We start from the raw sequence: 57,671 nt of genomic DNA on the forward strand, positions 1-57,671 counted from the left end.
AAAAGATGCCACGAAGCATTTAGTTATACGGGTTGATGAACTCATACGAAAAACAACAATCTATGCGAAAATAGCCTTAATAAAAACCGCAGCCTTGTGTTTCCCTCTCTTACACCTCATCCCTTTTCCGAAGAACGTAACAGCTCCCGTCATCAGCAAAAAACAAATATTCACCGTAGTTGATATTAAAATGAACATTCTCTTTGTCGTACATGAGTTTTGTAACCTTTACAAATTTCTCTACCAGTTCACTTGCAGGATTGAAAATGATCTCCCAGCTATTTTGCGTTGTCACAAATCCTTTCGGGTTACATTTTCTTTCAGGTTTTAATTCAGTGGTCCATGCCCCATTTAGCAGCACGGTATTCGCCGTAACCTTTGTTTTTCTATTTTGGATGGACCATACTTTCCGACAATTACAACGATGGATTTTGCTCTTCATCACCAAATACCTTCTTTCAAACAGAAAATGAAAAAACGTATCATGGTAATTGTATTCAGCGAAAGTTTGGCCTATTTTTAAATCAACTCTCAAAAATAAAAAACTATTCCAATGTGGTCTATTAAAAAGCATTCTTTCCGCTCTAAATTTCGTTATTTTTTCTTACCGCTTTTAATAATTCATCAAGCTTTTCATTTCTTTCCCTGTCTAATATTGTCTTTTCATTCATAAACTTAATCACTTTTACGACGAAAAGAATTCCTAGGACGATTAGAACTAAATAAATGATAATCGGCAAAAAGCTAAATAAGACAAATATGCCGCTAGGCGCATCACTAAACACCAAATATCCCTCCCTAGTTTTAACATATATCACATTATACTTTATGTTTAGAAATGAAATGTCAGCATTTAAGGAAATTAATTTCTATTTGTAGGAAAAAATAGTAGAATAAGATGGACTCATCACATTATAAATATAGAAAAAATGATTTATGGGGGATATACCATGTCATCTTCAAAAGTTCTGAAATGGGTTACAGGCGGCCTGGAAGCAATTTTGGGTGTTCCGTTTCTGGGTGGAACCATTGTTCTTAGTCTTGCTTGGACTCCATTAGGGATCATGTTAGTTTTACATATCATTACACTCATTTTGGCAAAAAAAGAGGGAAGATCTGTTGCAGGAAGCATCCTCGGGATTGTGACTTCTTGCATTGCCTGGATTCCTCTTGTTGGAATGATTATGCATATCATTACCGCCATCGTCCTGATGGTCGACGCTGCAAAATCCTATCGACAGGCCTAATTAGATGCAAAAAGCAGTTCCAGAAAGTATTGGAACTGCTTTATCTTTTCAGGATAAGTTTACTTTTTCGAAATGCTCAACTGTTGGGAATGGATCATAAAAATGATGTAATAGCTTTTTCCATTCTTGATATTCGTTGGATTCCCTGAATCCAATGGTATGGTCTTCTAATGTCTCCCATTTCACCGTTAATAAATATTTACCCTCTACTTCCAAGCAGCGCTGCAGTTCATGAGATATGTATCCTCCCATGGATGAAATAATCTTGGAAGCCTGGCGAAAAGTTCTCTCGAATTCCTGCTCCTTTCCCGGTTTCACCTGAAGCATGGCAGCTTCTAAAATCATGAAAATCTCCCTCTCTTATTATATTATCTTTACCTATTTGCTAATTTGTCGATCATTTTTAATTTCTACGAATGGTACATCCATAATATAGGAATTATAAGGATACTAAACCATCAGGAGAAATCTGCATGATTGCCATCACCTATTCAGTTCTTTGGATCATTGCTGCCTTTAAGTTCGCCGACCGTAATTGGAAGCCCTATTATCCTACACTTCTTTTTGCGGCACTTGGAAATGCATTATATGAAGTAATTTGTTTTAAATATCAGCTCTGGAAAATGGAACCAAATGGATTGCCGGTTGCGATGATTCCCATTTTATTACTAACCTTAATTGGAATGCCTTTTTCAACTTGGATTTACCTATCTAAATATCCTTTTGGAAAAGGACTTATCTCACAATCCCTGTATATCGCTTTTTTTGTCGCCATATATACTTTGCTGGAATTTCTTTCGGTAAAAGGCGGTGCCATTACATACCACCATAACTGGAATTTATTTTGGTCTGTTTTATTCGTTATTGTTATGTTCAATATCCTTCGAATCCATTATCAAAAACCAGTGATCGCACTTATTCTATCTGTCATTTTTATTGCTTTTCTATGCTTAGTATTCGATGTCACATTAGATAAAATGAAATAAAATCGAACACTTTTTTAAAAAGTAAGCTGATTCGCCTTCACAATGATACCGTCAAAATCGAAATCTGGCAGCCTTTCAAAACCAAGGCATTCATATAATCCCATTGCCCTTTCCATAAATTCTCCGGTATGAAGCCCAATGGATAGGTGTGCTCTAGCTATTTCTTTGCTGCTTAAAGGAGCACTCGGAATTGATTTCAGTAACAGCTCTTGTGTTGGTTTCATTTTTTGACATTGACGTCACCTCTCAAGAATTGAATAATATTGCTTTTGCCTTTATTAAAACAAGTTTTTCAATAAGTTTAATCCATTTTAGACTTTTCAGCATTTTGAAGTCAATCAATCGGAATTGAATATTCTGAAATTACATAATACCTTATCATTGACTTCTTTGCTTAAGATACTTACCATAGTAGCAAATATTTTGGTTGAGGAGATGAGCACGCTATTGGAGACACTTTTCCTTTTTCCTATCTGATTTCCGCCCCAATGGCCACGACTGTTTTATTGTAAAGACTGTTCTTTGAAAAAGGGAATTATTTTAGTAGTGGCGAATATTATGTACAATGGTAATCCAATATTTTAATAGAGGAAGGAGCAAATAAGTTGGACAAAACAGCATTAATCCTAGTTGATATCCAAAATGATTACTTTCCGGGAGGGAAAATGCCACTCCATGAAACAGAAAAGGCTGCGAAAAATGCGCGGGCTATCTTAGATTACTTTCGTGAAAACAATCTCCCTCTTTTTCACATTCAGCACATTTTCAAAGATACACAAGCACCATTTTTTGCACCATACACAGAAGGGGTTCAGATTCATCAAAGTGTTGCACCATTAGAAAACGAAACTGTGATTATTAAGCATTTCCCAAACAGTTTTCTACATACCTCTTTAGAAGCAGAATTAAAAAGCATAGGGATCGAACATGTAATCATCGTTGGCATGATGAGTCATATGTGCATTGATGCAACAAGTCGTGCAGCAGTTGACCTTGGCTTTAGTTGTACAGTCATTGAGGATGCATGTACATGCCCTGATCTTACCTTTAACAATAAAACCATTAAGGCAGAAGATGTCCATTCTGCATTTATGGCAGCGCTTGGAAGCTTATATGCTACGATCAAGACAACCGATGGTTTTCTTGTTAAGACAACCATCTAATAATGATTTTTCCATAGTAAAGTAGTACCAATTAATTGATTACGGCCACGAAAAACTCTGTTTCATGGCCGTAATCTTTTTCTATTTCGGTGAAGACCAAACACGGTTAATTAATAATTCCCGAATTCAACAGCTCAAATTGAAGGTTTACCTTAATCGGGATTTCTTTAATCGCTATATTTTTATATTTTTCCTCCCAAAGTCGATTATGATGGACCCTGATTTCTTCTTCAATTCCAAATCCATCACAATTCGCTTCTTGTAATTTCGATATCGTTTTTTTAGCCGTATTCGTTAAGCCTTTTTTTATTTCGTTATTAAGCTGTTTTAAAAGAAGCGGACTTGTTAAATGATTTTTAGGATATTCTCTAATCCGGTATTGGAGATTTATGGCTAAATTAGCGGTAACTGTATCATTTTTCACCTTTAATTTTGTTTTTGGCTGGGAATTGAGAATTTCAACATTGACATAATTCAATTGGTTTTGTTTATAACGATGCTGCGTTTTCACCGAGAAGGAAACCTTCTGTTTTATACCCCCACTGAGAAGTAAAAACATCTTTGATTCTGGAATTGTTATTTTTCCGGTCATTTTTTCATTATTAAAAAGCGCCATACCCACTGACTCTGCTCGATGACCCTTACTATGGATTTTAATCAGCGGTAGCAACGGGTCCTTTGTATGTTTTAGTAACAAAGGGCAGACTGATTGAACATTATAGTCTGTATAAAAACCCGTTGCTACCCCGCTTTTTAAGAATTCATCATAATATCGTCCATTTAAATCAGCCTCTTCCTGTTTTAAGCGAATCGCATCCATTGCCTTTCCTTCAATAATAGCCACTTTTGCGCCAAGAGCACCTTTTGGATTCCGATAAATATTATCAAGTTCTTGATAGAGACCTTTTGCTGCAATCCCTTCTCCGAAAAGGATGACTTGAGTTTTCGAAGTGTCAATTCTTTCAGAAATTTTAAGATCCTCCTGTAACAGCGCATCTGCAGCAGTTTGCCCATTTGTGGTAAGAATGCTGCTTTTCGAAGAAGTTGTTGAGCTAGAAATTAAATTTCCTGAACTCCCTAGACTGATTGGGTACGAGGTAGTAGCAACTACTTCCCCCTTTGGGCCAACATCATATCCAATTAGCAAAATTATTTTTTGCTCTTTCAAAAGCCGCTGATCCCAACAGCCTGTTAAGAAAAACGGAATACATAATACCATAAACCATCTAATTGTTATTTGCATTAAATACACCCTTCTGCCGCTTTCTAAATAAAAGGGAAATGATTAAAAGAGATATAGGAACAGCCATTAAAAAGATGAAACCAACATAGGTAGTGAACTGCGTTAATTTTTCTATCGCTTTTTGATTATTAAAGAATAGAGCAAAAGTAAAACAAATGATGGCTGATAAATAAACGAAAGACTTTCTATTCACTTTCTTTATTAAAAAAGCACCTGCTAACGATGCACCGTAAAGGTAGCTTATATAGGATGTCCCCACCAAAATAATCCACAGAGAAATAAGGATTAAATCAGGTCTTTCGATAATTTTAAAAGTAAAAGATTTTAAAAGATAAAGGACAGGCTCTGGGAACAGCATCATTTCGTCATTACTAAAGTAAATTAAGCAGACAAAGGTTAGGAATGAATATAGTAGGGTGACAAATAAATTGGCCAATGTAACGGCTTTTACCCGCTCCTTTCCTGTTGCCATAACAAAAGGTGATACAATCAGAAACATTTCCATCCCCTGCCATGCTAATGTGACATGTGAAGCTCCTTTTATAATGTTCAAAATTCCTGAATGACCAATCGGCATGATATAGTGGATATTTCCATCTCTAAAAGCAATTGGAGCAATAACTATAAAAGCGAATAAAACAAAAGTAGCGATAAAATAAAACCTGGCAATTACCTTAAGATTTTCAACCGCCATGTATATTCCGATGGAACACATCAAAATTAGGATCACCCAATAAGGAGTATAAATTAACATCCATTTTTTTATAATGTAGACAAATAAAATCAGAATGGTGGAGCCGGTTAATAAGAAATAGACAGCATAAAAAAGGGTTAAGCATTTCCCCAAAACTTTCCCCAAAATGGATTGCATGATTTGAAATAAATGCTGCTTAGGGAACCGATTACATAAAATCAGATAGAAAATAGCAAGAACCTCCATCACAAGGCCTGTAAGAAGAAGCGATATCCAGCTATCTCCTTTTGCAAATTTGTGAATGTCGTATGGTAACGAAAGAAATGCAACCCCTATTTGAGTCTGTATTAAAAAGGTAACGAGTTGAAGCTTTGTCATTTGATTTTCATTTTTCATTTTTTTCCCATCTTCTCGGTTTATATAGTCGTTTTTTATTTTTAACTAGTAACTCTCTTGGCCGGAACTTTAAAAGCCAAATTGGAAATCGAATGATGGCATCCTTCATCCCTTGTACATTAAACGGAGCAACAGGAGTAAAATACGGTGTTCCAAGTGACTCAAGTTTACAAAGGTGACCAACGATAAACATTAAAGAAAAGATGATTCCGACAAAACCAAAGGTAGCAGCAGAAAGCATAATTGGAAAGGTTAACAGCCGGACTGTATTACTCATTTCATAGGATGCGATCGTAAAGGATGATATAGACGTAAGGGCAATCACAATAACCATAATATTTGAAACTAATCCTGCAGAAACAATTGCATCCCCGATGATGAGACCACCGACAATCCCAATTGTTTGTCCTATTGGTGATGGCAGGCGAATTCCTGCTTCTCTGATTAATTCAATCGTGAACGCCATAATCATTGCCTCGATTAAAGGTGGAAATGGAATGTTCTCTACCGAGTTTTTTACAAGAACTAAAATTTCATTCGGGATAATTTCAAAATGGAAGCCGATAATTGCAATATATAAAGCTGGTAATAGAAGTGAAAGAAAAAAGCTCGTCACTCTTAAAAGCCGAAAAGTAGAGCCTGTTAAAATTCGGCTGTTGTAATCATCCGACGTTTGAAAGAAGGAGAAAAATGATACGGGAAGAACTAGAACATCACAGCTTCCTTCAGACATTAAGATGATTCTCCCTTCCATTAATTGGGCAATGGCCCGGTCTGGTCTTTCCGTAAAAAGTATATGTGGAAACGGAGAAAATGGCTGATCCTCAATTATCTCTTCTAAGTACCCGGGGCTAAAAATCATGTCTGTAGATAGTGTTTGAAGTCTTTCTTCAAGTCTCTTTACTAACGAAAGGTTTGCTATACCTTCCATATAGACAACGGCTATTTGCGTGTTCGTATATTGACCGGTACGGTGATAATTAATTCTAAGATGTTTACTCTGAATCGCTTGCCTGATAAAGCCTAAATTTGTCGATAAACTTTCAACAAATCCAATATGTGATCCCCTTACCGTTTTTTCACTGTCGGGTTCCTTGGGGCTTCGTGATAAGTCTTTCTTTGTATTAAATGAAAAGAGATCATCCTCTCCTTGAACGATCAAAATTGTTTTTCCTTGTAACAATGCATTTATGGTTTCTTCAAGCATAATCTTACTTTTTGTTTCAGCAGTATATGGAATGTCACCAAAGTCTAATTCTGGATTTTTACTTAAAGGAACTAAGATACTTTCCTGGATTTTCTCCGAATCGGAAAGGGTTTCTAAATAGAAAAGAATTCCTTTCTCCTCTTGATATAAAATAGGAAGCATGAACAAATCCTCTGTGTTTCCGAAAGCATTCTTAATAAACTCTGCACGGGACTCGAATGCAGAGTTTCCGATGTCTGAAGGCTGTTCATTTAGTTCATGTTTAAATAAAGGTTTTTTCATAAATGAACTCCTATGCTTAAAATGTTCATTTTATGTTCTGCAAAAATTCCAAACTTATCCCTAGAAATGAAAAAGAACCCCGAATTAGGTTATTCTGGGTCCTTTCGACTGTTATTTATGTTTAGTAAAATAGTAAAGAAACCAAACTGCATGGTTTTGCTCGTCTGCGGCAGCTCTCCGAAATACTTCTTTTATATGCTCTGTTGTAGCGGCATCGGCAATTTCCATATAAAAATCAACCGTTTTTTGTTCATCTTTTAGCGCAAATTCTAATCCGTCTAAATAAGCAGCAGGACACTCCTCTACAATCTTCGGCTGCGGCTGCCTCCCAGTGAGACTCATATACACCTGCTGAAATTGTTGAAAATGCTTCATTTCATCCTGCCTAATTTCAAGGATTCGCTGCCGTTCTTCCTCATTTTTAGCCATATTTGCTAATTTCGAATAACAATTGATTGCACTATATTCACCATTTACTGCCTTTTCAACATCACTGACCAAGTTGTTCGGTTGTCTAAAAAGAGCATCATGATAATTTGTATACGGATACATCCCATACCCTCCCGGTTTTATTCATACTATCCTATGGAAAAGTGAGATACTGGGTGCAAAATACAAATTTCTTTACTCTAAAAATCCACCTTTCTTAACTTTGATTTATCAAAGGCTATTTTCGCATAGATTGTTGTTTTTCGTATAAGTTCATCAACCCGTATAACAAGATGCTTCGTGGCATCTTTTCGTAAGAACATTTGCGAAAACTGCCTAGAAATTTAAGTATTTGGCCCTTATTAAGGTCCAAAAGCAACAAAGTTTACGAAAAGAGCCTTTTCAAAAAATCCTCCACCTGTTTAATCACTTCTTTTAATGCTTCTATCGAGGCAAACATATCGCCGGTTATTTCTAAACTATGATTTGCTTGAGGAATTATACAGGTACTAACAAGAGAATTATTTTTCAATGAGGAAATTCGTTCTTTGTCGTAATGGCGGTCCTGATCGCCAATGACACAAAGTGAAGGGCGGTCAGTATTCATCATCGCCTCATATACCGCATCTCTTTTAACCAGTGGCGTCAACCAAATCCCAAAAGTATTCCCGCTCACTCTTTTCTCCACCCATTCTTTTACCATTGGAATCGTTCCGATCGATTTGCCCAAAACAAAAAACTGTTTATACTTCGAAGCTTTTAAGACTTTATCCAAAACAGCTAACACATCATCATACATCGACTGTTCCTGTTCCGTATCGGTAAGCTTATTAAACTGTTCATTTTTAGCAAACTGATAATTAATATGTAAAACATCTATTTGATGATTCAAAAATAACCCCGTTGCATAATGAAAAAGCGGCTGCTAGGTTGTATAGCCGAGACCCGGAAGCATGATACAGATACTGCTATTAGGTTCCTTACTGCGAATCCACGTATATGGAAGGGTGGAATATTCATTTCTTACAACCTGGTCTTCGATTATTTGATACACCATCTTCACTCCGTTCGTTTACCTTACTCATTTGGTCCATACACTCGGCTGCGGATATCCACTGTTGAAAGCTGAGCATCAACCCGTTTTTCTAATGTAGTCCTCAATCCGGGCGCAAGTAATTCGCATTGCGCTAATTCCCGTAAATCAGCAAAGTTCTGCTGTTTGGCATGAATGACTTCATTGCATCTTGAGATGGACAAATGAGGATAGGGCCGTTCAATTAAAGTAAAGGTTTGCCCTTCTTCTACCAATCCTTCTTTTAACACACGGAAATACCAGCCTGTCCTCCCGGAGTTTTGTATTAATAATGCTAAGGTTTTTACTTTAAAACGGCGTGCCGGCTTCCAACATGGCTGTCTTGGCTGTGATACTTGAACAATCGCTTCGCCAATTTGAAAGGTATCCCCTATTGAAATTGTTTCTTCTGTTCCATTTTCCATTAAAAAATTCTCGCCCATTCCTCCGAGAGAGATTTGCGAATACGCTAATTCATTTTGCCAGTAGGAATAGTTTTCAACGGAATAAGCAAAAACGGCTTTTTCCGGTCCGCCATGATGTTCCTGATCAAATTGTCCATCACCATTTAATTTGGTTTGCCCAACCCACACAGGTCCTTGAACGGGTTCTTTAAAAATAGCACTGGTCCACTCCCGTTCCATTGGACTTGATGCATCTTTTTCACCAACCGTTTTCGGCATGCCGACAAAAATCTTTTTTAATAAAAAATCCATCTTATTTCCTCCATTCCGACTACTAACTTCTATATTTAATTCGTGGTGGAAGTTTAATATACCTTTTTTGACTGTTAGGTACCACCTGAATCATTTATCAACACGCTCTTAGTGGATATCAACAAATTTTGGACATATATCAACACACTTTTAAAATATATCGAAACATTTTAAGAAGATATCAACATATTTTTATCAGATATCAACAAATTCTATTTATTTAATCGTGTTGATAAGTTTTTCTAATTGGCCGGACTAGCCCACTTCATCATACCTTTGCCAATTTAATCAAACGAATGATTCGTATACGCTCTTTCACTAATCCCTCCAAAAACTCCAATTTAAATAAAGAATTTACAAACGGGAATACTAAATTTATCTAATTGGCTTTAGGAGGAATAAACTTGAGCACCCTTGAAAATACATTATCCATTTTCGCCTTAGGCGGTATTAATGAAATCGGTAAAAACATGTATGTGGTCCAATATGCTGATGATATCGTGGTGATCGACTGCGGTGGCAAGTTCCCTGATGAGAGTTTGTTAGGAATCGACCTGATCATTCCTGATATTACGTACCTTGAGGAAAATCAAGAAAAAATCCGTGCAATGATTGTGACCCATGGCCACGAAGATCATATCGGCGGAATCCCTTACTTTTTGCGAAAATTGAATGTCCCCATCTATTCGACCCGCTTTACGCTAGGCTTGATTGAATTAAAGCTGGAGGAGCACCGCCTCAAAGGAAACACCAAACTCGTTCAAATTGACTCGGAGTCGATATTGGAACTTGGTAAGATGAAAGTTTCCTTTTTCAAAACAAGCCATAGTATTCCTGATTGTCTCGGGATTGTTTTTCACACTCCAGAAGGTAATGTCGTCCATACCGGGGACTTCAAATTTGATTTAACTCCTGCCAATAATGAATCATCCGATATTCATAAAATGGCCAAGATCGGCAGTGAGGGTGTGCTGGCTTTAATCTCTGAAAGCACCAATGCCGAGCGGAAAGGGCTGTCACCATCCGAGCAAATGGTCGGGGACCATATGGATGAAGCCTTTATGAAGGCAACTGGAAAAATTTTTGTGTCTACGTTTGCATCGAATGTGAACCGGATTCAACAGGTTGTCAATTCAGCCATGATGACCAATCGCAAGCTGGCATTGCTGGGCCGGAGTATGGTAAACGTCGTGGATGTTGCGATTGAACGCGGATATTTAACTGTTCCTGAAGGGATGTTAATTGAGGCTCGTGAAGTCGATTCATTGCCAACTGAAAAAGTTGCGATTCTCTGCACCGGAAGTCAAGGAGAGCCAATGGCAGCCCTTGCCCGGCTTGCCAGCGGAAACTATCGTGATGTTGCAATATATCCCGACGACACCGTTATTTTCGCGGCATCCCCAATACCTGGAAATGAAAGGGACGTTTCACGGATAATCGATAACTTGTTCAAACTTGGCGCAAGAGTCATTTATGGCTCCGGAAGTTCCACTGGAATGCATGTTTCCGGACACGGTTATCAGGAAGACTTAAAGCTGATGCTAACCTTGATGAAACCAACCTATTTGATTCCGATTCATGGTGAATACAGAATGCTCCATCACCACCAGCAGCTGGCGGAATCGGTGGGAGTTGAAAAAGGAAACACTTTTACCATTAATAATGGAGATGTAGTCGATTTTGAAAATTCAGTTGCCCATCAGATACGGAGTGTTCCGTCCGGGGATACGTATGTGGATGGAATGGGTGTGGGCGATATCGGTGAGATTGTACTGCGGGATCGCAAGCAGCTTTCGGAAGACGGGATGCTTGTGATTGTAGTTACCATAAGCAAATTGGACCGAAAGATTATCTCCGGTCCGGATACGATTACACGCGGTTTTGTTTACGCTAAAAATTCGGATGATCTCCTCAAAGAAGTGAATCGTCTCGCCAAAAAAACGGTTGTCGACTTACAAGAAGAAAACATTCGCCAATGGGGTGTTATTAAACAAAATATTAAAAAAGCGGTTGGGCAATATCTATTTACCCAAACAAAAAGGAAGCCAATGATCCTGCCGGTTATCATCGAAATTTAATTGCCCATCAAGTAAAAGGGAGTTGAACCATTAGATGGCCCAGTTCACAAACTGGGCCATCTTCATTCCACCAATGTTATTCGTGCATTATATCTTTTTTAAAAGTCTCCAAATACAGCATTGGGAAACCGATTCCTAAATCCCATTAGAGTGTCTCTGATTCCAGTTTAAATCCTTCACAATCACATCTTTATCGACCTCTTACAATACACCATTCTCTGATTATACTGTACAGATATGTGCAATGTCTGCCAAGTAATTATTTTCTTTAGCTATAACATGAAAACCATGATTACAATACCATGACCCTTGTTGTTAGCACTAATTTTTATAATGCCTTTCCAAACGACGAAACAAACATATAAATATACGAAGGTCCTAAAATTGAAATGGAAAGAAGGTAAATGAATGCCAAGCGGGATGTATCTAGTTGAAGTAAATTTACCAATCAATGAGGTTTGGAATTTTGTTAAGGATATGGATAACTGGGCACCACTTATTCCTGGATATATTCAACATCGTAAATTTACAAAACGTCAGTCTACGTGGGAATTTTATAGTATCATCGGATTTATAAAGAAAAAAATTAGCCTGATGGTAACGATAAAGGAATGGATTGCACCGACAAAGGTTACTTTTAATTTAAAAGGGGTAAATGAGAATTTTTCAGGCGAAGGATATTTCTTTGCAGAAGCAATGGACCAAAATAAGACGAGGATGACATTCTCCCTTGAGATCACTGCTGGAGGTACAATGGGAGGAATGGTTAATAAATTTTTAAAATCTTACCTTCCAAAAGTAACCGAAGAAATGGCAATTGCTATCTCAACAAAATTGGAGGAGCTTCATAAGGCACGACGTTGAACAACCTGATAAAGGTGGTTCTTTTTTTGATGACAAAAAATCCTCTAACGCAGGGGCGGTTCTTCCACTAGAACCGTCCCTTGGCTTCTGTGGCTTCTTATCGAACTTTTTCCAAATGGCGTACAATTTGCCCGTAATGTCCCACAACATGCTTAACGATTAAATGGTCGACTAAAAAAGATAACGGTTTTCCGTCAAAGTTTGGATTATAACTTGGTGCTGTTTTCACTAGATCCTCTTCTTTAACTTTTACAAGTACTTCCTCTACTTTCGGGACTAAGCTTTGCAGAGCATTTATGGCAGCATCTTTATTTATACGCGATACAATGTCTTCATTTACTGCAGCTAAACGACGGACATGTTCATGATTACGTCCCCATTTTGCCCCAGGAACCACCAGCAGTGCTTCCAAATCTGCAACCCAAAAATCTACAGCCTCTAAAATATGAGAAACAATTTGCATGGCTGACCATTCATTTTCAGAAGGTTTAACATAAAGTGTCGCTTCTTCCGTATTTTTCAATATCGCTACAATATCATCTATACTCTTTTTAAACATTTCCAATTTTTCATTTTGTACAGCTGTTGTCATAGAATACATCCTCCTTCAATTAGGTAAAGAAATGTCCAAAATATACGGCTGCAAAGAAAATGCGCTAGAGGTGGCTCTAACGCGTATTTCTTTGCGAAAAGTTGTAAGATTAGCTGTCCACACGCTGATAATTTTTATTGAAATAGCCATATAGAAAATCAACATTGTGGTAATCCGTTGGTTTGTGCTGCTCGAAAAGACGGTCGCGAAGCAGGACTGTAAGTGGATCCACAGCATGAATCGTTTCGCCCCATTTCCGAGCCGATCTTTGAACCATTGAAGCACGTGGAAGTCGAACTTCCTGGTATGCTTTAAATGCTTCTTCGTAGGAGTTATGTCTTTTTAATTCTTCTCCCAACACAAATGCATCTTCAAGGGCCTGAACACCGCCTTGTGCTAAATATTGAAGCATAGCATGTCCAGAATCACCTAATAACGTAATGTTGCCTTTTGTCCAATTTTCGATTGGTTCACGGTCATACATTTTCCAGCGGAATTGACGGTTAATGTAATTTAATGCATTTTGCACTTTTGGATGGCTATTTTCAAAACGGCGTGCCATTTCTTCTGGTGTTCCCCAGTCTTCCAATGTCGCATCATAAGATTTAAACACAACTACCTGATTGTAAAGCTCACCACGGCGAACTGGGTATTGTACCATGTGAAGGTTTGGTCCAATCCACATGATTACATCATCTAAGTCTAAGTTTGTGCCATGAGCTATTTCTTCAAGTGGAATAGCCCCACGGTAAGCTACATACGCTGAGTTTACTGGTTCATCATCAATAAAAAGTTTGCGAAGCTTTGATTTTACTCCATCCGCACCAATAACTGCCTCTCCACTAAACGTTTCATCATTTTGGTTGACAATTGTTACCGTATCACCATTTTGTTCCGCAGTTTGAATCGCTTGGTTTGTAAAGAATTGGATATTACCACGTTTTTGACATGCTTCATAAAGAACTCTGTGTAAGTCAGAGCGATGCAATACGATATAGGGTTGGCCGTATTCTTTTTGAAAACCTTCCCCTAAGTCTAGAATTGCTAATTCTTTTGCAGTATAAACATCTTTTAATACAAGACGTTTTGGGAACACCGCATATTTAACAATTTCTTCCTTTACCCCCAGCCGGTCTAAAACTTCTAACGCATTTGGTGCCAACTGAATCCCAGCACCTATTTCCCCAAATTCAGGTGCCTGCTCAAAAACTGCGATTGATTTACCAGTTTCCTGGATTGATAGAGCTGCTGCTAAACCACCGATTCCTCCACCAACAATAATAATATCGCTTACATTAGTCATTGAAAACCACTCCTAATTGAGTTATTATATTCCATAAATAGAGAACTGCGTTCCCGATAGGAAAACTTTAAACCATCTTTCCTTATTTCGTCAACGAAAAGTTTAAAGATTTGGAAACTTACATTATGTGAAATGGAGCCGCAAAAAATCACTTTTCTGAAAACAAATAATATTGACAATCATTATAAAGTTATTTAAAATTTTTATAAATAGTGAACAAGGTTTATAATAAGTGGAAACGAGGAGGAAAATAAATGAAACTTATAAATTTTACAGCCGCTGGGCATACACGTACAGGAGCAATCGTTGATAATAAAGTGATCGACTTAAACTATGCTTATCAAGCCCAGTTAAAAGCAGAAGGAAAATACCGCTACGAAGCAATCGCTAAAGCATATGTACCAGATAATACAGATGAGTTATACCAAGGTGGAAAAGAATCCCTGATTCTCGCGCAAAAAGCAATCGATTTTATTTTAGCTAATCCTGAAAGCTTTGATAAAAAAGTAGTTTACAATCTCGAGGATGTTAAGGTAGAAGCACCAGTAAAGCGTCCAGGCAAAATTATTTGTGTTGGTCACAACTACCGCGAGCACATTTTAGAAATGGGCAGAGAAATCCCATCGAACCCAGTTATTTTTGCAAAATTTGCTAATACCATTTTAGGGCCAGAGGACAATATTCCACACTATCCAATATCTGACCAGCTTGACTATGAAGCAGAGTTTACTTTTGTTGTCGGAAAACAAGCTCGCAATGTTTCCGAAGAAGATGCATTAGACTATGTAGCAGGTTATACCATTACAAATGACGTTACCTACCGTGATATTCAACGCCGCACTCTTCAATGGCTGCAAGGAAAAACAGTAGATGGCAGTGCACCGATGGGACCATATTTAGTAACTTCCGATGAAATACCAAATCCATCCGGCTTAGATGTTGTCCTAAAAGTAAATGGTGAAGTACGTCAAAAAACGAATACTGCCAATCTAGTATTCACTGTTCAAAAATTAGTAGCTTTCTTATCAAATTTAATGACGTTAGAGCCGGGAGATGTTGTATTAACAGGAACTCCTGGGGGCGTTGGAGTTGCAATCAATCCTCCGCAATTCTTAAAAGATGGGGATGTAGTTCGTATTGAAATCGACCAAATTGGTGTGCTTGAAAATAAAGTAAAGGCAGCGGAAGCGGCAGTCACTGTTTAATTAGGAAGATGCATGGATACAAAGGGTTCGAGCAGCAGGTATGCTGCTCCCTTTTCTCTATAAAAAATGAATGATAAAGGGGAATGTGAAATGGCTGAAGCAAGTCAAGAAGTTCAAGAGTTTATGAAAAGCTCCATTGTAACCGATTACACTAGGGATATTCAACAATACAACTTAGGGCCTCTTTGGGAAGCAATTCCTCAAATTATGCACAAAACACCAAAGTCTCAAGCAATTGCTTATCTTTGGAGCGATGAATTAATCAAAAAGAAAATGGCTGAAGCAGCTCAAATCTTCACACCGGAACGCGGCGGAGAACGTCGTGCGATTTATTTCCAAAATCCCGGCTTAACATATCGTGAACCTTGGGGATGGGGGTCTACCACGCAAACGATTTATGCAGCTGTGCAAATGTTATTGCCTGGTGAAAAAGCACCATCTCACCGTCACTCACAAAGTGCATTACGCTTCATTTCTGAAGGTTCAGGTGCATACACAATCGTTCAGGGTGAGCGTGTTTTCATGGAAGAAGGCGACTTTTTAATTACGCCTAAGGGCTTATGGCATGGGCATGAACATTTAGGTACAGAGCCTATGTATTGGATGGATGCTTTAGATATTCCTACTATTTACGCAATCGGCGGTACATTCTTTGAACCTTATGAAGATGGTCTGCAACAACCAAATATTCCAGATAACTTTTCAGAGAGGCGTTATCGCGGCGGCATGGTTCGTCCTGTTGGTGATGATAAGTTCACAGTTGCACCGCTTGCTAATTATAAATTTGATCGCACTGTAGAAGGAATTAAAGGCTTGATGGAATTCGATCCAAATCCACACCATGGATATGCAGTTGAATACATTAACCCATCTACAGGTAAATCGGCTAACCCGACACTTGGCACTAGAATGCAGCACTTGCCAAAAGGTTTCCAAACAAAGGCATTACGTCATACACACTCAACGGTTTACCAAGTACACAAAGGTGAAGGTTTCACAGTCATTGACGGCATTCGCTTCGATTGGAAAAAAGGAGATTACTTCGTTGTTCCAAACTGGGCTTGGTATGAACACGTTGCATCTGAGGATTCTTACCTATTCTCCGTAAACGACCTTCCAATTATGGATCGTTTTGACTTAGAACAAGAGCAATCATTTGAAGAAAATAACGGCCACCAAAAAATTACTGGTGAATTTAAAGCAGATTTCCGTTAATAGGCAATTTACTATTGAAACGCTTGGTTCATTCCAAGCGTTTTATTTTCAAATAAAATAAACAATAAAATCAATGACTTTTAACACAGCAAAAAAAACACGCCCCTTTAATGGGACGTAGTTAACGCCTTATGTTTGCCTGTTCTTTGATCCTATTACCTGTACCGAAAATCCATTAGAGTGTCTCCGATTCAAGGCGAAAACCTTCCACGACCACCTCTTCATCTACCTCTAACAATAGGCACCGTTTTCCCTCGAACGTAATATATTTTACATATTTCAGATCTTTCGGGTTAATCGTGACATCTGCCACCTTTGTATTGATTTTTATGGATTTGGGTATTAGATTGTTTGCTTTAAATTCATGTTTTTCATCGTCCATTATTGCTTTTAAGGCATGTTCGACTTTGGCCGCCTCTACATTTTCTACCCCGCTGACGGTTAAGATTCTTTCGATGTCCCGAGAATCCAACATAGGAGCTTCACTTTCTTCCTTTTCCGTGTTCTCTTGGATGATCTTATCAATTTCCTCATAAACATTGGAAATAACCCGGGATTCGACTTCGTCTCCCATCACTTCTTTTAAGATAAAATCAAAGCAGTCCTTATCATCCTGGGCAGTCATAATTTCTCCGCAATTTAGAACCTCTTCAATAAATCTCAAATCCGGCTGATTGGCTTTTCCGGCACAGTAGAGAATATGGTTCACATCTGCAGCATTATCATTAAAAGTTGGGAAAAGAAAACCGGACATAGGAGATTCTAAATTAATAATGGGATCCATGACATGATAGGACTTGTATTCTTTTTCGATATAGTCAAACATTAACGCTTTTTTTGGATGGTCGGTTTTGTTCACACTGCAAAGAATTAATTGGCTGGAATAAACCTCATCATCCCCGCCTTCTTCGGATTCTGCGCCCCGTTTTCTGGTCGGCTTTCGATATTCTGCCCGGATAAATGTCACCACCGTATCAAATTCATAAGAACCTTGAGCAAACATTTTGGTGACGATTTCTATCATGTTATCTTGCCAATCCGCCGAATCCGATTGTAATCCTTCGAAGAGGATGGTTTGTGTACTGTAATCCACATCCCGCTGGAATTTCAATTCAAACAGTTTGGCATCAAGATTACCGGTTAAAACCTTTTTAAAGTTGGCTAAAAACAATTCTTGTGCTTCCTGTTCCAACATTTGAAACGGCTGACAAACTTGATGGTAAATCTCTCCCGATTCTTTCTGAACATACACATTAAAGATTTCACGAATGTTCATACGATAATTGTCTAATTTAAATTGTTTCCGGATATTAGCGATATCTTGTTTATTCATTTTTTTCAACTCCCATTGATGATTATACTGTTCAGATAGAAAAATAGGAATGTTTGATCATTCTACATTCTATTTTAATGGATGAAGGAATTAAAATAGAATCGTTGTAATAATTCAGTTTTATTTTGTAATTAATTTAGATGAGATAATTTTTCAGAATTGATTTAATAACACAAAGGGCGTATATGATAAAAATCATACACGCCCATATTTATTTTAACTTTTCGATACATTTGACTTTTTAAGAAATAATGACAGAACAATATTAACTTCCGCTAATACTAAACTGATTGTAAGCACCAGTGAAGACCCCAATGCTGCTTCATGTGCAGGATCATTTGCAATGCCTGACAAGTAATGATTCTCTTTCGCTGAAAAAATGGAAACCATGATTGCAATACCAATCGCACCTTCCTTGCATTTTTAAATAAAGGGAGGAACAGGCATTCCGAACCGGTTCACTTAGTGAAGTCATTTCACTAACAATACTGCTAAAGGTATAACCCGTTATCGTACCCTCCCGATCAAAATCGGCTGCTAATTTTTCAATATTTCAAGTTTTTATTTTGATTTTTTCTATATTACGTTTAATATGATAAAAAAATGAACTACATAGAGAAGAGGATTTTTATGAACATCTTATGGGATTTTGACGGAACACTTTTTGATACTTATCCAGCGCTTGTGGAGGGATTTGTGAAATTAACTCCCCAAAAACTGGATCGTAATGAAGTACTAAAATGGCTGAAAAAGGATTCTAAAACAGCGTTCAAACATTATGGGATTAGCGAAGATCTACGAGAAAAGTACGAGGAGTTATATAATTATTATTCAAATCGAAATAGTAAACCCTTTGATTACATCGAGAAGGTTTTATCGGCTGTTGATGGAAATATCATTGTTACTCACCGGGATAAGGAATCGACCATCTATCTTCTGGAAAAATTCGATTTAAAAAAGTATTTCAAAGACATAGTCTCTGTGGAGGAAGATGGTTTTATCAGAAAGCCTCATAGTTCCGCATATCAACATGTTCTAAAAAGTCATAAAATCGATTTGGTGGTGGGGGACCGGGAACTGGACTTGATTCCGGCGAGAGAATTAAAGATTAAAACGGTTGCTTTTCAAAACAAAGGGATTGAGGCGGATTCTCATATTGAGAGTTATAAGGATTTTATTTCTGTTGTTATGAATGAGCACGTTTGATAGGATTTGCAGTTTGGCGGGTGTATGAATACTAAATCTCATTTATTAACTGTTAGATTTGGACTTCCTCGGAGGCATGAACACCAAATCTCCTTCATTTACTGATAGATTTGGACTTCATCGGGTAATGAACGGTAAAACAACCTAGCTAACTTAAGCTGGTAAATGATTGCAAAAGCCAGGCAGGGCTGCCTGGCAAAAGAATCTTCATTCAAACGTTTGATTAGTATATGCTTTTTTGCACAAAACCCTTATTTACTAATGCATTACAACTTCCAATCAAACGTTTAATTAGTATACACTTTTTCTACCCAGCCACTTTTAATGAAGACTATTTTCGCATTGATTGTTGTTTTTCGTATATGTTCATCAACCCGAATAACTAAATGCTTCGTGGCATCTTTTCGTAAGAACATTTGCGAAAATTGCCTAGAAACTTAAGTATTGGACCCTCATTAAGGTCCAAAAGCAACAAAGTTTACGAAAAGAGCCTTAATGAAAGACTGTTTTCTATAATGTCCCAGCCATTCCTCCATCAATATTCACTGCTGTACCGGTAACATATGACGCAGCATCCGAGACAAGGAAGGTAATTACTTTCGCTGCTTCGTCTGTATTTCCTATACGACCAAGTGGAATTTGCCAGTCTTTCCTCGAGAACTCCTCCCATGTTAATTCCGGCGCTTCATTTTTCCACTTTTTCTCAATTTGTTCACTGCGAATAAGGCCGATACATACGGTGTTAACACGAATATTATCTTTGCCAAGGTCTTTACTCATGGCTTTTGTCAGCGCCATCCCTGCTGCTCTGCTCACTGAGGTTGGAAGCGATGAGGTTGGAGGAGTTTTCCCAATAACCGCTGTCAAATTGACAATCGCGCCTCCTCCTACCTGCCGCATATATGATACCGCATAGCGGGAGCAATGAATTGCGCCAAACAGCTTTAAATCAAGATCCTGTCTCCAAAGTTCCGTTCCAGCTTCTTCAAACGGGTGGGCTTGGGATGTACCAGCATTGTTGACTAAAATATCTAAACGTCCGTACTTTTCTATCGTTAAATCAACCACTCGTTTGCAATCTTCTTCCTTTGTAACATCTGTTACGACAGAAAATACTTCTTTTCCTGTCTGTTCAAAAATATATGCTTCCGCTTCCTTTAAACGATTCTCATTTCTTGCACAAATTGTAACCATAGCTCCTTCTTTCACTAAATAAAGAGCTGTTTCTAATCCAATTCCTCTGCTCGACCCAGTGATTAATGCAACCTTTCCTTTTAAACCTAATTCCATATTGAACTCCTTTCTTAGTCGGTTCCAGACGATGTGATAAAGTGAAACTTCAATCAGTGGGGGTTTTTTTCATCCCCCACTGATTGTTAGTTGAACCAATCGGGCTTTTACGGGCAGTTGACCCCCACTTATGCTTCCTGTTCCACTAAGCCTTGAAGTGGGGGTCTTACTGCCCGTTAATGCGGGATAAATCTAACCGTACCTAAACTTAGTATTTCTATCGTTGTATATTCATTATTTCATTATATAGTTTGTTCCCCTCACCAACAATCTACATGAAAACAGCCTAATGAAATAATAAATCCACTTCTTTTCGTAATTCTTCTAATAATGAAAAATCCCCTTGATAGCCCAGACTTTCTACGACATTCGTGTAATACCATTTTTGTTTTTCTTTTCCGCGGTTAAACCTTTTCCAAACCTCATCACCAATTTGTTCATAGTCATATCGGATTGATCGAATATTATATAGTTTATCCGCGCAGGCTACCGCACGGATTTCCTTTGAAGCCGTTTTTAAAAATTCAATTGTATGTTCCTTTCTCTTTTCCCAAGAGAGCGATTTATCTGGTTCAGAGCATCCTGCTACGATTTCAGCAATTTTTTCACCGAATTCCTGTTTAATATCTTCCAAGGTTAAATCGGTATCTTCAACTGTATCATGCAAGATTCCCGCTGCCACTATATCCTCAGCAAACCCTTCTTTCATGAGCAGCATCCCCACTGCCACGGGATGAATAATATAAGGAATATCCGTAAGTTTTCGGTACTGACCTTCATGTGCCTTACCAGCAATTTGAAGTGATTTTTCCACCACATCCATTCCGAATTCCTCCTTTACTTATATTTTATATCATTTTATATGGTTCACCCTGTATGACTCAATTGATCAGATATTTTTTGATAAGCAGCCGCTTCCTTTACCATTCCTTTCTTTTGATACATTTTGCTGATTTTTTGTACTGGGACAGGATTTTGCGGCTGCAGCTCCATCTCCCAGAAGAAGCAATCGATGGCTTTATCATATTGGTGAAACTCCGCATAATAGTCCCCCAGCTCCATCATCCGGTCAGGGTCTTCCTCTAATCCAGCCATTTTATTAATTTTTTCAAAAACGTTTAATTGGGAAAATGCCTTATTAACAGGCAATAGTATATCCCGAACCGTTTGGAGGTCATGCTCCTTCAAGAGAAGTATGACAAGTTGAAACATTTTCTGTTCCAAATGTGTTGTTTTATTATGCTCGGGAAACTTTTGAAGCAAGACAAGGAAGTTGTCTAAGTGTATGAACACAAACTTAGGGTCGGAATATTCCCAGATGCTGCTTAAGATAAGTTCGTAGGAATGTGGCAGGTCATCTAAAAATGGGAATAAATAGAGGGCTGCTTTCTCATTGTTTCCTTTTGTAATCATTTTTTCTATCAGTGATTTTGCCTCAGGGAGTATTTGAAAAGGATTCATGTTTACCTCACTTAAAATGAGCATCCATTCCTCCATGATGAAACACTGTAAAGCAAGCGCCGTATATTTTTCAACGGACTCCATCACTTGAAGCTTTACAACCCGTTCCAGCCACAGCAGTATCACTTCAACCGTACAATCCTGCTGGGTTAATATTTCTTCTAAGAATTTATGTTTATCTGGATTTAATCGATTTTTGAAGCAATATAATTCAACATATAGAGGATCCTTTTTAAGGATGGCCGGTAAACTTGAGGTTTTATAAAAATCGTGGTAAGAAAAATACTCGTGTGATTCCGAGCGGTCTTTTGCTGATTTTAAGTCAGGGGAAAACTCGCTTAAAATTTGAATGATTTGAAAGGATTTCATAAACTTTCCGCTTCTTCTAAGGTGATAATAAATCTTGTCAATCATTGGGATGAGTTGATTTTTTTCAAAAAACGAGTCAAGTGTTGTGGCAATATAGGCTACTTCTTGCAATGAATAGTGGAGTTGAAGCTGGGAAAAGAGTTTATTTTTATTCGGAATCGTAACGTTTAAACTGGGGATGAATGTGGATAACATTGGATTAGGAGCTTTAAGGGCAATTCCATTTTGAAAGGCTTTTTCGATAAAAGTACCTTCAGTAGTTTGGGTAAGTTGTTCGCCATAGATTAGGGCATTTTTATAGTAGATTAGGTAATATCGATCATTGTTTTCTGTCATAACCTCGACTACTTTGCTTCTTGCAAAAAGCGCGGCACGAAGAATATTCCCTTTTATTAATTTCTTTTTATCTTTTATCGATATTTCAGTTGGCTTAAGTAGTTCTTTATCCATATTGGTCCGCCCCCCATTATTTTAAAATAAACATGGTTTCCCCCTTATTATAACATACGTCTGAAAGAAGTGCCTTGAGCTATTTGCTGTCTGTATAAAAAGACATTTATTAAAGCTATTTTCGCATAGATTGTTGTTTTTCGTATAAGATCATCAACCCGTATAACTAAATGCTTCGTGGCATCTTTTCGTAAGAATATTTGCGAAAATTGCCTAGAAACTTAAGTATTTGACCCTTATTAGGATCCAAAAGCAACAAAGTTTACGAAAAGAGCCTTTATTAAAGAATCAGCAGCATCCGCATCCATATAAAAAGTTGGGCCTAAAGAAAAAGGCCCAACTACTATTTACGATAACATATTGTCTAGATAGGTAATGATTTCTTCTTTATTGTTTGATATCTTTTTTGCTCTATTAATGTCTTTCTCCAACTTTTCTTGCGACTTTTTCAGTATTTCCTCTTCTTTTTCGCGAGGCACTACTATAACACCATCCGCATCTCCCACTACAATATCACCAGGGGAAATGGTTACACCGCCACAAGAAATTGGTACATTAATGCCGCCTTTTCCTGTTTTATTACTTGCTGCTATTGACGTTCCTTTACAAAATACAGGATAATTTAGCTCTTTGGCTCCTAAAATATCACGAATGACACCATCCGCAATAATCCCTTTGATGCCAAGTGTTTGGGCCATTCCAAGAATAAAGTCACCTGCAATGGCTCTACTCGTATCTCCTTTTGCATCTATAACAATTACATCACCTGGTTTAGCTTCACGTATGGCTTTTAATACAACAAGATTATCCCCCACTTGCATGTTTACAGTAAATGCACGCCCTGCAACACGGTACTCTTCTTTTAATGGTTTTATTGATGCGTCTAAGTTAGTCATCCCATCTAATGCATCTGAGATACATGTTGTTGGTATTTCTTGAAATTGATCAACAATATTCATTTTTTCTCCTCCTAATTTTTTTACAAGATCAATAGCATCAAATAGTAATCTATATGTATCTCTAGCATACTAATATTTCCCTTGTAATAAAATCAAAATATTCCAAATTCATTTATTATTTATTTGAATGAACTTTATAAAGAACAATTTAATTGAACATTTGATTAGTATATGTAATGAAAGAAAAACTCAGATTTTTCAATGAACCAAACTTCATTTAAACGTTTGACTAGTATACACTAATAAACAGAATCTATAGCGGAAAGTGAGATACCTAAGCATGAACAACATTACAAAATTTTTAATCGAAAAACCTGCTCATGAAGTATTTGAAGCATTTGTGGATCCTGCAAAAATTGGAAACTTTTGGTTTTCATCAAGTTCTGAAAGATGGGAATCAGGTAAGATGATTGCATTGACATATAAGGAATACAATGCAGAGCTCGGGATAAGGGTCAGAGAAGTTGTGGAAAATCAAAAAATCTTGTTTAATTGGGGCCCTGTTGAGGATGAACATCAGGTCACAATTTTACTAAATGAGGAAGATTCTGCGAGTACGATTATTGAAATTACTGAAGAAGGATTTAAGGAAAATGATCCAGAGTTAGTATATAAAATGATTGATAATAAAGAAGGCTGGGTTTTCATGTTGACCTGTTTAAAAGGGTATTTGGAAAATGGGGTAAATACGTTGAGAGGTGCAATAGTGAAGGAGTAACTAATTTTTTGTCTTAATTGCCCCATTGAAGAAAATTTCAATGGGGCTCCATAATGTTTGGAATAAAATCACTCACCACTCTTAATAATCTCAAAAATGTTTTTCGCCATGTCCGTATTGTTTATTTTCCCCATAAATAGGTCCCTTCCAGGTCCGTAGGCATATATATTCACATCATCTCCCGTATGCCCGCTGGTTGTCCAGCCAGTGACGGAACGGGTATCGAAAATCTTCTCAATCGCATTATCGATTTCCGTTACATTTTTTGTTACAGATGCTTTTTTAACCGATTTGATTTCTTCGGGTGTCAGTGACAGGTTAATGTTATTTTTTAACGTTTGTTCTATATTTCCATCCTTTTCAATTTGCTTCGCCATGAAGTCAGGTGTATGTTTGGCTGCTGCAATTGGCTTAGCAAACCAGTTATAATTGCCTTTTGCTCCAACTGAAAAACCACCTGTTGAATGGTCTGCTGTTGCTACAACCAATGTATGCTTGTCTTTTTTAGCAAAATCAATGGCGGCTTTAAAAGCCTTCTCGAAATCTTCCATTTCACTCATTGCTGCCACAATGTCATTATCATGACCGGCCCAGTCGATTTGGCTTCCTTCAACCATTAAAAAGAAGCCCTTGTCATTTTGACTTAATTTACTTATCGCAGTTTCCGTCATTTCTTTCAAAGATGGCGTCGATGCCTCACGGTCCAGCATTTTAGGCAATCCCTCCGTGGCAAACAATCCGAGCAGCCTAGTTTTTTTACTTTTTAGCATTTCATCCTTTGTTGTTGCATAATCATAACCATCTTTTTGGAATTCCTTTCTTAAATCGCGTTCAGAACGGACCAAATTGTTCAATCCGCCGCCAAGCATTACATCGATTTTGTGTTGCCCATGAATTTTTTCATCAAAATAATCATCCGCAATCGCATCCATATTTTTACGATTTTTTTCATGTGCTCCAAAGGCTGCGGGTGTGGCATGCGTAATTTGTGAAGTCACAACTAATCCGGTGGATTTTCCTTTTTCTTTAGCTGCTTCAAGGACGGATTTTACTGGCGCCCCATTTCGATCAACACCAACAGCCGAATTGTAAGTTTTGACTCCGGTAGCCATGGCTGTTCCCGCTGCTGCTGAGTCGGTTACATTGTGATTTGGATCATCCGAATAGGTCATTTGCTGCCCTACCAGGTACGGATCAAACGCGTTTGGCTCAAACTTTTTGGTGGCCGGGTCATCCTTAAAATATCGATAAGCAGTTGTATAAGAAACCCCCATTCCATCTCCGATTAAAAAAATAATGTTTCTTATTTCTTTATTGTCTGGATTAGCTTTAACGCCTTTCTGAATGGTTCCAAGTATAATTCCAGCTATTGCTAAAGAAATTGTAGCTACTGCTAATATCCTTTTCGGCAAAACTGCTCCTCCTTTACTTTACTCAATATGAATAGTGTTACCTTCATAAATCCGTCCCATTATGATTTTTAATTTTAGGGTAATCTAACTAAGAATAGGGTATTAAATATTACAGAAAAACTAACGACAGAAAGTAATGTCCTTATCATAGAATCAACAATAAAGGAAAATCAGTTACGTTAGGAGGACAATATGTTTTTATCCTATCCGATTTTAGCAGCTCTTTTAGGGATGTTGATTGCTCAATTTGTAAAAATTCCGATTCATTTTTTAACAACCGGTGAAGTAAAATGGAATCTAATGATTAGTACTGGCGGTATGCCAAGCTCCCATACCGCAACGATTATTTCCTTAACAACAGCAATCGCGCTTACATCAGGGCTTAAATCAAATGAGTTTGCGATCTGTGTGGTAATGTCCGCCATTGTGATGCATGATGCGACAGGTGTCCGCCGGCATGCAGGTTATCATGCGGAAGTTTTAAATAAACTGTTAGTTGATTTCAACGCTTTGGTCGAAACCTTAAAGAACCCTAATTTAAAAAAAACAGAATCTCGAGCAAAGCTTAAGGAACTATTAGGACATCAGCCGGCAGAGGTATTTTTTGGAGCCATCACGGGAATTATCGTTGGTTTCTTAACCTATCTGTTTTATCCATTTTCTTCCTAATAAAAACCCTTATTGAATATCTTTTTAAGGTATGATATTCTCAAATTAACAAGAAGGAAAATGCAGTGACTGACGACAACCGTGGAATTAACCACATGGGAGCTGCATTTTATACGGTCGGGTCGTCTGGGCAGAGATAGGGTTTTATTTCCCTATCTCTTTTATTATTTTTCAGGAGGTAGTTATAATGGAAAAAATCATTCTAGATGGACAACTTGTAGCGAAAAATATTAAAGATGCCTTAAAAAATAGAGTAAATGAGCTAAAGGGAAAAGGAGTTACTCCTTGCCTTGCAACCATTTTAGTTGGAGATGACCCATCATCAGAGACCTATGTAAAAATGAAGGGAAATGCTTGCGAAAAAGTTGGGATTAAATCATTACGTATTCATTTACCAAAAGAAACGGAAACAAGTGCTCTTTTAAAAACTATTGAGGAATTAAATCAAGATGAGACCGTTCATGGTATTCTCCTTCAACACCCTGTTCCATCACATATTGATGAGCGTAAGGCGTTCGAATCAATTGATATTCGTAAAGATGTCGACGGTGTAACAAGCAGAGGCTATGGCGAAACTGCGTTAGGTTTTGGAAAATACCCATCATGTACTCCGGCAGCAATCATGGAAATTATCAACTTTTATAATATCCCTGTAGAGGGTAAACATGCGGTTGTTGTTGGCAGAAGTCCGATTCTCGGAAAGCCGGTATCTGCCCTGCTTTTAAATGCAGATGCAACGGTTACAACCTGTCATTCACGTACTAATAATTTACCAGAAATCGTTAAACAAGCGGATATTGTTGTAGCGGCTGTGGGTAAGCCTAATTTTATTCAAGGGGACTGGATTAAAGAAGGAGCAGTTATCTTAGATGCTGGGTATAACAAAGGAAATATCGGAGACGTGGATTACGGGGCTTGTTATGAAAAAGCTAGTGCGATTACACCTGTCCCGGGTGGAGTTGGCCCTGTAACGATTTCGATGTTGTTAAAGCATACGGTAAAATCCGCCGAGGAAACTCTTCAAGACTAATAATTTGAGTTGAGCCAGCTTTTTGGCTCAACTCTTTTAGTTTCTTCCCCCTTGTTTAAAGTCCATTTCAAAGGCTTGGGAAACAAGACTGCATTTTCTACAAGAAAAGAAACCCCATCTTCCCCAGGGTTCCACCTTAAAGATATTTACCTATTTCCCCGTCTCCCGCCGCACAACCGGCGCAACCTCCGTTGCCAAACGCTCAATATTCTCAGCTACCTTTTCAAACGGCATACCCCCAATATCCATTTGAGCAATAAACCGCTGATGGCCAAACAATTCATATTGATGAAGAATTTTTTCAATAATTTGTTCTGAACTTCCCACGAATAAGGCCGTTTCCGGAGCTGCCATAATCTCAAAATCTGCTCGCGACGTACTCATTCCACGCTGGTGATCGAGATATCCCCAATAATTGGAGTGGTACGCATAGTACTCATCTTTTGCCTGTTGTGTAGTTTTAGATATATAAGCATGCCCTGTTACCCCCACCTTTAAAGATTCTGGAGCATGCCCAGCCTGACTAGCCGCCTGCCGGTATATATCTACAAGAGACTTAAATCGGATTGGCGGGCCTCCGAGGATTGCCAAGGCTAAACCAGTACCTAATCTGCCCGCTCGTGCAGCGCTCTCTGGAGTGCCGCCAACTCCAACCCAAATAGGGATTTCTTTTTGTAACGGTCTAGGTGCAATTTCTGCATTCTGCAATGGAGATCTAAATCTGCCGCTCCATGTAACTCTCTCTTCGGCATTCAGCTTCAAAAATAATTCAATATTTTCTTCAAACAATTCATCATATTGGTTCACGTCAAAACCAAACAGCGGGAACGATTCAATAAAGGCTCCTCGTCCAGCAATGATTTCAGCCCGTCCATTCGATAATAGATCCAGTGTAGCAAAATCTTCAAATAGACGGACAGGATCGATCGTATTTAAAACAGTAGTGGTAGTAGTTAATTTGATTCGCTGCGTAACCTGGGAAACTGCTGACAACACAATCGCAGGAGCTGATACCGCATAGTCCAGACGATGATGCTCCCCTACCCCAAATACATCCAGCCCTAAGTCATCCGCCAATTTTGCCGCTCCAATGATTTCTTCTAGGCGTTGATGGGCACTGATTGTTTTCCCCGTATGCGGGTTCGGACCTAAATCCGCCAACGTATAAATCCCAATTTCCATTTCTTTCTCATCCCTTCATTTCTTTTTTTATTAGTATTCAATAGTTGACAAAACGAATACAGTATAATATTATTATCTCGAATTAAATATATTTTAATTTGAGATTCATGAAATGTAAATATATTTCACTAAATCTACAAGGGGTGTCAAAAATGAGCTTTTTCAGTAATTTATTTGGCAGTGCATCTAAGGAGGAAGAAAAAATGACAAATCCAAAAGTAAAAATTGGGATTATTTTAGGAAGTACACGTCAAGGACGCGTTAGTCCACAAGTAGGAGAATGGGTGAAAGGGATTGCTGACAAACGTCAGGATGCAGATTATGAAATCGTCGATATCGCTGATTTCAAATTGCCATTCTTAGGAGAAGGAACTGGTCAAGAACCAGGCCTACAAGCTTGGAATGAAAAACTTGCAAGCCTTGATGGCTTTGTATTCATTGTTCAAGAATATAACCACAGCATCACAGGCGCATTGAAAAATGCATTAGATTCAGCTCGTGAGGCTTGGAATGACAAAGCAGCAGGTATTGTAAGCTATGGTTCAACTGGCGGAGCCCGTGCTGCAGAACACTTACGCGGCATCTTAGGGGAACTAAAAGTAGCAGACGTTCGTACACACCCAACATTATCTCTATTTACAGATTTCGAAAACATGTCTACATTCAAACCAGCTGAATTGCACCTTACAAATGTAAATGCAATGTTAGATGAAGTAGTTGCATGGAGCGGCGCTCTAAAAACTGTAAGAAAATAGGAATTACAAAAATGGAGCTTGAGGTTGTCCTCAAGCTCCATTTTTAATTAAACGTTTAATTAGTAAATGCTAATTAGTTTCCAAGCGAACCTGAAACAATTTCTCCCCTGAACATCGTAGCAACTCGTTTGGATCTTCTTGCAATCGCCTCAGCGGAACACTAACATCAACGAATACGAATTCCGCATCGTCTCCTACATTTGGCCATATGCGTTCTCCTTTTTTATTTAAAGGGGTTACACCTCCGGTATTAAATTATTGAAACGACATGCAAAGCAATGATAGATAAAACCTCCAGCTTGCTTGAAATAATTTAATTTGATATGATAACTGACGAACGTTCGTTAAATTCGAGGTGATTATATTGAAAAGCGATGAAATTAAGGAAGCCGCTCTAAAATATTTTACAATCCATGGTTATGAAGGAGCCTCCCTTTCGCAAATTGCTGAAGAAGTCGGAATGAAAAAGCAATCCATTTACGCTCATTTTAAAGGGAAAGATGACCTTTTTCTGCAAGTTTTGCGTGATGCAAAAGAGACAGAGCTATCTTCAAAACTCCAATATTTTGGAAAAATCAATTCACAAAATCCTGAAAAAGATTTATACGGATTCCTGCAATTGGTTATCGATCTTTTTCAAAAAAATGAGCATATAAAGTTTTGGCTCCGAATGTCATTCTTTCCGCCAGCACATCTTGCAAAAGCAATTGAAATGGAAGTCATCGATATCGAGGAGAAGATACAAGCGATCCTGGAAAGTAAATTTCAAGATTGGATTGATGCTAAAGTAATCTTCGGAGATGCAGCAAAAACACCGACCTTCGCTTTCTTAGGAGTAGTCGATTCCATTTTGCTGGAACTTGTTTATGGCAATGATGAGAAACGGCTGAAGGATAAATTAGAAGCCTCATGGACTGTATTTTGGAGAGGGATTTCACATTAATGATTCCTACAGAAAAGAGGTGTGATTCATGAAGAAAACGATAAAAGATCAAAAGGCGGTATTGATTATCCTTTTAAGCAATATTTTCATTGCCTTTCTGGGAATTGGTCTCATCATCCCTGTTATGCCAACCTTTATGAATATCATGCATTTATCAGGGAAAACGATGGGCTATCTTGTTGCCGTATTTGCGGTGTCACAACTGCTGATGTCACCACTTGCAGGCCGATGGGTAGACCGTTATGGCAGAAAGAAAATCATTATCATCGGCTTATTCCTATTTGGTGTTTCTGAACTGATTTTTGGTATAGGTAAAAGTGTATCAGTTCTTTATCTATCAAGGATTCTAGGGGGATTTAGTGCCGCCTTTATTATGCCGGGAGTTACTGCATATCTTGCTGATATTACATCCGTTCAGGAGCGGCCAAAAGCAATGGGTTATATGTCGGCCGCTATTAGCACAGGCTTTATCATTGGCCCCGGCATCGGCGGTTTTATTGCAGCATACGGTGTACGCATGCCCTTCTTCTTTGCGGCAGCCATTGCTTTTTTAGCATGCATTTCATCCATATTTATATTAAAAGAGCCGCTTACAAAGGAACAGCTGGAAGAAATTTCATCCAATGCAAAGGAAACAAACTTTATAAACGATTTTAAAAGATCACTCATCCCGCTTTACTTTATTGCATTTATCATTGTATTTGTACTTGCTTTCGGTTTATCAGCTTATGAAACTGTTTTTAGTCTATTTTCTGATCATAAATTCGGCTTTACACCAAAGGATATTGCTTCCATTATTACAATAAGCTCAATCTTTGGCGTTATTGTGCAAGTATTTATGTTTGGAAGAATGGTAGATTTACTTGGTGAAAAGAGACTGATTCAATTATGTTTAGTTATAGGTGCCATTTTGGCAGTGGTCTCCACCGTGATCTCTAGCTTTTTATTAGTTCTGATGGTAACTTGCTTTATCTTCCTCGCATTTGATTTGCTTCGTCCAGCATTGACGACCTTTTTATCAAGGACAGCCAGGAAAGAGCAAGGATTTGTGGCTGGGATGAACTCAACCTATACGAGCTTAGGCAATATCATCGGACCAGCGATGGGTGGAATACTTTTTGACGTAAATATTCACTATCCTTATCTTTTCGCTGCTGTCATTATGATTATTGGTCTCGGTATTACAGTTATTTGGAAAGACAAACAATTGTCATCAAGCATAGCTGAGTAATTAGAAAAGCCGCGGACACGCCCATAACACTTATTGTTGTTGACCTACCATGAAAATACACTTCTCTCAAGGGAGCCATAATTCACAGTGGAAAAAAATATTGAGGGTCTTTGTTTCTAAAAAATCATATTTGTACCAGAACCGGTAATTTGATGGGGACAGGAATTCCTTGCCCAATCTAACTCGGAGAATGCCTAGAGTCTCTAAAATTAAGGAGAGGAACGCTTTGCGTACCTCTCTTTATTACATTCATTCTTCCTATAGGAACCAATCCCTGTTAAGAGAGAATTTCCTCTTTTTCTTTTCCGTATTTTTTATTCCCCTTTTTCTCTTTTTCCTTTAATACATAGCTGAGTAAGTCTAGTACAATACGGGCTGCTACTTGTCCGGTCATGCCCGTTGGATCATATGGCGGGGCAACTTCTACTAAATCAAAACCGATAACTTCTCCTCTTTTGGCAATCCCTTCAAGCAATTCATTGACCTCATCATAGAGCAGGCCGCCTGGAGAAGGTGTACCTGTTCCAGGCGCAATTGACGGGTCGATTCCGTCAATATCAATTGTTACATAATATTTTTCTCCCGCAGGAATTAACTCCAGCACTTCCTCAAGTCCCATCTTTCTCATCTGACGCGGTGATAGGATCGCGCTGCCATATGTTCTTGCTGCTTCGACATCTTCTTTTTTGCTGCTGCTGATCCCGCGAATGCCAAACTGAAATATTTTCTGAACATGATCCAGCTCAGATAAGCGGCGAATGCAATTTCCGTGACCATACCGCATTCCCGAGCGATGATCCGCCCAGTCTAAATGGGCATCAATTTGAATCACATGAAATGGACCTATGTCTTCTAGTCCTTTTCCGACTGCTGCTGTGATGGAATGATCACCGCCTAAAACAACCGGCATAGCACCTTTGGAAATAATTTTTCGGATTGCTTCTTCTGTATTCTCATGGCACTGCATAATATCCCCGTGTACCATGTCTACATCACCGCAGTCGACAACTTTCCATTCAGGCCCAAGGTACGTAATATCGTTTTCAATATCATAAGCACCATCCAGGCCGAAACTATATAATGTAGATCCTTCGCGGATTCCTCTAGGACCCATTCTTGCGCCTGATTTCCATTGTGTCCCCATGTCATTAGGCACCCCGATGACCGCCACATCTGCGTCAAGCTCGTTCAGGTTCGCACATATTGGGTATTTCCCAAAAGTGCAAATTCCTGTAAATGGTAAATTTAAAAACTGCTTTTCATCACGATTAGACATTCATACTGCCTCCTTCTTAATTTTCATCCACGCTTTTTCCTTATGCAAGGTTTTCTGCGACGGGCCACCTCTTAACTGATTATTTTAAAATCTACTTTTATACTTTTTACCCAATTAATTTTCAATTAAAGTTGTGGTTTTCACCTCATAAGTCTTTTGAAATAAGTTCAGATAGTCTTCTTTCGTCAAATCTCTTGAATTTGCCTGAGTACACAAATGTTTAAAGGCTCCTTCCGCAAGGAAAGGGAAGTCCTCGGGATTTACATTGCCTAAATCTCGAAAGCTAGGAATGCCGATTTTTTTTGCCAGCTCTTTTAACAACACAACACCTTCATAAGCTGTTTCTTCAATTGTTTTTCCTTCAGGATTTGCCCCAAGTTTGATTGCTACCGAGGCGTGCTTTTCTGGATTTGAAGGAATATTATATTCAAATACATGTGGAAGAAAAATAGAATTCGCCACTCCATGCGGAGTATCATAGAGCCCTCCAAGTGGTTCGGCCATCGCATGTACAGCCCCAAGATCCGTGTTATCAAAGGCAATACCGGCAACTAAACTGCCCAAAAGCATATTTTTCCTAGCCTCTAAATCGAGACCATTTTCCACTGCTAATGGAAGGTACTTTGCTATTAATTCAATAGCATATAGTCCCAAAGCATCTGAAAGTGGTTGAGCAACTTTGCAGGTATAAGCCTCGATTGCATGTGTGAGTGCATCCATTCCTGTAGCTGCTGTAATCGATTTAGGTAATGTTAACGTCAATTCAGGATCGACAAGTGCAAGTTTAGGAGCGATTTTCAAATCTAGTATCGCCTCCTTTTGTTTCGTCACGGTATCGGTAATGACAGAACCTCTTGTAACTTCACTACCGGTACCTGAAGTTGTCGGAATACAAATTAGTGGTGGGATTTCCCGTTCCAGTAAATTTACACCGTAGCGTTCTCTTAACTCTCCTCCATGTGTTAAAAGTGTCCCAATTGCTTTGGCTGTATCCATTGAACTTCCGCCGCCTAGACCAATTAAAAGATCAATGTTCTCATTTTTAAACTTTTGATAAGCACTCTCGCAATCTACATCTTTTGGATTAGGTGATATTTCATCATAAACAATATAATTGACACCTTCTTGATCTAAAGACTGTGTGATTTTTTCCAAAATCCCTGTTTGTGCAAGTCCTTTATCTGTAATAATGAGGGCTTTATTTCCACCTAATTCTTTAGCCCTTTTCCCAATATTCTTTACTTTCCCATTCCCAAACTCTATAGAAGTAGGCAGATTAAAATGAAAATCCCATAACATAATTAATATCCTCCTTTATTTTTAGAATATTCCAAATTTAAAGTTTGTATTTTTACTTAATTGCTAAACCATTCAGTTGGCTTAACATCTAAATTAATATTGATTTGTTTTACCTCAGTAAACGTATCCAAACCAAAGGTTCCTAACCCGCGGCCAATCCCGCTCTGTTTGTAACCTCCCCACGGTGCTTCATTATAGGCGAGGTTATAAGCATTAACATAGGTAATTCCGGCTCTTACTTTTTTAATAACCCTCAAAGCTTTGGCGCCATCTTGTGAAAAAACACCTGCTGCAAGCCCGTATGAAGTATCATTTGCCAGCTGGATGGCTTCCGCCTCATCTTTAAACTTTTGAACGACAAGGACTGGTCCAAAAATTTCTTCTTGAACAATTCTCATGTCAGGTTTGGTGTCAACAAATATTGTTGGCTCAATGAAATAACCATTTTCAAGCCCGTTACTTGTGATACGGTTGCCCCCGCAAGCTAATGTAGCCCCTTCGTCTAAGCCAATTTGAATATATTCAAGGATGTTCTTCATATGGCCTTCACTTACAAGCGGCCCCATCTCTGTAGACGAATCATCCCCAAGCCCAACCTGAATCTTTTTCGCTCTTTCTACCAATCTAGCAATGAACTTATCATGAATGCTCTCTTCTAATAGTAAACGGGATCCCGCATTACATACTTGGCCGGCATTGGTAAAAATTCCATTCAATGCATAATCGATGGCTGTCTCAAAATCTGCGTCAGCGAAAACAATATTTGGTGACTTGCCGCCTAGTTCGAGTGAAATGTTTTTAATATTTCCTGTTGCTGAATTCATGATGCTTCTACCAGTTGCTGTACTACCTGTAAAAGAAATCAGATCCACCTTTTGACTTTCCGCTATTTCATTTCCTACTGTTGAACCACCTCCCAAAACTAGGTTTGCAACACCAGCTGGTATCCCCACTTCTTCCATGATCTCAAATAATTTGTAAGTGGTGACCGGAGTGATTTCAGCTGGTTTAAATACAAGCGTATTTCCCGCAGCAAGCGCAGGGGCTATTTTCCAAGCTCCCGTCAACAATGGAAAATTCCATGCAGCGATAAGTCCGCATACACCGACAGGTTCCCGAATAACCATGGCTTGCACAGGATCGGCAACAGAATACGTTTGACCATTTGGCTTTGTCACTAACCCAGCATAGTATCGAAAGCAATCCACCGTATCAGCAATATCAAACTCAGATTCTTTAAGGGGTTTCCCCGTATTCTCTGTTTCAAGTTTGCTAAGCTCGGCTGCCCTTTCTTCAATCTTATCCGCTATTTTAAATAAGTAGGATGCACGTTCAGATGCCGGTAAGTCTGACCAAATTCCGGAGTCAAAAGCTGTTCGTGCTGCATTAATCGCCATTTGGGCTTCTTCTCTACTTCCCTTCGGAGCCTCAGCCATGATTTTATCGTTTGCGGGATTCACAGCATGACTCTTCTCTCCGCTTAACGAATCCATCCATTCACCATTAATAAACATTTTCAACTTCAACATTTTGACAAACCTCCAATATGTTATTTTTATCTTGCCTGTTGAGAGATAACCTCTGAATCAATGTCTTGGTCATTTTCTGGAATCATTTCTTTATCAAAATGAAACTCAGGGAGTGGTTTGCGGAACCATTTCGTCATATAGACAAGGTAAATCAAGCCGCATGTCAACCAGATGCCCCCAAGAATCAACGAATCCATTTCCAAATGTGACCATAACCACATCGTAAAAGCTGCGCCAATGAGTGGAAATAATAGATACCGAATGCAATCCATAAAAGAACGCTTGCGATTTCTGATAAAATAATGGGCGATAACAGACAAGTTTACCGATGTAAAGGCTATTAACGCTCCAAAATTGATAAACTTAATAACTTGTTCTAGGGTTAATAGAATTGCAAGTAAAGAAACTCCGCCAATCACAAAGATGCCAAGTGACGGTGTTTTATATTTAGGATGAATATATCCAAATATTTTTTTGGGTAATACGGAATCTCGTCCCATCGCATATAACACTCGAGAAGCGCTTGTGATTGAAGCGATTCCTGAAGAGAAATTACCAATAATCACTGCTGTAATAAACATGGATTTAAATAAATTTCCTCCGACAAGCACTGCTATTTCAAGGGCTGCAGAATCAGCATGTTTGAATGAAATGCCCGGATTCACCAATTGTGCTAAGTAAGAAGATCCAATATACAAAACTCCGATAAACAATAGCATGATAATAATGGCTCTTGGAATCGTTTTTTCGGGATTGATTGTTTCCTCTGATAACGTGGTTAGTGAGTCAAAACCAAGAAAACTAAAACAAAGAATGGTAGCACCTGTCAAAATATTGGACAAGGAAACATCTGCATTAAACAATGGCTTAATTGAGAAAAGACTACCCGTCCCTACTCCTTCTGATAAACTTTTGAAGGTTAATATCCAGAAAAGGCAAACAAAAATGACTTGAGCAACAACAAAAATTTTACTAGTTATTGCTGATATCTCCACACCTAGTATACTCGGAGATACGATGCTGGCAGTCAACACAATCACCCATACATAATGCGGGATTCCAGGAAATACCGCACTTAAAAAGACAATCGACATCAAGCAAGTAACCATAGGTGTTAACAAATAATCAAGCATAATCGACCAACCGACAATGAACCCTACCTCAGAATTAATAGATTTTTGCGTAAAGGTATAGGCTGAACCTGAGACCGGGTACGCTTTCGCCATCTTGCCATAGCTGAGAGCTGTAAAAAGTATTGCTAGAAAAGCAATAAGGTATGCAGCAGTAATGACACCTTTTGAGGTAACGGCAGCAATTCCATAGGTATTAAAAAACACCATGGGGTTATTCCATGCAATTCCTAAAAAAACAACCTGTGACAAAGTGAGCGTTTTTGCAAGCGCTTTCTGTTTCATAACTCAACTCCCTCCGTGTTAATAATTTTAATTCTTAGATGATTTAGAAGATTTCGTATCCTTATTGTAAACCTTGTTGTTACACAAAGGTAAATAGGTGTATTATAATTTTTAGGGGAGGTGATTTCATTGAAAATAAAGGAAAAATTAACCATTGGTGAAATGGCGAGGCTACGAGGGGTAACGACGGAGACCTTACGCCACTATGATCGGATTGACCTATTCAAACCTCAATATGTTGATCCCGATTCGGGGTATCGCTACTATTCTATTTTTCAATATGAAGTTTTAGGGACCATTAAAGAGTTGCGGCAACTTGGGATGAGTACAGACGAAATAAAGGATTATTTTAATGAACGTAATTTTAATAAGTCCTTGGATATTTTGAAAGCGAAGCATACGGAACTTGTGTCAAAAATGAGCGAGTTACGTGACCTGGAGGAAAATATTCGGGGGAAAATTGAATACTTGGAGCATGTAGCGAAAGAAAAAGAACTTCAAACGGTGTTTTTCCGTGAAATAGGAAAAAGGAAGTTAATTACCTTAAATGAAAAAATAAATAATAATTTGGAACTCAGTTATGGTGTAATAAGGTTAGAGAATATGCTCACCGAGAAAACACCAATTCTGGCTAGTAATAGACTAGGCATTATCGTCCAGGAAGCAGATCTTCGAGCGAAACGGTTTGAAGAACCATCTACTGTTTTTGTAGTGGCAAAAGATAAAGAAAAAATACCAAAACGGTGTCAAATGACGGTTCCTGCCGGGTTATTTGCGTGTATTCGTTATAATGGGGAATTATTATGGAATCGAAGCGAAAGTTTGAGTAAGATATTGAAATATCTTGATGAAACCGGATATCACATAACCGGCGATGCATTGCAAATTATGCACGTCGATATTACAATCACGGATAAACCAAATGAAATTACATTCGAAATTCAAGTTCCTGTTCAAATTTAGGGACGGCGGGTCAGGAGCCTTGTCCCACCTTGATGAAGTGATGGGACGAGGGAACCGTTCCCTAGTACCAACTCCTATTTAATTAACAAATAAAAACCACTTGGATTATCCTAAGTGGTTTTTACTTTGACTAGAAGTATCATCAAAAAAGCATTACAGATATGTTAATTAATACGCCTTTTTGTATGCTACTGATAATGTTTTTCCACGAAAACCGAACTAATTATAAAAGTTCGTTTCTACTCGTGTTTCATAGCAGCCTCCTGGAAAAGAAACTGACCGTATGAGTTAACGATTCCTTCCTTTGTACTTATCCACTGTCCATTTTAAATCCATGTAGGCAACAGCTCTCCCAATACATGTAAATCCAATTTTACTTTTGTTTCCAAGCGGAACGAGTAGCTGCCTCCTTCCAAATTACGCGGTTAGTATCGGTTGCTGCAGGCTCCGATTCACCAAATATGGCGCGTACCCAATGTCCGTCAGTTGGATTTGGCATGAGAATAAACTTAGTTCCAAAGAGATCTTTATCCTGTTCCATCAACTTGGCACGCTTGTCAATGTCTGCAACGTAATAAATTCGGCGGAAATCGTTCAAGTTATCACCCAGATAGGAGATTACATTATAATTTTGAGCTATTTCGTTTTGGCGGGGTTCCTTGTTTGATGTGTCTCTGAGAATTGTCAGATGCTTATTATCGACATAAGGAAATCTAAGTTTCTTTAGTTGTGTCTCTGCGTATGTGTAGGTTTTTGGTCCTTGGTCACGGCTCGAGACATAGAATACCTCTACACCTTTTTTCTTACAGTAATTAAAGAAATCTAGAGCCCCCGCAGTGGCGGCCATGTTATACGTTGGAATCCACTTGTCCCAGATTGCATCGTCGAAGAAGTCTTTATTATTGTTAATAAGATGTCCCCAATAATTGACCGGGCTAAGAATTGTATCATCAATATCCGTGATGACCGCTAACGGTTTATCGCCCGCCTTGTGTTTGGCAAGGGCAAGATTGACTTGCATTCGGGCCATATTAAAAGATTGGTGATAGAGCGCTTTATACTCTGCAGCGGTTTGCTTCCATGCAACAGCTACAGTCAGTATATTGTTGAGTCCATCTCCTGTAGGACCTTCAACACTTGGTGTTTTTTGTGGTTGTTCCACTGCTGCCTGTACATGTGTTGAATTCTGTTTAGACGTGCCGAACACATAACCAATCGTTCCACTACTAAGTACTACAATAATTGCCAGAATCATTGAAAAGTGTCTTTTCATTCTCTTGATCCTCCTCAAATTTTTTATAACATAATTTATGTTAAATCATCATTCTGACATATTTCTGACATTAGAAACAATTCTGAAAACAACTATTTAATCATAGAAAAAAGCGATTTGAATCGGAAATAGCTCCCTTTCAAATCGCTTTTGGTCCTTAAAGAATTTTTATTAATTTCTGATAGTGCATTTCAACCTTTAAAGAGGGGGTGCACCCCATTTCTTTCATAAGATACTGGCTATGCTGCTGATATTGTCTGATGAGGGCTGACTTGTCTTTACGTTTTTCGTAGATGTCCATTGCCATGGTACAGGCCTTTTCCTCATAGGGGAAAAAGCGCAATAGCTTATTCAGGTATTCCAATTCTTGTTCAATGGATTGGTTTTTATCAAAATAATCGATTAGCCGATATGCCAGTCGAATATACTTTTGGTTGGTGCTTTCACTGTGAGCAGCACTCCAAAGATAAGCTTTATTTTCAAAAAGCTCGCCACGGTAGTAGGATTCAGCTTTCATAAGCAACGATACTTCTTTTTCGCTATGAGGATGTTGGTTGCTCATTAATAAATCGGTTGATAATCTTACAAATTCATGATAATCCAAGAGACATTCCTCCAGCTCCACCCAGTAGCCGTTACTATTGCTTTTGATCTGCAGCGGCACCTGCTCATGAGCAATTGTTTTCTTTAAGCGGTAAATGGAGGTATGGAGATTGGTTTTCGCCCTATCAGGGTCCAAGTTGGGCCAAAGTAAATCACAGAGCTTCCACTTGTCTATGGTTTTCCCAAGGTGAATGACAAGATAAGCCAAAAGCTCCTCTACCTTTGATGTCATCCAGCGCACCTTTTGATTTGAGTGTTTCCCGTAGACTTCAAATTCCCCCATACAAAGAATTCTTCCATTACGTATGATTTCTTGATCCTCATTTGTGGATTCAGGCCTTTGCTGACTCGTGCGGTTCATGATTTTACGAACCACTCGGTTTATTTCATTCGCATCAACAGGCTTTAAAATATAATCTAAAGCATTAACTTTAAAGGCTTCTATCGCATACTGGCTGTAAGCTGTGACAAAAATGATATGCGTTTTCCCATGAATCGCCAAAATCTTTTCTGCCAATTCTAATCCATTCATGTCTGGCATTTCAATATCTACAAACGCAACATCGGGTTTAATTTCACAAATTTTTTCAAGAGCCGTTTCAGGATGGGTAAATTGCTTGACCACTTCTAATTGGCCATTTTGATCAATGACTCGTTTAAGTAAAATATGGTTTGGAAGTTCATCATCAATGGTGATCGCAATCAGCTTTGGCAAGAGAAATTTCCTCCTCCCGTTATTTTATCAAGTGTTTTTCTTAAACGGTAAATATAAAGTGATGATTGTACCATGTTCTTCTCTGCTTTCTATGGTCAGTTTCATATCTGCAATATGTTGCAGCCTTTGATTGATGTTGGCAAGGCCTACTCCAAAAACAGTTTCTTTTCCAGACAAAATTTCTTTAATTTTTTGTTCCGACATCCCGACGCCATTGTCTGTAACAGTGACTTTTATCGATTCGCCTTTTGGCTGGACGGTAAGCTTTACCGTGCCCCCCTGCGTTTTTTTTACAACCCCATGCCGGATTGCATTCTCTACTAAAGGCTGTATCATCAATGGCATAATCCTATGCTGTAAACAAGTTTCATCTATTTCGAAAATAGTTTGAAGCCTCTCACCATATCTGGCCTGCTCAATATCCACATAAGATTTCACCAGTTCAATCTCTCTTTGCAACGTCACCAGCTCGCCACGGTTATCGGTATTAAAAACGATTCTTAGGTATTTGCTGAGACTGCTCAATAATTCCCCCGCTTTTTCCGAATCGGTATAGCAAAAGGCCATAATCGCGCTTAGGGCATTATATAAAAAGTGAGGTTTTATTTGCGATTGCAAATAGGCCATTTCGTTTATCGCTACTTCCTTTTTGAGTTTTTTTGAAACCTTTTTGGTTCGAATAAACCCGAATACAAATAGTGATAAAACGAGCAGGACAATCAGCAAAATGAAAGTTATTAGATTCCGATGTTTCTTTTGTGTAATATATCTGTTCCTAAGTTCACTTTCACCAACTTTATACTTGTCAACAATTTCATTTGTATCAAAATAATTCATAGCTCGATTCATTATGCTTACTAAGGTATCCATGTCACGGGTCTGTTTAAAAAAATAACAATAATATTTAGGTGACTCTTTAATACGATAAACAGAAGTCAAATCAAAAAGCTCATTTTTATAAAAATCTTCCAAAAAGACATCTTCATTTTGAATGATATAGTCAATATCTCCTTTTTTTAGTCCGAAATACATTTTACTATCACTATCAAAATATGTAATTTGTTCTTTGGGAATGATTGTCTCAATAAAATCTGTTATGGATGTTCCCTTCACTATGCCTACTTTTTTATGAAGAAGTTCTTGCACGTATTTCATCTTTTTTGAGTTGTCTGTTTTTGCAATCACAGAATACAGTGTGGAAACATAAGGTTGTGAAAAGAGACCGAATTTTTGTCTGGTTTGTGTCATGCTAATTGGGAACAGGAGGTCAATATCTTTCTTTTTCACTTTATTAACCTTATCGGACCAACTAAGGTTTTCATCGCGTATGAAGCTATAGTTTAACCCAATGAGGTGTGCTATGTTTTCAAAGAGTTCGACACTAGCTCCTGAATATTTACCTTTAGCATTATCATAAAAGGATAAGGGAGCAAAATTGTCATCCACCATAACACGGACTTTACCAATTGAACGTATAAACTCCTTTTCCTTTTCTGTCATGAAGAAATGATCGTACAAATATGCTTTCTGCAATTCTTTATCATATTCTGTAACGATTGGACCAATTGCGACGGTAATCGTTTTGTTCAATATCGATAGTAATAGAGGATTGGAGCTGCTAGTAAATATTCTATAGGTATCATAGGTCCGGGAATTAGGAACCGGAAGCGCCAAGAGACCACGATCAATTAAACTTCTATAATTCCCAACGTTTGAGTAAATAAAATCAATCTTATTATTCTTTAATGCATCATAGGCAACAGAAAGATTTTTGTATGGATAATATTTTATGTCGCTAAAGGTATTTAGCGGATGACTGTTATCGTCTTTCATATTTAGTATTCCAATTTTTTTCCCTGTAAGTGTGTACCCAAGTGTATCATCCGTTATTTTTTTATCATTCGAATAAAATATGAAATTCATATTGATGCTAATGGGTGCGCTAAGCAAAATATCAGGATAAACTGCTGTACCCCTTTGGATTATTGGTGACAAATCCAATGAGCCATTTGATATTTTATTGAAAACATCCTCTGAACTGCTCACTGTAACATAAGATAGTTTTATCCCTAACACTTTTTCAAGTGCGGAGTAAAAGAGTTTATTTACCCCATATTCATTTCCATTATTTTTAAATTCATAGAATCCCCCCATGGAATCAAGATTAATAGGAACTTTCAACCCTTTTTTCCTGACTTCAACAAGATACTTCCTTTCTTCTTCTGTGAATGGAATCGATTTACTGGAAAAAGTGTTTGCACTGTTACTATATTTTTCATAGATTTCATCGTATTTATTTTTGGAGGAGGATGCTTCTGCAGCCGAAAAACCCGATGTAAGAAGCCAAACCATGACCAAAAGTATGATCACTTTTTTTTCATTCATTCAAATAGCCCCTCATGTTGCATTATTTATTTCACCTAATTTACGACCCGCTATGGCATTTTTTTATTCAGTATAAAATCGACATCGAGAGATATCAACAATATCTCACAAAATTATCAAAAAAATCATTTTACTTTTATTGGAGTTAAGACAAGGCTGTTTTCTAAAAATAAAGATAATAATTAATTCTTCAAAATAATAAACGGCTAAGGAAGTAAAAAAGCTTCCTTAGCCGTTTTTAATTAGTTACTTAATTTGACAGCTTCTTTCAGTTCTTTAACTGGTTTAAGAGCAGGAACTCATTTCCATTGTTCCATATCTATTTGGTTACTCTTCTATGATTGAGCCTCTTCAAAAGCAAGCTCTGGCGGGGGCTGCCTAAACATTTTCGTAAGATTTAAAAGGTATATAAATTTTTAAGAGTTGGTGAATTCGAATCCAATTAATCAATCCCCCTTGTTTAAACGCTACATCGCGGCCATTCTTATTCCAATATCTTTCTAATTCGGCAACTAATCCTTCACGCTAAATTTTCTAGGATTTATAGTCCAGCGAATTCGGTTCAAATAATTAGATCTTAATTTCCCAAATTCCCTTTTCAATTTCCTTTGAAGGAGTAGTAAATATCACCCTTCGCTCTTTCAGATAGTCATACTGTTGTCTACTCTCCTGAACAAGCGACAAGTCAATCGATACGGATAATACTTCCTCTTCACGTCCTGCTTCAGCAATGATCCGACCAAATGGATCAACTACAACGCTCTCTCCACAAAACGTCGTTTCCCCTAGCTGTCCAAGTCGATTTACCAAAGCGACAAATATTTGATTCTCATGTGCTCTGGCTTGAACGGCAACTCGGTGTACGGAACCGTCCCAATTTCCATCTGTCACCAACAATAGCTCGGCTCCCATACTGGCAACTGCACGTGCTGTTTCCGGAAATTCTATATCGTAACAAATAAGCAGCCCAACTTTTGTTCCTTGCCAGCTGCAGCTCCGAAAACAATTTCCGGCTTTAACTCCCTCAGATTCCTCTCCCCACAAATGGGTTTTACGATAAGAAAGCAATAATCCTGTCGGACCTACAAGAACCGTTGTGTTATAAATATTTTCTCCCTCTTTTTCGTATAAACCAACAACAATGGAAGTATTAGCTTCCTTCGCTTTACGTTCTAAATGTTTAACAATAGGTCCATTTAACTGCTCGGCTAATGCCCGGCAATCCTCTGGAAAAGGAAATCCTACCGGAGAAGGAAATCCCATGATAAATGTCTCGGGAAACAAAATGAGATCGTGAGAATGACCATATTGATCGACGATATGATCCAAACGAGCAAGATTGTTCTCTGGCCTCCCGTCTTCACAAATGAGTTGTGCTAATGCGATATTTACCTTTTTCATTATAAAAGCCTCCTTTATTCGATTTAATATTTACTGTCCTGTATGTTTACTTCTTTACCTTGAACAACTGTGTCTTTAGTAAGAAGCTTCCTCTTTTTCTTTAACGCCGTAAGCGTAATCATTTCAAACATAACAGAAGAAGCGAGTACTGCTGTGATTTCATTGCTGTCATAGGAAGGCAATACTTCTACTAGATCAAATCCAACGATATTAAGGCCATCAAGACCCCTTACGTATTCTAACGCTTCAAAGCTTGTCGGTCCTCCAACTTCCGGGGTCCCAGTTCCGGGAGCATAAGCCGGGTCGACAAAGTCGATATCGTAAGTAACAAAAACAGGACGGTCACCGACGCGCTCATGAATACGTTTCATGACTTCATTAAATCCGATTTGCCGTACCTCCCTCATAGGAATAACCTCAAACCCTAAATCCCTAGCATCTTCAATATCATTAATGCTATAAAGAGGGCCCCTCATGCCTACTTGTATGGAGTGATCAACATCTAAAAGACCTTCCTCAACAGCACGGCGGAACGGTGTTCCATGCATATATTTTTCACCGTAATAGTTGTCCCACGTATCTCCATGTGAATCAAAATGGACGAGTGCAATTGGTCCATATTGATTGTAGAAAGCTCTTAAACTCCCAAGCGTTATCGAATGGTCTCCACCCATAATAATCGGAATAATTCCTTTCTCAACGATCGGTGTTAATTCTTCCACCATATTGTCATAAGTACGATGGATATTACCCGGAATCACATCTACATCGCCATAGTCAACACCAGAACAGTAATCAAATATATTAATATCCATGTCAGGATTGTAAGGCCTTAGCAGCACCGAAAAATTACGAATGTGCTGCGGGCCGTTACGTTGGCCGGTTCGGTATGAAGCGGCTGTATCAAAAGGAACACCTACCACTACAAAATCAACATCATCTGTTGTTCTGATTTGTTCTAATCTCATAAACGTGCGGACACCACAAAATCGTGGTGACTTTGCTGAATCTTTTGGTTGATACATAATGAACCTCCTACTAGTCATTTTCGCTCACTAATTTAATTGCAAGAATAATACCAAGATTTAAGCGTTGGAAAATAGACTTTTATGTCGATAGGTTGATTCATATTTGAATAGGTCCAGCAAAATTCTGATTCAGTTATAAATCAAGATTCATTTTTGAATCAATTCCGTATTTTTTTAGTCTCCTTACAACAGTTGGTTGACTTAACCCAAGATGTTCCGCTATTTCACGGGTTGTTTTATACTGCATGTAAGCTCTCCTAAGATGGCGAGACTCTACTTCATCGAGAATTTCCTGTAATGTTTTTCTTCTACCTTCAGTATGGTCGAATGACCATTCAAAGTTCTGTTGGCGATTCTTTTGAGGAATATAAAATGGCAACTGATCAGGATAAATCGCTCTTGTTTCCGTAGTTATTACAAGTCTTTCAATCAAGTTTTCCAGTTCACGTACGTTCCCCGGCCAATTATAAGAGATCAGTTGATCAACGGTGGCTGCGTCTAAAAATTTATTCGTGCTGTTTTTTTCGTTAAAGTTTTTCAAATGATAATGTGCCAACATGGCAATATCTTCTTTCCGTTCCCTGAGAGGAGGGATTTGGATTGGAATAACGTTAAGCCGATAGAAAAGATCTTGGCGAAACTTCCCTTGACTTACCATATCCTTTAAATTCTGATTGGTCGAAGCAATGAGCCGGAAATCAATATTCTTTACCTTAACCCCACCAACCGGGGTTATCTTTTTCTCTTGAAGTACCTTCAACAGTTTTGCTTGAACTGAAAGGGGTAGTTCACCGATTTCGTCTAGAAATAAAGTCCCCTTATCAGCAAGCTCAATAAGGCCATGTTTTCCATTTTTATTAGCTCCGGTAAATGAACCCTCTTCATATCCAAACATTTCCGATTCAAATAATGATTCGGGAATCGCTCCGCAGTTTACTTCAATGAATGCTTCTCTCTTCCGTTCGCTTTTATTATGAAGACCACGAGCAAATACGTTCTTCCCTACCCCCGACTCTCCATAAAACACAACATTTGCGTCCGATTTTGCCACCCGCTGTACCAATTCCCATATTCGTTGAATGGTTTTGCTTTTTATAACGATATCCTCCGTGCTATCGGCTTTTTCACCCAATTCTTTTATTACAGATTGATAATGCTCCATCTTTGTTTTTAACTCTTCGTACTTTTCTTTTAAAGTTTCAATTTCTGTTAAATCATGTGAAAAGCTGATGACGCGAATAATCTCTCCAGCTTCGTTCATTACAGGGAAACCCGTTGCCATTACCACACGTCCAGTCGTCGTGTGCTGCATTACTTGAATTTCCTTTTTTGCTTTTAAAACCATCTTTGTAACCGATGGGGAGAAAATGCTCTCTGCTTCAAGCTGAAATACTGATTTTCCAATTAAAAATGAAACATCCTTTCCGTAAATGGCTTGGCAATTCGGACTTGCTCTTAATACAATTCCTTTTCCATCCGTAATCACTATGTTATCTTTCGAGGCTTTAAGAATTGCATCCAATTCGATTTGAAGAATTCCAAAGTGTTTTTCCATATAATCACTGCCTTTGTGAATTAATTTTCTTATTATTAAGATAACAATTCATTTTCAAAGTAAAAAGGCTTTTCAATAGAACCCTTGAACTTATTAATTAATTATCGGAAATTTAAAAATACTGTATATTTTAGGAAAAATCAGAAAAAGACACGAGCACTTTTAACCCGTGTCATTTATTATGTGGTTGGAATATATCCAAATTTCCGTGAAATCTCAAGTACAGCACTCTTTACCTTTTCAACCAACGAAGGCAGCATCTCTTTTCGGTAATTCACATTAAGGCCTGCAATACTAATACTTGCAATGATAGACCCTTTGTAATTAAAAATAGGAGCAGCTACACTAGATATTTGGCTGCTAATAAACCTTGATATCCATTCGAAAACTCTAGGGGGTATAATGGCTGGCTGCTGGAATAGTCTACTTGATTTTCCTTAAACCAATCGAAATAATATTATTTTCTCTCTAATCGCATTAATATCTAATGTTTGTGTTTATCATGGTAAAATCCTTCCCCAAGCACTTCGTACACATCATTAACACTAACAAAAGCATAGGGATCGGTTCCCTGTATCAATAATTTTAGTCGTCCTATTTCATTTCTGTTAACGACACAGTAAAGTACTTCCTTACTCTCTCCCGTGTATCCCCCCTTGCCGTTAAGTAAAGTTACACCTCGTTCCATTTCCATCGTAATCTTCTTCGCAATCTCAGAGGTTACATTCGAGATAATCATTACGGCTTTGGCTTTATATGCTGCCTCTTGAACATAATCTATGACTTTTGCTCCAATAAAAACAGCTACAAGGGTATACATAGCACGGGTAAGATCAAGATAAATAAGTGATATAGCCACGACGATTAAATCAGAAAAGAACAGCGTACGCCCAATGCTCCATCCCATGTATTTTTTCAAAAGATGTGCAATGATGTCGATTCCATCTGTTGCCCCGCCAAAACGAAATACTATCCCTAATCCAATACCGACCGTAACACCAGCATAAAGAGAGGCAAGCATTAAATCCTGTAATGGTAAAGAGAAGTTTTCAAAAACACTAAGAAATACAGATAACGATACGGTCCCCACTATCGTATAAATAAAGGAGGTTTTCCCCAGTGTTTTCCAGCCAAGAAACATAAGCGGAATATTGATCACTAAATTGACTAACCCAGGATCCCAATTAAAGATAAATTTCAGTAATATGGTTATACCAGTAATACCGCCTTCTGTTAAACCGTTACTTATGTTAAAGCAATCAACGCCAAAACCCATAATAGCAGATCCTACAATAATTGCTATTATGGGTTTTATTTTAAGTTTCATTTAACTCGCCCCCAATGATAAAAGCATTATGCATGGCTTTTCCTCTTCAAACTAACGGAATAACTATAACCGTTTAAAACATTAATGCATGTTTTATGCCAAATTGTATTACCGGTTTTTAGTACTATTTAACCAAAAGAGGTATTTAATTTTGAATAAACTATTCGTATTTGAATAACCATTACTGGGTTAATATCCAAAATAGGTTCAAATCTAAAAGAGGATTCTAGGGCAGAATCCTCTTTTTATCACATGTTACTTTTCAATTAAAGACTCTGTATGGTCATACACTACTGTACCATCAACAACTGTTAGCTGGATCTTTACATCCGGAATTTCCTCCGCCGGTATTTCAAAAAGATTTCTTTCCAAGACGGCAATATCAGCAAGTTTCCCCACTTCCAGTGTCCCTAATTCATGCTCCCGGAATGTTCCGTAAGCAGGTCCTGACGTATAGGCTTTTAATGCATCAGCAAGTGTAATCCGTTCATGAGGGTGCCATACTGTTTCACCACTGCTGTCGATTCTGGTTACTGCACGATAAATTTGTAGAAGTGGATTCAGGATATCAACTGGATAGTCAGTCCCAAATGCCAAGTTTGCACCCGTTTTTTTCAAAGTATTAATTGAAAAAACATGCTTTTCTCGTTCAGTACCGATTCGATCGGTGTAAACCCCCCGTTCTGACATCGCAAAATGATCTGGCTGCATCGAAGCGGTAATACCCAACTCCTTAAAACGAGGGATATCATTAGGCTGAATTACCTCAACATGCTCAACGGAATGACGTGAATCCCGCTTGCCATTAGCCTTTTGCGCTCCCTCATAGGCATCTAAAGCAAGACGGATAGCTCCATCCCCAATCGCATGAAAACGAATACTGAAGCCTTCCTTATCTGCATCCACCACCCATTTTTTAATCGTCTCAGGAGGAAAAGTCGTCTCACCACGTGTATCCTGCTGATCCGCATAAGGTTCTAATAAATAAGCAGTTCTAGCAGTAATGACGCCATCAATAAATTGTTTCAGTCCGGACACACGTAGTTTATCCGATTGATACGTATCTCTTAATTGTTTGGCGCGCTCTAAATCATCATTTAAGGCGGGCCATAAATGAAGGCGTGCTGTTAAATCCCCTTTATCTTCAAATTCTTTGAATAAATCATAATCATTAAGAATATCCATTGACTCCGATGCAAATAAGTCATGGACAGCCGTTACACCTAAACTAGCAGCATGAGTGAGGAAGTTTTTTAAAAGAACTCTCTTTTGTTCTTTCGTAAAATCATAGGCATGGTGGATAACCGCATCCATTGCTCCTTCATAGAGGAGGCCATTTGGTTCTCCATTTTCGTCCTTCCCAATCATACCGAAAGAAGGGGGTTCCGTATGTCGATTAATATTGGAAATCTCTAATGCCTTCGTGTTCACCCAAGCATAATGAGCTTCGGCGTGAAACATAAGCGCTGGACGATCAGGGAGGATACGATCCAATGAATGGCGGGTCGGTAATTGTTGTGTATCCCAATAACCTGCATCCCATGTAAATCCGATTACCCATGGATTTTCCGGATGGGATTCAGCGAATTCGCGAATCATTTCCAGTGCTTCCTCTTCAGAACGGGCCGCGAACAGATTGACACCATTAAGAGCAACGGCCCCCTGCATAAGATGAAGATGGAAATCATGGAATCCTGGCATAATCAGCTGGTCATTAAACTTATAAATTTTCGTATTCTCGCCTGCGTAGTGTTTCATTTCCTCCTCAGAACCAATCGCAACAATTTTGTTTTCTTTAATCGCAATCGAAGCGGGTTCAGGCTGGTTATTAAGACCTGTAAAAACAGTATTACTCGAAATAATCATATCTGCTGTTTGTTGACTCATCATTAATCAATCCTTTCATTTATATAGATAAATGCCCCTTTAATGAGCTTCTTCTAAGCCAAGCTCTGGAGGCAATTGCCTAAACATTTTTGTTAAGTTTAATAGATAGATAAATCCAATCAGAAGCCATGTTCCACCTAGTAATAGGGAATGTTTGTCCAGTTTTGTAATCAACAGTCCAATAAGTGCTGTGCCTATAACCGGGATAATCAAATATTGAATCGTCCCTTTAAAAGACCTCTGTTTGTTTCGGATAAAATAGTGAGCGATTACCGAAAGATTCACAAAGAAAAAGGCGAACAGTGCTCCAAAATTAATAAGAGATATCGCAGACGTTAAATTTAGAAAAAGCGCACTTAATGCAATCACACCAATAATTAGAATATTGAATACTGGCGTGCGGTATTTTGGAGATAAATAGCCAAAGATTTTTTTCGGTAATACATTTTCCCTTCCCATCGCATACAAAATACGAGAGGCGCTCGTACCGGAAGCAACAGCTGAAGCAAAGCCGGCTGTCAGCCCGATAGCATTAAAGATACTCGTAAAAATAGTCCCGCCAATAAACATCGCAATATCGATATAGGCTGACTCAGGATTTTTGAAAGACTGAAACGATGGATAAATGAGTTGTAAAAAATACGAACCTACGATAAAGATTATTCCGCCAATGAACGTGACCAAATAGATTGCCTTTGGCAATGTTTTCGTCGGTTCTTTCGTCTCTTCTGACAACGCCGTCACGGCGTCAAAGCCTAAAAAGGAAAAACATAAAATAGGAATGATAGATAAAAGAGTTGGTAATTGAATGTGAGAGTCATAGAAAGGAACAGTTGAAAATAATGTCCCTGCTCCTTTTCCTGCAAGAAGCCCTTTAATCGACAAAATCATAAACAGTACAATTGATAAGATTTGCAAGATCAGCAAGATGGTATTAAAATTTGCCGCTAGTTTAATACCAAGGATGTTGACAGTCGTAATAATGACAATAAATGAAATGATCCAAACAAACATCGGCACGGAAGGGAACATCGCATTCAGTGTGATTGCATTGAGAAGGGAACTGATCATCGGGCTAAATACATAATCAAGGATGATGGTCCAACCAACGATAAACCCTAAATGCGGGCTAATCGATTTTTGCGTAAACGTATATGCTGCTCCTGCGTTTGGGAACGCTTTCACTAATTGCGCATAGCTATAAGCTGTAAATAGCATGACTACTAAAGCAATCGCATAAGCAGTTGGGATCATCCCGTTTGTGCTTGTTACAGCTACTCCATATGTAGAATACATAGTCGTTGGAGCCATAAAGGTTAAACCAAAAAACACAACAAATTTTAAAGAAAGTGTTCGCTTAAGAGTAGTTGGGCTTATATTATTCATGCATCAATCCTCCTCGTAAATGATATTGACAAATGATCATTATTACATTAACTACCGGTAGTTAGTTCAATAAAATTATAAGGCGCATCCGTTAAATAGTCAAACAATTCTTAATTTATATTTTATGAGTAATTCGATCAGCAGCCTTCCATTTTCAACAGTTGAATCAGCTTGACGAAGATTTTACCTGAATAGCATTGGAGAAGCCAGTTCAAAATATCATTAAGATTTGACTTTCAATAGGAATTTAGGTGAAGCAATTGGCAGAAAATGTAGAAAAATGGGCAGGGTTTAGAAAAAGATCCGAAAGAAGATTAAAAAAAGATGATATTACGATTGTGGATACCGATTCGGCAAAAAAAGCGGTGATGGCTACTGCCCTGGGAAATGCGATGGAGTGGTTTGATTTTGGAATTTACTCCTATTTGGCTGTGATAATAGGAAAGGTGTTTTTTTCAGGCGTGACCGGACCGCTCCAATTAGTATATTCTTTTGCCACTTTTGCTGTGGCGTTTCTTGTTCGTCCTCTTGGCGGGATGTTTTTTGGCATGTTGGGTGATAAGTTAGGACGAAAAAAGATATTAACCATCACTTTAGTGTTAATGTCTCTAGCTACTTTAAGTATGGGTTTGATCCCGAGCTATGCAAAGATCGGAAATCTGGCTCCTATCCTTTTGCTTTTAGCGAGATTGGTTCAGGGGTTTTCCACAGGCGGTGAATATTCAGGTGCCATGACGTTCATCGTGGAATCTTCACCTGATAAAAAAAGAGGTTTTTTATCAAGCGGGTTAGAAGTGGGAACATTAGTAGGATATATTGCTGGGTCCGGTATCGTAACGATTCTTAGTTTTTGGCTTGGAGACGCTAAAATGCTGGATTGGGGATGGCGTATTCCATTCTTCATTGCTGCACCGATTGGTCTTATTGGTCTTTATTTGAGAAATAATTTGGAGGAGACTCCTGTCTTTGAAGCAATGAATGAAGGGAAACAAAAAGAAAATGAAAAAGGATTAATCAAAAAAGTTTTTGTTTTTCATTGGCCGCAGATGCTTAAAGGGATTGTTTTAGTTTTATTTTTTAATGTGGTGGATTACATGTTGTTATCGTATATGCCATCTTATTTAAATGTTGTCCTGGGTTATGGAGAAACAAAGGGGCTTTTGCTCATTCTAATTGTGATGTTTATCATGATTCCCATTGTTTTACTTATGGGTTATTTCAGTGATCGGATTGGAAATAAACGCCTTATTTTAGGAGGTTTGATTGGATTAACTCTTCTGTCTATCCCTTCATTCAAGATGATTGGAACTGGGAATAATTTGACGGTTTTTTTTGGCCTGATGATATTAGCTATTCTTTTAGCTACCTTCGAAGCAACAATGCCGTCCATGCTGCCTTCCTTGTTTTTTACAGAAGTAAGATATGTTGCGCTGGCCATTACCTTTAATATTTCGGTTTCCTTATTTGGTGGAACAACTCCATTGGTTACAGCGTGGCTTATAAAAGTGACGGGAAACAAGATGCTTCCAGCTTATTATATTATGGCTGCTTGCTTAATTGGTATTGTCACCATGTTTTTTGTAAAGGAAACCACCGGGAAAGCGCTGCGGGGCTCAGCACCGGCAGTAGAGGAAAAACACGAAATTGCGGAAATTCTAGAGGATCCTCATGAGGCCCTGTGGTGGAAAGAGGAAAAAATAAATATTGAAGAAAAAATCGCCGAGTCGGAAAATGATAGCAAATAAGTCACCAGGCGAAATCAAAAATCTCTTACTTCAGAAATATTCATCACATTTTTTATAGTAGGTTGTGTCGCAAATCTTATATTAATATAAAATTTTGAAATCATACCAATTAGCAGCACGAAAAACAGAGCCTTTCTATATATAGAGAGGCTCTTTATTAGCGGTTACATCTATTATTTAATGTTAATAAATGCGTATTTCTGCTTCTTAATTATTAATATATTTTTCAAGGATTTTGCCAAAGTCCTTGATTTGGTATTATTCTCTTACAAATAAGTTATTAGTATATGCAGACGGAACCAGCATAAAAACTCATTTGCATTTCATTATTGCGAATGAGTTTTCTATCACTAACTGACATCTAGTTTTGCTTTAAAACATGGCTTGTTTTAATCATTCTAATTTAATTATTTTGCTCAAGGCATTGATACACCGCCATCATATCTCGTTTATTTAATTCACGAATGCGATTGAAAATGGGAATGTCTGTAACAGCTTCTGTATATAAGCTTTCATCAACGACATCCCTTACGGTTCCAGTTAACCATGTTTTTACTGGTATGTCTTCAACAAGTTCCTTAAGGCCCTCATCATTGATGCCACTCGCATAACAACTTACACATGGAATGGTTAATTTAAACACGCCATCATGCAGATTATCTTCTGATATCACTTTCTTTCCTTTACAGAATGGACATGGATGGTTTTTTTTCATTTTATTCATTTCGGTAACTAATTTTTTGTAACCAAATGCTTCATACACATATGTTAGTTTCTTGTATTTTCCATTTGTGAAATACTTATCTATGATCGTTTCTCTTGTTTCATTGATAGTAGGAAAATCACAGATGGTCACTTGATTATTGATGCTAATGGATTCGATCTTGTCTTTGATGGTGTCCCAGAATGGTAAGACATTTTGTAAGACCATTTCATAACCTGTAAAGCTTGCTTGTTCTAATTCATACACTTTCAGGGCGACTTGTGTTTTTCTAGGCAGTAAGGAGACATCTTCTGTCAAAATCATATCGCCGCCTACAATCGATTTCAATTTGACGAGTACGGGTAAATCCCCCACTATTTTCAATACTTGGTCAATCGACCCATTGATTATTTCACGAATATCGGTGTCTCCAAATTTAAGTGGTTTATGGTGGTTTAAAACCGTGCCCTCACAAATTGGGCATGTAATCATTTCTTTAGAAGCTTTCATTTGCTCTTTAATCACTGATTTTGAAACGACAATATACATACCAAGGATGGTATTAAAACCTACCCATGTTCTACGTGCCTTGCCTTTCTTATCATAAAATGACTTTTCAAAATACCCGTACCAAAATATATGCTTTTCTTCATCTGACATCTCATTATAACTTTTCGTTAAGTCAAACCCGAGTTCATTCTTAATTTCTTCAAATAGAAATTCTAATTTGGGGTATTGATAAAATTTTAATACTTCCATAATTTCCGGATAGAATAAACCATCCCAGAATGGAAGATTTTTGTCTTTAATCACAAGATCTTTATCAAATATTGCAATCTTAAGACGTCCCGAGCATGAAGGACAATGATTGTCCGGAGAAAAGAAATCAAAGCTTCTCGTATCTTTATTAGTCGGATGTGCCGCCACAATCTGGTTAATCACCCCACCCATTTCATATAGGAAACTATATTGACTATACAAATGTCTTTCAAGGTCAATGGCAATGACGGGTGCAATTTTTTTAGAATCGTATTCTCCATAAATCAAACGGGCCATTGAGGATAAGCTTTTTAAAATACCGCCCTTATAGACATTTTCTGCATTTTTATAATAGTCGATATGATTTTCTTTTAAATACGTAATACCATTTTGTGATTTGAGTGTGGACGAAATAGGCAATGGCAGCGCGACGTCTTCCCTATTTTTAGCCTCATAATATTTACGATGACTTACAACATCAAGATATGTGACAGGTTCGTTCTTTCTTCTTCCAAAATCAACGATAAAATCAGAATTTTCCATCATATAGGCATTATGTTCAATCATCATGATGGAAACGGATTCATCTTGGAGAATGCCCCTGATACTATCCACGAATTGATTTAAAATATTTTGTGATAAACCTTTTGAAGGCTCGTCAAAAATAAAAAGTGTATGAGGATTTCTAGAATTTGCAAACAGTTCCGAGACTAAATGCACACATTGGAATTCACCAGTCGATAGTGTTTGCGTTTTTCTATTTAAAGTCAAATAACCTAGTCCTAGTTTGATCAATAAGCTCAATCGTCTATGGGCAATATCTTCATTTGGAAGTTCATCAATGATATCTTCAATGGAGGAATCGAAAATATCATCGATTGTTTCACTATATTTTGTGATTTTCTTTTTAATATCTAGAAAAGTCGCAACCGTTGACCGGCTCGTAATCGATTGGTTTCGATCTTGTCCAACCATCACGAGTTTATCGTTTTTGTACCGTTTCTGAAAATCTTGGGCAATACATTCGTTGACAAGTGTTGATTTACCACATCCAGACTCTCCGGTAATGGTTACAAGTCTATTTTTTGGTATTTTCATTTCAGCCATTTGAATATTACGGCAATATAAATCATGAAATTGATAGTAATCTGTTGGCTCTTTCTCATTTCGTTCTAAGTGAACTGGTTTTGGACGCGGTGATTCATCCACGATTTTTCCGCCATATTTACCACTGCCAGGTCCAAAGAATACTTGGTCGTCAGTTGTATCGAGCACTGTGTCAGAATGGTCAATCAGCCAAATTTGATTCTTATAGCCTAATTGTTTGATTTGTTCTAAAATTTTTAGTAATGTTCCGTGATCAATCCCGACTGATATTTCATCAATGATAATGGCCGTATTTTCACTTACAGCCATGAATTCTGCCAGGTAAGCCCGAGTTAATTCTCCACCTGACAATGTACCCATAATTCTGTTTAATGTTAGGTAACCTATATTCATATTAATAATGTTTTTAAGTAGATGCTGTTTTACTTCACTAATATGTAAATCTTTTGATAGCGAAAGAATCGTTTCAATACTTAAGTTGTTAATATCTGATATACTGTGCGGTTTACCAAATACATTGATTGTATATTGTTCTACTTCCTCGTTATAACGCCTTCCATCACACTTCGGACATTGTACATTTTGGTTCGTACCACGGCCTTTACACTTAGGACACCAGCCTAATTCATTATTAAATGAAAAGACTTCTGGTGAAAGATTGTATTTTTCAGCGAGTCGCTCGCGAATCTCTGTAAATACGCCAGTATGCGTGCCAATGGTTGAACGTGGATTGGAAGAAATGGATGATCTTCCGAGAAAAAGTACTAAAGGCATCTCTTCCATCTTGATGGCACTGAAATTAGTTTCCATAATATTAGGAAATAAATACTGATATTCAGCCTTTGGTAATAAGGAAACGAGACGCTTCTTGGATTCTTCCCCAATGGTTTGACAAAATGTGGTTTTACCAGACCCGGACAAACCAGCAATTCCGAGCGTCTGATCTTCCGGCAATAGGCAATCTAAACGGTTAATATTGTTGGCAATTAATTGATTTATTTTCATATTAATATCCTCCCCATCCTATAAATCTAGTATTGCCATGTTAGCACAACTTCAAATGAATTTGCCTAAGTTTTTTCGAATCAATATTTGTACTAAAAAAGCAAACGGCTCAGTCGTGTGCTGAGCCGTTTCTTTTTCCTATAGAGTAGCTTAAAACTAAAACTTCAGAGATTTGTTCTTATATTTCTCCTAATACTTTTTTAGGTAATATATCTTTATCGTTTGACAAAAGCTAAATCTGCCATTATCATCAACACGAACTTATTTACGGGAGAGATAAAGATGAAAATTTATGTTGATGCAGATGCTTGTCCGGTAAAAGATATTATTATCTCTGAAGGCACGACTGCTGAAATTCCTGTTATCCTTGTTACTAGCTTTTCTCATTTTTCTAATGCGGAACAACCAAAAGGAGTGGAGACCATTTATGTTGATTCCGGGGCAGATGCTGCGGATTATCGGATTATGAAGTTAGCAGAAAAAGGAGATATAATCGTTACGCAAGATTATGGTCTTGCTTCGCTAGGTTTAGCAAAAGGGTGTACGGTACTTCACCAAAATGGGTATAGTTATACAAATGAAAACATTGACCAATTATTACAAACACGAT

Annotated in this window: 53 protein-coding genes, 2 pseudogenes and 1 riboswitch (1 of these 56 running past the window's edge); of the genes and pseudogenes, 17 read left to right on the plus strand and 38 right to left on the minus strand. The window is 38.0% G+C overall.

Translation table 11 applies throughout. The annotated features are described in order from the left end of the window. Positions 1–109: 109 nt before the first annotated feature. Positions 110–442 carry a hypothetical protein gene (locus tag BIV60_RS02025; protein WP_071354083.1) on the minus strand — a complete coding sequence of 111 codons (333 nt, stop codon included), beginning with the start codon at positions 440–442 and terminating at the stop codon, positions 110–112. A gap of 142 nt (positions 443–584) precedes the next feature. Continuing rightward, positions 585–785 carry a hypothetical protein gene (locus tag BIV60_RS02030; protein WP_071354084.1) on the minus strand — a complete coding sequence of 67 codons (201 nt, stop codon included), beginning with the start codon at positions 783–785 and terminating at the stop codon, positions 585–587. Between the two features lie 165 nt (positions 786–950). Here BIV60_RS02030 and BIV60_RS02035 point away from each other — a divergent pair, with 165 nt between their 5' ends. Next, positions 951–1,247 (plus strand): hypothetical protein, encoded by a 297-nt coding sequence (locus BIV60_RS02035; RefSeq protein WP_071354085.1) that lies wholly within the window; start codon positions 951–953, stop codon positions 1,245–1,247. A gap of 48 nt (positions 1,248–1,295) precedes the next feature. Here the strand turns inward: BIV60_RS02035 and BIV60_RS02040 are convergent, their stop codons facing one another. After that, complete coding sequence (locus tag BIV60_RS02040) at positions 1,296–1,592, minus strand: antibiotic biosynthesis monooxygenase family protein (protein ID WP_071354086.1); 297 nt, start codon at positions 1,590–1,592, stop codon at positions 1,296–1,298. A gap of 128 nt (positions 1,593–1,720) precedes the next feature. Between BIV60_RS02040 and BIV60_RS02045 the strand changes: the two genes are divergently transcribed. Then, the gene (locus tag BIV60_RS02045; protein WP_071354087.1) at positions 1,721–2,233 is read left to right on the plus strand and encodes a CBO0543 family protein; all 513 of its coding nucleotides are present in this window, start codon (positions 1,721–1,723) and stop codon (positions 2,231–2,233) included. A 14-nt stretch (positions 2,234–2,247) separates the two neighbouring features. Here the strand turns inward: BIV60_RS02045 and BIV60_RS30810 are convergent, their stop codons facing one another. Beyond that, complete coding sequence (locus BIV60_RS30810) at positions 2,248–2,457, minus strand: hypothetical protein (protein WP_071354088.1); 210 nt, start codon at positions 2,455–2,457, stop codon at positions 2,248–2,250. A 381-nt stretch (positions 2,458–2,838) separates the two neighbouring features. Here BIV60_RS30810 and BIV60_RS02055 point away from each other — a divergent pair, with 381 nt between their 5' ends. Beyond that, positions 2,839–3,396 (plus strand): cysteine hydrolase family protein, encoded by a 558-nt coding sequence (locus BIV60_RS02055; RefSeq protein WP_256218271.1) that lies wholly within the window; start codon positions 2,839–2,841, stop codon positions 3,394–3,396. Positions 3,397–3,502: 106 nt separating this feature from the next. Here BIV60_RS02055 and BIV60_RS02060 read toward each other — a convergent pair whose 3' ends face one another. From BIV60_RS02060 to BIV60_RS02085, 7 genes are all read right to left on the minus strand, one after another. Then, positions 3,503–4,639: a Ger(x)C family spore germination protein gene (locus BIV60_RS02060; protein ID WP_071354089.1), complete on the minus strand. Its 1,137-nt coding sequence runs from the start codon at positions 4,637–4,639 to the stop codon at positions 3,503–3,505. Beyond that, positions 4,623–5,729, minus strand: a complete 1,107-nt coding sequence (locus tag BIV60_RS02065; protein WP_071354090.1) for a GerAB/ArcD/ProY family transporter — start codon at positions 5,727–5,729, stop codon at positions 4,623–4,625. The genes BIV60_RS02060 and BIV60_RS02065 overlap by 17 nt, the downstream gene beginning before the upstream one ends. Further along, positions 5,719–7,218: a spore germination protein gene (locus BIV60_RS02070; RefSeq protein WP_071354091.1), complete on the minus strand. Its 1,500-nt coding sequence runs from the start codon at positions 7,216–7,218 to the stop codon at positions 5,719–5,721. Before BIV60_RS02070 ends, BIV60_RS02065 begins: the two co-directional genes overlap by 11 nt. Before the next feature lie 111 nt (positions 7,219–7,329). Next, a complete protein-coding gene (locus tag BIV60_RS02075) occupies positions 7,330–7,770 on the minus strand; it encodes a ferritin-like domain-containing protein (protein ID WP_071354092.1) in 441 nt (146 codons plus the stop codon). Positions 7,771–8,032: 262 nt separating this feature from the next. Continuing rightward, positions 8,033–8,539 (minus strand): alpha/beta family hydrolase, encoded by a 507-nt coding sequence (locus BIV60_RS02080; RefSeq protein WP_083402061.1) that lies wholly within the window; start codon positions 8,537–8,539, stop codon positions 8,033–8,035. A gap of 33 nt (positions 8,540–8,572) precedes the next feature. Next, positions 8,573–8,701: a hypothetical protein gene (locus BIV60_RS30135; protein ID WP_256218272.1), complete on the minus strand. Its 129-nt coding sequence runs from the start codon at positions 8,699–8,701 to the stop codon at positions 8,573–8,575. A gap of 23 nt (positions 8,702–8,724) precedes the next feature. Further along, positions 8,725–9,435: an MOSC domain-containing protein gene (locus tag BIV60_RS02085; protein WP_071354093.1), complete on the minus strand. Its 711-nt coding sequence runs from the start codon at positions 9,433–9,435 to the stop codon at positions 8,725–8,727. Positions 9,436–9,839: 404 nt separating this feature from the next. Here BIV60_RS02085 and BIV60_RS02090 point away from each other — a divergent pair, with 404 nt between their 5' ends. Continuing rightward, positions 9,840–11,513 (plus strand): ribonuclease J, encoded by a 1,674-nt coding sequence (locus tag BIV60_RS02090; protein ID WP_071354094.1) that lies wholly within the window; start codon positions 9,840–9,842, stop codon positions 11,511–11,513. A 408-nt stretch (positions 11,514–11,921) separates the two neighbouring features. Continuing rightward, positions 11,922–12,377, plus strand: coding sequence for an SRPBCC family protein (locus BIV60_RS02095; RefSeq protein ID WP_071354095.1), 456 nt, complete (start codon positions 11,922–11,924; stop codon positions 12,375–12,377). A 97-nt stretch (positions 12,378–12,474) separates the two neighbouring features. Here BIV60_RS02095 and BIV60_RS02100 read toward each other — a convergent pair whose 3' ends face one another. Together BIV60_RS02100 and BIV60_RS02105 are read right to left on the minus strand one after the other, a co-directional pair. Continuing rightward, on the minus strand, positions 12,475–12,969 hold the full coding sequence (locus BIV60_RS02100) for a DinB family protein (RefSeq protein ID WP_071354096.1): 495 nt from the start codon (positions 12,967–12,969) through the stop codon (positions 12,475–12,477). A gap of 109 nt (positions 12,970–13,078) precedes the next feature. Beyond that, positions 13,079–14,272, minus strand: a complete 1,194-nt coding sequence (locus BIV60_RS02105) for an FAD-dependent monooxygenase (protein WP_071354097.1) — start codon at positions 14,270–14,272, stop codon at positions 13,079–13,081. A gap of 254 nt (positions 14,273–14,526) precedes the next feature. Between BIV60_RS02105 and BIV60_RS02110 the strand changes: the two genes are divergently transcribed. After that, positions 14,527–15,477 carry a fumarylacetoacetate hydrolase family protein gene (locus BIV60_RS02110; protein ID WP_071354098.1) on the plus strand — a complete coding sequence of 317 codons (951 nt, stop codon included), beginning with the start codon at positions 14,527–14,529 and terminating at the stop codon, positions 15,475–15,477. A 90-nt stretch (positions 15,478–15,567) separates the two neighbouring features. Continuing rightward, entirely contained in the window at positions 15,568–16,692 is a 1,125-nt protein-coding gene (locus BIV60_RS02115) for a cupin domain-containing protein (protein ID WP_071354099.1), read from the plus strand. A gap of 175 nt (positions 16,693–16,867) precedes the next feature. On the opposite strand, the gene BIV60_RS02120 is transcribed toward BIV60_RS02115, so the two are convergent. Beyond that, complete coding sequence (locus BIV60_RS02120) at positions 16,868–18,025, minus strand: DUF4317 domain-containing protein (protein ID WP_071354100.1); 1,158 nt, start codon at positions 18,023–18,025, stop codon at positions 16,868–16,870. A gap of 216 nt (positions 18,026–18,241) precedes the next feature. Further along, positions 18,242–18,415: a hypothetical protein gene (locus BIV60_RS29420; RefSeq protein ID WP_177177202.1), complete on the minus strand. Its 174-nt coding sequence runs from the start codon at positions 18,413–18,415 to the stop codon at positions 18,242–18,244. Positions 18,416–18,655: 240 nt separating this feature from the next. Here BIV60_RS29420 and BIV60_RS02125 point away from each other — a divergent pair, with 240 nt between their 5' ends. After that, entirely contained in the window at positions 18,656–19,231 is a 576-nt protein-coding gene (locus tag BIV60_RS02125) for an HAD-IA family hydrolase (protein WP_071354101.1), read from the plus strand. 510 nt (positions 19,232–19,741) lie between these two features. Here BIV60_RS02125 and BIV60_RS02130 read toward each other — a convergent pair. The 4 genes from BIV60_RS02130 to BIV60_RS02145 all read right to left on the minus strand — a co-directional run bounded on the left by BIV60_RS02130 (position 19,742) and on the right by BIV60_RS02145 (position 23,760). Beyond that, positions 19,742–20,521, minus strand: a complete 780-nt coding sequence (locus BIV60_RS02130) for an SDR family NAD(P)-dependent oxidoreductase (RefSeq protein WP_071354102.1) — start codon at positions 20,519–20,521, stop codon at positions 19,742–19,744. A 286-nt stretch (positions 20,522–20,807) separates the two neighbouring features. Beyond that, on the minus strand, positions 20,808–21,344 hold the full coding sequence (locus BIV60_RS02135) for an HD domain-containing protein (RefSeq protein WP_071354103.1): 537 nt from the start codon (positions 21,342–21,344) through the stop codon (positions 20,808–20,810). A 44-nt stretch (positions 21,345–21,388) separates the two neighbouring features. After that, entirely contained in the window at positions 21,389–22,801 is a 1,413-nt protein-coding gene (locus tag BIV60_RS02140; RefSeq protein WP_071354104.1) for a tetratricopeptide repeat protein, read from the minus strand. Positions 22,802–23,148: 347 nt separating this feature from the next. After that, positions 23,149–23,760, minus strand: a complete 612-nt coding sequence (locus tag BIV60_RS02145) for an RraA family protein (RefSeq protein ID WP_071354105.1) — start codon at positions 23,758–23,760, stop codon at positions 23,149–23,151. Positions 23,761–24,040: 280 nt separating this feature from the next. On the opposite strand from BIV60_RS02145, the gene BIV60_RS02150 reads away from it, so the two are divergent. Next, on the plus strand, positions 24,041–24,478 hold the full coding sequence (locus tag BIV60_RS02150) for an SRPBCC family protein (protein ID WP_071354106.1): 438 nt from the start codon (positions 24,041–24,043) through the stop codon (positions 24,476–24,478). Between the two features lie 68 nt (positions 24,479–24,546). On the opposite strand, the gene BIV60_RS02155 is transcribed toward BIV60_RS02150, so the two are convergent. Beyond that, entirely contained in the window at positions 24,547–25,890 is a 1,344-nt protein-coding gene (locus BIV60_RS02155) for an alkaline phosphatase (RefSeq protein ID WP_071354107.1), read from the minus strand. Positions 25,891–26,082: 192 nt separating this feature from the next. Between BIV60_RS02155 and BIV60_RS02160 the strand changes: the two genes are divergently transcribed. Both BIV60_RS02160 and BIV60_RS02165 read left to right on the plus strand, forming a co-directional pair. Next, positions 26,083–26,559 carry a divergent PAP2 family protein gene (locus tag BIV60_RS02160; protein ID WP_071354108.1) on the plus strand — a complete coding sequence of 159 codons (477 nt, stop codon included), beginning with the start codon at positions 26,083–26,085 and terminating at the stop codon, positions 26,557–26,559. A gap of 55 nt (positions 26,560–26,614) precedes the next feature. Next, positions 26,615–26,698, plus strand: a riboswitch (ZMP/ZTP riboswitch). Between the two features lie 48 nt (positions 26,699–26,746). Then, positions 26,747–27,589, plus strand: coding sequence for a bifunctional 5,10-methylenetetrahydrofolate dehydrogenase/5,10-methenyltetrahydrofolate cyclohydrolase (locus BIV60_RS02165; RefSeq protein ID WP_071354109.1), 843 nt, complete (start codon positions 26,747–26,749; stop codon positions 27,587–27,589). A 150-nt stretch (positions 27,590–27,739) separates the two neighbouring features. On the opposite strand, the gene BIV60_RS02170 is transcribed toward BIV60_RS02165, so the two are convergent. Next, positions 27,740–28,771 (minus strand): LLM class flavin-dependent oxidoreductase, encoded by a 1,032-nt coding sequence (locus tag BIV60_RS02170; RefSeq protein ID WP_071354110.1) that lies wholly within the window; start codon positions 28,769–28,771, stop codon positions 27,740–27,742. Positions 28,772–28,923: 152 nt separating this feature from the next. Between BIV60_RS02170 and BIV60_RS02175 the strand changes: the two genes are divergently transcribed. After that, the gene (locus tag BIV60_RS02175) at positions 28,924–29,526 is read left to right on the plus strand and encodes an NADPH-dependent FMN reductase (protein WP_071354111.1); all 603 of its coding nucleotides are present in this window, start codon (positions 28,924–28,926) and stop codon (positions 29,524–29,526) included. Between the two features lie 73 nt (positions 29,527–29,599). On the opposite strand, the pseudogene BIV60_RS30140 reads toward BIV60_RS02175, so the two are convergent. Next, positions 29,600–29,781 (minus strand): annotated as a pseudogene (locus tag BIV60_RS30140) (deaminase); the annotation flags it as partial. Positions 29,782–29,890: 109 nt separating this feature from the next. Between BIV60_RS30140 and BIV60_RS02180 the strand changes: the two are divergent. Further along, positions 29,891–30,469, plus strand: coding sequence for a TetR/AcrR family transcriptional regulator (locus tag BIV60_RS02180; protein WP_071354112.1), 579 nt, complete (start codon positions 29,891–29,893; stop codon positions 30,467–30,469). A gap of 28 nt (positions 30,470–30,497) precedes the next feature. Beyond that, positions 30,498–31,700 carry an MFS transporter gene (locus tag BIV60_RS02185; protein ID WP_071354113.1) on the plus strand — a complete coding sequence of 401 codons (1,203 nt, stop codon included), beginning with the start codon at positions 30,498–30,500 and terminating at the stop codon, positions 31,698–31,700. Positions 31,701–31,977: 277 nt separating this feature from the next. On the opposite strand, the gene speB (BIV60_RS02190) is transcribed toward BIV60_RS02185, so the two are convergent. From speB (BIV60_RS02190) to BIV60_RS02205, 4 genes are all read right to left on the minus strand, one after another. Beyond that, positions 31,978–32,976, minus strand: coding sequence for an agmatinase (speB, locus tag BIV60_RS02190; RefSeq protein WP_071354114.1), 999 nt, complete (start codon positions 32,974–32,976; stop codon positions 31,978–31,980). Between the two features lie 114 nt (positions 32,977–33,090). Next, positions 33,091–34,275 carry an iron-containing alcohol dehydrogenase gene (locus tag BIV60_RS02195; protein ID WP_071354115.1) on the minus strand — a complete coding sequence of 395 codons (1,185 nt, stop codon included), beginning with the start codon at positions 34,273–34,275 and terminating at the stop codon, positions 33,091–33,093. A gap of 56 nt (positions 34,276–34,331) precedes the next feature. Further along, on the minus strand, positions 34,332–35,804 hold the full coding sequence (locus BIV60_RS02200; RefSeq protein ID WP_071354116.1) for an aldehyde dehydrogenase family protein: 1,473 nt from the start codon (positions 35,802–35,804) through the stop codon (positions 34,332–34,334). Between the two features lie 26 nt (positions 35,805–35,830). Next, the gene (locus BIV60_RS02205; protein ID WP_071354117.1) at positions 35,831–37,219 is read right to left on the minus strand and encodes an APC family permease; all 1,389 of its coding nucleotides are present in this window, start codon (positions 37,217–37,219) and stop codon (positions 35,831–35,833) included. A gap of 129 nt (positions 37,220–37,348) precedes the next feature. Between BIV60_RS02205 and BIV60_RS02210 the strand changes: the two genes are divergently transcribed. Further along, a complete protein-coding gene (locus BIV60_RS02210; protein WP_218145914.1) occupies positions 37,349–38,182 on the plus strand; it encodes a MerR family transcriptional regulator in 834 nt (277 codons plus the stop codon). A 373-nt stretch (positions 38,183–38,555) separates the two neighbouring features. Here the strand turns inward: BIV60_RS02210 and BIV60_RS02215 are convergent, their stop codons facing one another. The 10 genes from BIV60_RS02215 to BIV60_RS02255 form a co-directional block, all read right to left on the minus strand. Then, positions 38,556–39,455, minus strand: a complete 900-nt coding sequence (locus BIV60_RS02215) for a 5'-nucleotidase, lipoprotein e(P4) family (protein ID WP_218145916.1) — start codon at positions 39,453–39,455, stop codon at positions 38,556–38,558. 157 nt (positions 39,456–39,612) lie between these two features. Beyond that, positions 39,613–40,773 carry a response regulator gene (locus tag BIV60_RS02220; protein ID WP_071354118.1) on the minus strand — a complete coding sequence of 387 codons (1,161 nt, stop codon included), beginning with the start codon at positions 40,771–40,773 and terminating at the stop codon, positions 39,613–39,615. Between the two features lie 27 nt (positions 40,774–40,800). Further along, positions 40,801–43,158, minus strand: a complete 2,358-nt coding sequence (locus BIV60_RS02225; protein ID WP_071354119.1) for a histidine kinase — start codon at positions 43,156–43,158, stop codon at positions 40,801–40,803. A gap of 570 nt (positions 43,159–43,728) precedes the next feature. Next, positions 43,729–44,559: a carbon-nitrogen hydrolase family protein gene (locus BIV60_RS02230; RefSeq protein WP_071354120.1), complete on the minus strand. Its 831-nt coding sequence runs from the start codon at positions 44,557–44,559 to the stop codon at positions 43,729–43,731. 23 nt (positions 44,560–44,582) lie between these two features. Further along, positions 44,583–45,584: an agmatinase gene (gene speB, locus BIV60_RS02235; protein WP_071354121.1), complete on the minus strand. Its 1,002-nt coding sequence runs from the start codon at positions 45,582–45,584 to the stop codon at positions 44,583–44,585. Positions 45,585–45,720: 136 nt separating this feature from the next. Further along, a complete protein-coding gene (locus BIV60_RS02240) occupies positions 45,721–47,142 on the minus strand; it encodes a sigma-54 interaction domain-containing protein (RefSeq protein WP_071354122.1) in 1,422 nt (473 codons plus the stop codon). Between the two features lie 179 nt (positions 47,143–47,321). Continuing rightward, entirely contained in the window at positions 47,322–47,546 is a 225-nt protein-coding gene (locus BIV60_RS30815; RefSeq protein WP_083402062.1) for an IclR family transcriptional regulator domain-containing protein, read from the minus strand. Positions 47,547–47,626: 80 nt separating this feature from the next. Then, complete coding sequence (locus tag BIV60_RS02245) at positions 47,627–48,469, minus strand: YitT family protein (RefSeq protein WP_071354123.1); 843 nt, start codon at positions 48,467–48,469, stop codon at positions 47,627–47,629. A 255-nt stretch (positions 48,470–48,724) separates the two neighbouring features. Further along, on the minus strand, positions 48,725–50,356 hold the full coding sequence (locus tag BIV60_RS02250; protein ID WP_071354124.1) for an amidohydrolase: 1,632 nt from the start codon (positions 50,354–50,356) through the stop codon (positions 48,725–48,727). 39 nt (positions 50,357–50,395) lie between these two features. Then, on the minus strand, positions 50,396–51,742 hold the full coding sequence (locus tag BIV60_RS02255) for an APC family permease (RefSeq protein WP_071354125.1): 1,347 nt from the start codon (positions 51,740–51,742) through the stop codon (positions 50,396–50,398). Positions 51,743–52,002: 260 nt separating this feature from the next. Between BIV60_RS02255 and proP the strand changes: the two genes are divergently transcribed. Next, positions 52,003–53,487, plus strand: coding sequence for a glycine betaine/L-proline transporter ProP (gene proP / locus BIV60_RS02260; protein WP_071354126.1), 1,485 nt, complete (start codon positions 52,003–52,005; stop codon positions 53,485–53,487). Positions 53,488–53,694: 207 nt separating this feature from the next. Here proP and BIV60_RS30820 read toward each other — a convergent pair. Then, a pseudogene (locus tag BIV60_RS30820) lies at positions 53,695–53,745 on the minus strand (YvbH-like oligomerization domain-containing protein); the annotation flags it as partial. Positions 53,746–53,890: 145 nt separating this feature from the next. Continuing rightward, positions 53,891–57,061: an ATP-binding cassette domain-containing protein gene (locus tag BIV60_RS02265; protein ID WP_071354127.1), complete on the minus strand. Its 3,171-nt coding sequence runs from the start codon at positions 57,059–57,061 to the stop codon at positions 53,891–53,893. Between the two features lie 282 nt (positions 57,062–57,343). Between BIV60_RS02265 and BIV60_RS02270 the strand changes: the two genes are divergently transcribed. Further along, on the plus strand, positions 57,344–57,671 hold the 5' portion of the coding sequence (locus tag BIV60_RS02270; RefSeq protein ID WP_071354128.1) for a YaiI/YqxD family protein. The gene runs 113 nt beyond the window's last position; the window shows 328 of its 441 coding nt (coding positions 1–328); its start codon is at positions 57,344–57,346; its stop codon lies beyond the right edge, outside the window.

Origin of the sequence: Bacillus sp. MUM 116 (assembly GCF_001866655.1) — a bacterium.
Lineage (GTDB): Bacteria > Bacillota > Bacilli > Bacillales > Cytobacillaceae > Neobacillus.

Coding starts and splice junctions, on each gene's coding strand:
- BIV60_RS02025 (WP_071354083.1), bottom strand. CDS start 442: ATGAAGAGCAAAATCCATCGTTGTAATTGTCGGAAAGTATGGTCCATC.
- BIV60_RS02035 (WP_071354085.1), top strand. CDS start 951: ATGTCATCTTCAAAAGTTCTGAAATGGGTTACAGGCGGCCTGGAAGCA.
- BIV60_RS02040 (WP_071354086.1), bottom strand. CDS start 1,592: ATGATTTTAGAAGCTGCCATGCTTCAGGTGAAACCGGGAAAGGAGCAG.
- BIV60_RS02045 (WP_071354087.1), top strand. CDS start 1,721: ATGATTGCCATCACCTATTCAGTTCTTTGGATCATTGCTGCCTTTAAG.
- BIV60_RS30810 (WP_071354088.1), bottom strand. CDS start 2,457: ATGAAACCAACACAAGAGCTGTTACTGAAATCAATTCCGAGTGCTCCT.
- BIV60_RS02060 (WP_071354089.1), bottom strand. CDS start 4,639: ATGCAAATAACAATTAGATGGTTTATGGTATTATGTATTCCGTTTTTC.
- BIV60_RS02065 (WP_071354090.1), bottom strand. CDS start 5,729: ATGAAAAATGAAAATCAAATGACAAAGCTTCAACTCGTTACCTTTTTA.
- BIV60_RS02070 (WP_071354091.1), bottom strand. CDS start 7,218: ATGAAAAAACCTTTATTTAAACATGAACTAAATGAACAGCCTTCAGAC.
- BIV60_RS02075 (WP_071354092.1), bottom strand. CDS start 7,770: ATGTATCCGTATACAAATTATCATGATGCTCTTTTTAGACAACCGAAC.
- BIV60_RS02085 (WP_071354093.1), bottom strand. CDS start 9,435: ATGGATTTTTTATTAAAAAAGATTTTTGTCGGCATGCCGAAAACGGTT.
- BIV60_RS02095 (WP_071354095.1), top strand. CDS start 11,922: ATGCCAAGCGGGATGTATCTAGTTGAAGTAAATTTACCAATCAATGAG.
- BIV60_RS02100 (WP_071354096.1), bottom strand. CDS start 12,969: ATGACAACAGCTGTACAAAATGAAAAATTGGAAATGTTTAAAAAGAGT.
- BIV60_RS02105 (WP_071354097.1), bottom strand. CDS start 14,272: ATGACTAATGTAAGCGATATTATTATTGTTGGTGGAGGAATCGGTGGT.
- BIV60_RS02110 (WP_071354098.1), top strand. CDS start 14,527: ATGAAACTTATAAATTTTACAGCCGCTGGGCATACACGTACAGGAGCA.
- BIV60_RS02115 (WP_071354099.1), top strand. CDS start 15,568: ATGGCTGAAGCAAGTCAAGAAGTTCAAGAGTTTATGAAAAGCTCCATT.
- BIV60_RS02120 (WP_071354100.1), bottom strand. CDS start 18,025: ATGAATAAACAAGATATCGCTAATATCCGGAAACAATTTAAATTAGAC.
- BIV60_RS29420 (WP_177177202.1), bottom strand. CDS start 18,415: ATGGTTTCCATTTTTTCAGCGAAAGAGAATCATTACTTGTCAGGCATT.
- BIV60_RS02125 (WP_071354101.1), top strand. CDS start 18,656: ATGAACATCTTATGGGATTTTGACGGAACACTTTTTGATACTTATCCA.
- BIV60_RS02130 (WP_071354102.1), bottom strand. CDS start 20,521: ATGGAATTAGGTTTAAAAGGAAAGGTTGCATTAATCACTGGGTCGAGC.
- BIV60_RS02135 (WP_071354103.1), bottom strand. CDS start 21,344: ATGGATGTGGTGGAAAAATCACTTCAAATTGCTGGTAAGGCACATGAA.
- BIV60_RS02140 (WP_071354104.1), bottom strand. CDS start 22,801: ATGGATAAAGAACTACTTAAGCCAACTGAAATATCGATAAAAGATAAA.
- BIV60_RS02145 (WP_071354105.1), bottom strand. CDS start 23,760: ATGAATATTGTTGATCAATTTCAAGAAATACCAACAACATGTATCTCA.
- BIV60_RS02150 (WP_071354106.1), top strand. CDS start 24,041: ATGAACAACATTACAAAATTTTTAATCGAAAAACCTGCTCATGAAGTA.
- BIV60_RS02160 (WP_071354108.1), top strand. CDS start 26,083: ATGTTTTTATCCTATCCGATTTTAGCAGCTCTTTTAGGGATGTTGATT.
- BIV60_RS02165 (WP_071354109.1), top strand. CDS start 26,747: ATGGAAAAAATCATTCTAGATGGACAACTTGTAGCGAAAAATATTAAA.
- BIV60_RS02170 (WP_071354110.1), bottom strand. CDS start 28,771: ATGGAAATTGGGATTTATACGTTGGCGGATTTAGGTCCGAACCCGCAT.
- BIV60_RS02175 (WP_071354111.1), top strand. CDS start 28,924: ATGAGCTTTTTCAGTAATTTATTTGGCAGTGCATCTAAGGAGGAAGAA.
- BIV60_RS02185 (WP_071354113.1), top strand. CDS start 30,498: ATGAAGAAAACGATAAAAGATCAAAAGGCGGTATTGATTATCCTTTTA.
- speB (WP_071354114.1), bottom strand. CDS start 32,976: ATGTCTAATCGTGATGAAAAGCAGTTTTTAAATTTACCATTTACAGGA.
- BIV60_RS02195 (WP_071354115.1), bottom strand. CDS start 34,275: ATGTTATGGGATTTTCATTTTAATCTGCCTACTTCTATAGAGTTTGGG.
- BIV60_RS02200 (WP_071354116.1), bottom strand. CDS start 35,804: ATGTTGAAGTTGAAAATGTTTATTAATGGTGAATGGATGGATTCGTTA.
- BIV60_RS02205 (WP_071354117.1), bottom strand. CDS start 37,219: ATGAAACAGAAAGCGCTTGCAAAAACGCTCACTTTGTCACAGGTTGTT.
- BIV60_RS02215 (WP_218145916.1), bottom strand. CDS start 39,455: ATGAAAAGACACTTTTCAATGATTCTGGCAATTATTGTAGTACTTAGT.
- BIV60_RS02225 (WP_071354119.1), bottom strand. CDS start 43,158: ATGAATGAAAAAAAAGTGATCATACTTTTGGTCATGGTTTGGCTTCTT.
- BIV60_RS02230 (WP_071354120.1), bottom strand. CDS start 44,559: ATGAAAAAGGTAAATATCGCATTAGCACAACTCATTTGTGAAGACGGG.
- speB (WP_071354121.1), bottom strand. CDS start 45,584: ATGTATCAACCAAAAGATTCAGCAAAGTCACCACGATTTTGTGGTGTC.
- BIV60_RS02240 (WP_071354122.1), bottom strand. CDS start 47,142: ATGGAAAAACACTTTGGAATTCTTCAAATCGAATTGGATGCAATTCTT.
- BIV60_RS02245 (WP_071354123.1), bottom strand. CDS start 48,469: ATGAAACTTAAAATAAAACCCATAATAGCAATTATTGTAGGATCTGCT.
- BIV60_RS02250 (WP_071354124.1), bottom strand. CDS start 50,356: ATGAGTCAACAAACAGCAGATATGATTATTTCGAGTAATACTGTTTTT.
- BIV60_RS02255 (WP_071354125.1), bottom strand. CDS start 51,742: ATGAATAATATAAGCCCAACTACTCTTAAGCGAACACTTTCTTTAAAA.
- BIV60_RS02265 (WP_071354127.1), bottom strand. CDS start 57,061: ATGAAAATAAATCAATTAATTGCCAACAATATTAACCGTTTAGATTGC.